The organism is Mycobacterium sp. GA-1199, assembly GCF_001500045.1.
Taxonomy (GTDB): Bacteria; Actinomycetota; Actinomycetes; order Mycobacteriales; family Mycobacteriaceae; genus Mycobacterium.
In genome coordinates this window covers 57672-107133 of record NZ_LQIX01000013.1, presented here as the reverse complement: position 1 = coordinate 107133, position 49462 = coordinate 57672, and the positions used below count along the sequence as shown (strand labels likewise).

The following is a 49462-nucleotide window of genomic DNA, read 5'->3' as shown; positions in this document are numbered from 1 at the left end:
GTCGATGTGAGCACCACCGTCGACACCGGCCTGTTCTGAGTCCAACCACACAACGCCAGTCCAACCACACAACGCCACTGGCGGGGATCAATCCACGATCCCCGCCAGTCGGCACGTCTACCGTTGACTCACCGGCCCACCCGGACGCGAGGACTTCATGACGCAAGGCAACGGCCCACGACCGGCCAACCAGAGTTCGGCCGGCGAGCCGGCCAAACAAGCCAAGGCCGGCGAGCCGGCCAAACAAACCAGAGTCATCGTCGAACTGATCGACCACACCAGCAGGACCGCCGCTGCCAACGACCGCGCGGATCTGGTCGAGCGGCTGGCCAAGGCCAAGGACCGCATCACCGACCCGCAGATCCGGGTGGTGATCGCCGGTCAGCTCAAACAAGGCAAGAGCCAGTTGTTGAACTCGCTTCTCAACGTTCCCGTCTCGCGGGTCGGTGACGACGAGAGCACGGTGCTGCCGACCGTGGTCACCTACGGCGAGACCGCCGCCGCCAAGCTCATCGTGGCGCGCGGCGAGGGCGAGGAACCCGAGGCCGTAGAGATCCCGATGGCCGACATCAAGAACGACCTGCGTCGGGCGCCGCAGGCCCATGGGCGTGAGGTGATCCGCGTGGAGGTGACCGCGGCCAGCCCGCTGCTCAAGAACGGGCTCGCGTTCGTCGACACTCCGGGCGTCGGCGGGCACGGCCAACCTCACCTCTCCGCGACGCTGGGCCTGCTTCCCGACGCCGATGCGCTGTTGATGTGCAGCGACACCAGCCAGGAGTTCACCGAGCCCGAGATGACGTTCATGCGGCAGGCCTTCGAGATCTGCCCTGTCGCAACGATAATCGCGACCAAGACCGACCTTTATCCGCACTGGCGCCAGATCGTCGATGCCAACAAGGCGCATCTGCAGCGCGCGGGTGTCAACGTGCCGATGATCCCGGCCTCCTCATTGCTGCGCAGCCACGCGATCGCGCTCAACGACAAGGAGCTCAACGAAGAGTCGAACTTCCCGGCCATCGTGAAGTTCCTCAGCGAGCAGGTGCTGGCGCTGCAGAACGGCCGGATCCGCGACCACGTCGTCAACGAGATCTATTCGGCAGCCGAACATTTGACACTGAAGGTCAAGGCCGAGCTGTCCGCACTCAACGACCCCGAGACGCGTGACCGGCTGAAGGAGGACCTCGAACGGCGTAAGCAGGAGGCCCAGGATGCCTTGCAGCAGACCGCGCTGTGGCAGCAAGTGCTCAACGACGGAATCGCCGATCTGACCGCCGATGTCGACCACGATCTGCGGGGGCGGTTCCGCGTCATCGGCCAACACATCGAAAAGGTCATCGACACCTGCGACCCGACACATCACTGGGCCGAAATCGGTACCGAACTCGAGAACGCGGTCGCGACGGCCGTCGGCGACAACTTCGTCTGGGCCTATCAACGCGCCGAGGCGCTGGCCGCCGAGGTCGCGCGCACGTTTGTGGAGGCGGGTCTCGACGCGGTCAGCATGCCCCAGCTCGACCCCAGCCGGATGGGTGCCAGCCTCGGGGAGATGAAATCCCTGGGCAAGCTGGAGGCCAAGCCGGTCCGCGCGGGACGCAAGTTGACCATGGGTATGCAGGGCTCGTACGGCGGCGTCCTGATGTTCGGCATGATGACGTCGTTCGCGGGCCTGGGCATGTTCAACCCGATCTCGTTGGGGGCGGGTCTGCTGATGGGGCGCACGGCGTACCGCGAGAACATGGAGAACCGGATGCTGCGGGTCCGTAACGAGGCCAAGACCAATACGCGCCGATTCCTCGACGACACCCAGTTCGCGGTGGGCAAGGAATCGCGCGACCGGCTCAAGGCGATCCAACGGCAGCTGCGCGACCACTACCGCGGTATCGCCAACCAGACCTCCAGATCGCTCAACGAGTCTTTGCAGGCGACCATCGCCGCCGCGCAGGTGCAGGAGGCCGAACGCAGCGGCCGGATCAAGGAACTCGAGCGCCAACTGAACATCCTCAACCAGGTCACCGAGCACGCCACGAAACTGATGCGGACCGAGACCGCGGCTTAACCCGTCGGGACCACGTAGCGGCCCCGGTGCATAAGCTGGACTCTTGGCCATCGCCGAACCCGGAGAGCAGCCAGGAGCATTGGTGGACAGCGCGAAATGAGCACAAGCGATCAGGTGCGCGCGATCCTGGGCGGAACCATCCAGGCGTACCAGGCCGATCCCGCTTATGGTCATCGCCCCGATGTGCACAACGAGTTGGAGCGCATCGGCGGCCGGCTCAACCAGCCGATCCGGGTCGCCCTGGCCGGCACACTCAAGGCGGGTAAGTCGACGTTGGTGAATGCGCTTGTGGGCGAAGACATTGCGCCGACAGACGCCACCGAGGCCACCCGGATCGTGACGTGGTTCCGGCACGGTCCCACACCGAAGGTGACCGCGAACCACCGCGGCGGCAGGCGTTCCAACGTGCCGATCGGGCGCGATCCCAACGAGGGCGGGCTGACGTTCGACTTCGCCACGCTCGATCCCCAGGACATCGTCGACCTCGACGTGGAATGGCCGGCCGCCGAGCTGATCGACACCACGATCATCGACACCCCGGGCACGTCGTCGCTGTCCCGCGACGTCTCCGAGCGCACACTGCGCCTGCTCGTACCCGAGGACGGGGTGCCAAGGGTCGACGCGGTGGTCTTCCTGTTGCGGACGCTGAACGCCTCCGATATCGCACTGCTCAAGCAGATCGGTGAGTTGGTCGGCGGTTCCGCGGGCGCGTTGGGTGTGATCGGGGTGGCCTCTCGCGCCGACGAGATCGGGGCAGGGCGCATCGATGCGATGCTGTCAGCCAAGGACGTCGCGACGCGGTTCACCGCCGAGATGGAGCGGACCGGAACGTGTCAGGCGGTGGTGCCGGTGTCCGGCCTGTTGGCGTTGACGGCACGGACGTTGCGGCAGAGCGAGTTCGTCGCGCTGGAGAAGTTGGCCGGGGTGGACGCCGCCGAGCTGACCAAGGCGATGCTGTCGGTGGACCGCTTCGTCCGCGACGACAGCCAGTTGCCGGTGGACGCTGCAACGCGGGCGGCACTGCTGGACCGGTTCGGCATGTTCGGGATCCGGATCTCGATCGCGGTGCTGCGCGCCGGGGTCAGCGATTCGGTGGCGCTGGCCGACGAGTTGTTGGAACGCAGCGGGTTAGTGGCGTTGCGGGAGGTGATCGATCAGCAGTTCGCGCAGCGGTCGGATCTGCTCAAGGCCCACACCGCGTTGCTGTCGCTGCGTCAGTTCGTGCAGGCCAACCCGATTTACGCCACGCCCTACATACTGGCCGACATCGACCCGCTGCTCGCCGACACGCACGCGTTCGAGGAGCTGCGACTGTTGAGCCAGTTACGCTCGCGACCAACAACATTGAACGACGACGAGATCGCCTCGCTGCGCCGGATCATCGGTGGTTCGGGCACCGACGCGGCCAGCAGGCTCGGCCTGCAGCCGGACAATCCGTACGACGGGCCGCGCGCGGCGTTCGCGGCCGCTCAGCGCTGGCGCCGGCGCGCCGAGCATCCGTTGAACGACCCGTTCACCACCAGGGCTTGCCGGGCGGCGGTCCGCAGCGCCGAGGCGTTGGTGGCCGCGTACGCCGCTCAGCACCGGGCTTAAGGAGTCGGCGGCGCCGTCACGGTCTCGGTCTCGGTCACCGTTTCGGTGCTGGTTTCGGTGCTGATGCTCGTGGTCGGCGGCGGGGTGGTCGTCGTGGTCGTCGTGGTGGTGGTCGGCTCCGTGGTGGTGGGCGCCGCCGGTGGTGCGGTGATGGTCTCGGTCACCGTCTGGGGCGACTGTGTTGTGGTGACCGGTGCGGTCGTCCGCGTCGTGGTCAACGGCGTCAACGACGTGGGCTCGGTGGTGGAGTCGTTGCCGCTGATCAGGCTGGCCAGCCCCCACACGATGAGGGCGACGAGTAACGCGCCGATAGCGCCGAACGCGACCAGCGCAGCGGGCTTGCGGTACCAGGGAATCGGCTCCTCGGGAGGCAACCCGGGGCCGCCGTCGCCGTAATTGAGGTACGCCGTCGGCTCGTTGTCGGGATGGTTCGGGTCCTCGGGGGGTCCGTATCGCGCCACGGCCACCGATAGTAGGCCCTCAGGGGTACGGATAAAGCGTGCGCGTCACATTCGTCCGGGGTCGGCGCGTCGTGCGGGTCGTGGTCGGATCCTCGTCCTCGTCGGCCTCACTGGTTGGCGTCGTTTCGCTGCTGGTCGTCGTCTCGCTGGTGGACGTCGTCTCGCTGCCCGAGGTCGTCGTCTCCGAGGGCGTGATGTCGTTGATATCGGTTGTCTGCGGTGGACTGGTCGTGGTGATCGTCGCGGTGGTGGCCGTCTGGGTCTCGGTTGCGGTGAACGTCGGCTCGACGTAGTTCAGCGGCGCCTGCGGCGGCTCGCTCGATCGGCCGGTGACGAAGGACACCGCGAGCACCAGGATCCCGATCGCGACCAGGCCGACCAGGCTCGCGCCGACCACTTCCGGCGTGCGGTTGTACCAGGGCTGCGGCGGCGGGTTCCCACCGCGGTCGTCGTCACTGTTGCCGCCGGGCACGGCCACTGATCGTAGGGCCGCGGGCCCGCGCGCGCCTGCTCAGCGAAGCTGCGGCCGCACCTCGCGGGCGACGAACTCCAGGTGATCGAGGTCTGACATATCGAGGACCTGCAGGTATATGCGCTGAACACCGGCCTCCAGGAACGGCCCCAGTTTGTCTGTGATCTCGGCGGGCGTGCCGACCGTCGGAGAGTTACTCCGCAACTCGTCGACCTCGCGGTTGATCGCCGCCGCCCTGCGGGCGATCTCGCCGTCGTCGCGGCCGGCGCACAGCACGAACGCCGCGGAGTACGTCATCGAATCGGGGGATCGCCCGGCATCGGACACGGCCGCGGCGACGCGCTCGAACTGGGTCCTGACCGTGTCGAGCGGCACGAACGGAACGTTGAACTCGGTGGCGTACTTCGTTGCCAGCGCGGGCGTGCGCTTGGCGCCCTGGCCGCCGATGATCACCGGCGGGTGCGGTGACTGCGCGGGTTTGGGCAGGCCGGGAGAGTCGGCGACCGTGTAGTGCCGGCCGGAATAGTCGAACGTCTCGCCCTGCGGCGTCGTCCACAGCCCGGTGATGATCTCCAGCTGTTCGGCGAGCCGGTCGAATCGTTCGCCCAGCGACGGGAACGGGATCGCGTACGCCTGGTGTTCGGCCTCGAACCAGCCCGCTCCGAGGCCGAATTCCACACGGCCCCCGCTCATCTCATCGACCTGGGCGACCGATATCGCCAGTGGGCCCGGAAATCGGAAGGTCGCCGACGTCACCATCGTCCCCAGGCGGATCGTCGACGTCTCGCGCGCGATACCGGCCAGCGTGACCCACGAGTCGGTCGGGCCCGGCAGACCGTTCCCGCTCATCGCGAGGTAGTGATCGGACCGGAAGAAGGCGGAGAAGCCCAGATCTTCCGCGGCCCGCGCGACGGCGAGCTGGTCGGCGTACGACGCGCCCTGCTGCGGTTCGACGAAAACCCGCAAATCCACCGATGAGCTCACGGACGCCAGCTTAGGCACGATCGACGGATCACAGCCCGCGACGGTTTCCGCGAACCGCCTCGACGGTCGCCGGATCGCCGTCGAAGTCCAGGCGCACTTCGTCGCGACCGGAGATGAACAGCAGCAGTTCCTGCGCTTCGCCGACGACGGTCAGCGGTTGACCCTTTCCGGCCGTGGCCAGCACCTTGCCCTGGGGTGTCTTCAGCGTCATCCGCGCGGGCGCCTTGGCCAGCGTCATCTTCGCCATCAGCGGCAGCGAACGTGTCAGGGCGCTGATTGTGCTGTTATCCAGAGGCCTTGGCTCCCAACCGGATTGCGCGCGTCTGACGTCTTCGTGGTGGATGTACATCTCGCCCATGTTGGCCACCGGGTCGAGCAGTTTGAACGGCGAGTACAGCGGCGGGCCGGAGGCGACCTTGTCGAGCAGTTCCTGCCAGTCGGTCTGCGCGGTCTGCCGTTGCACCTTGTCGGTGTATCCGGCCAGTGCGGGGATCATGATCCCCGGGGTGGCGTCGAGCCTGCGCTCGCGTACCACCAGATGCGCGGCGAGGTCCCGGGTGGTCCAGTCCCCACACAAGGTGGGGGCGTCCGGTCCGACCTCGCGCATAGTCTCGACGAGTGCGGCGCGTTCCCGTTGTGCGGCGGTCATCCCTCCACCTTAGGGACGGGTGAGCGTCACACGCCCCAGTCGACCATCTGCCGGCCGGGATGGGCTTCGTGCCACGCCGCGATCGCCGCATCCCAGTCGTCGCCGTCCAACTCCGTGATCGACGCGGGGAAGATCCCGTCCTCCTCCTTGCGCGTGTGCTCCCAGAGGTCCTCGACGGCGTCGCGGATGGCCCGCTGATCGGCCTCGCGCGTCAGGTCCACGGAGGCGAGGAGCTCGGCAAGCTCACGGTGCTCGCGAATGAGGGGCTCGATGTGCTCGGCGAACAACTCCTCGCGTAGGAGCACCTTGAACAGGCCCTCCTCCTCGCCGCGCCAGTGGGTCTCCAGCTCCTGCGCCATCTCGGCCAACAGCCGTCGCGCGGTGTCGAGGTCGCCGCGGTCGATGCGCCGGACGGCCTCACCCCCCAGGTTCAGGACGCGGGCGTGCTCGTCGATGTAGTCCCGGATCAAGGGCATGTCGCGGCACCCGCAGTACTGGCACATCGCTCTTGACGGTACGCGGCGCAGCGGGCGATGTTGCTTCTGGAACACGTATCGGAAACGGGGCATGAGCGTGGCCTCGTTGATGTGCGAAGTACCCGGAGCGAGACTTCGTCCGAAGCCCGTACCGGGCGCGCCTGTAGACGGGACAATACTCCGTAGCCACCGCCCCAACCTGCGAAGAACTGATGTGACGACAGCGCAGCCCCCGTGCGAACAATGCGGGGCCCAGCCACGAGAGCACGCTCGGTTCTGTGACGCCTGCGGCAGCGCACTGTCGAAGCCTGACCACATGACCGAGTACAAACAGGTGACGATCCTGTTCGCCGATGTCGTGCGTTCTATGGACATCGCCGAGAGGCTCGGTGCCGAACGTTTGCGCGAGTTGATGACGGAGCTCGTCGAACGGTCCGGGGCGGTGGTGCAGCGGTATGGCGGCACGATGAACCAGTTCACAGGCGACGGGTTCATGGCGTTGTTCGGGGCGCCCGCTGCCATGGAAGACCACGCGCTGCGCGCTTGCTTGGCCGCGCTCGACGTCCAGGCGCAGGCCCGCATATTGGCCGCCGAGGTGCACCGACGCGACGGGATTGCCCTGCAGGTGAGGGTCGGCCTGAATTCGGGCGAGGTGGTTGTCGGCGAGATCGGCACGGGGCCGATGAGATACACGGTTTCTGGTCAGCACGTCGGGCTGGCCCAGCGGATGGAGTCCGTCGCCGATCCCGGTGGTGTCATGCTCAGCGCCTCAACTGCCAGGCTCGTTCAACATCAAGCGGTTCTGGGTGAGCCGCGGTCTGTGCGCGTCAAAGGTGCCGTCGATCCGGTTCGGGCGCATCCGCTGCTGACGGTCGATTCCGAACACCACCGCGCCGTTACGAACAAATCCCGACTCGTCGGGCGGGATCGCGAGATGGCCGCTGTTCGCGAAGCGTTGAAGGTGGCGCTTCACAGTGGTGGGGGTGTCGTCGCGGTCGTCGGACCTCCGGGCATCGGCAAGAGTCGGTTGGTCCGGGAATCGACAGCCACCGTGAACGCTTTCGGTGCGGAGGCCGTCTATACCTACTGCGAATCACACACCCGCGGAATTTCCTTCCACGTCGTCGCGCGCATGTTGCGCGTGGCGATGGGCGTCAGCGACCTGCAGCCGGAACAGGCGCGAACTCGACTTCGTGACCTGCTCCCTGCTTGCGACGATCGGGACATCTCGCTGCTCGACGACCTGCTCGGAATCCGGGACCTCGATGCAGCGCAGCTAGAGGTCAGTCCCGACGCCCGCCGTCGGCGCCTCCTAGAGATCCTTGAATCGGGTCTGATCGGTCGCGCAAAACCCATGCTCTACGTCGTGGAAGACCTGCACTGGATCGACGTCGTGAGCGAGGAATTGCTCACCGACATGGCCGCTGCACTGCCCCGAACCCGGTCAGCGATGCTGGTGACCTATCGGCCGGAGTACCACGGCCATCTTTCGACGGTTGCAAATATCGAGACTGTGGAGCTTGCCCCACTCGACCGTTCGAAGAGCGCCGAGCTGACAGCCGAACTGCTCGGTGCCGACCCGTCGGTCAAGGTGCTGGCGAGCAAGGTCACCGAACGGGCCGCCGGCGTCCCGTTCTTCGCCGAGGAAATCGTCAGGGACCTCGCCGAGCGCGGCGTGTTGTGCGGCCCCCGGGGCGGGCACCGCTGTGTCACGCCCATTGAGGACATTCACGTACCCGCCACGTTGCAGGCCGCCATCGCTGCGCGTATCGACCGGCTGGACGAGCGGGCAAAGCGGACCCTGCACGCGGCGGCGGTAATCGGTTCGCAGTTCAGTGCGGACCTCGTCGAGAAGCTCACGCCTGATGCCGAGTGGGCGGCGCTAGTCGACGGTGAGTTGATCGTTGCGATGTCCGCGACGTCCCGTGATGAGTACGCCTTTCGCCATCCGCTGATCCAGGATGTCGCTTACAACTCTCAGTTGCGCTCCGACCGGGAGAAGCTGCATCGCCACCTCGCGACGGCCATTGACCCGATCGATGAAAACGCCGCACTGATCGCCACCCAGTGGGAGGCCGCGGGAGATTTCCACGAAGCGTTCCAGTGGCATATGCGTGCCGGCTCGTGGTTCAACTATCGAGATCACCGCGCCGCTCGGACAAGCTGGCAGCGGGCGCGTGGTGCCGCAGACCGGATGCCCGCCGAGGACCCCGAGCGACTCGCCTGCCAGATCGCACCGCGAACGCTGATCTGCGCAACTACGTTTCGGGTGGGCGGGGGCCCGGCTGAAACCGGCTTCGACGAATTGCAGCGACTCACGTCGCTCGCGGGCGACAAGACCTCCCTCGCCATCGGTATGGCGGGTCACCTTACGACCCTGGCCTTCATGTCGCATCATCGCCACGCCTCCGAACTGGCCTCCGAATTCGTCGATCTCGTCGAGTCGATCGGTGATCCGACCATCACGGTCGGGCTTCTTCCCGCTGCCGCACAAGCGAAGTACGAAGCCGGTGAAGCGAGCGAATGTCTCAGATTCACTGAGCGGGCGATCAGCCTCGCCGGTGGCGATGCTGCCATGGGAGACATCATGGTTGCCTCTCCGCTGGCGTGGGCCTACACGCTGCGGGGTACCGCGAAGATGTGCATGTGCAGGGCGGGTTGGCTCGCGGACCTCGACCACGGGCTCGAGATCGCCTTGCGGTTCGACATCACATCGCGCTGCAACGCAGCGCTATACAGGTATGTCCTGGCTTACCAGTACGGGACGGTAACACCCGACGCGAGCGCGATCGCATACACGGCAGAGTGGCTGCGAGAGGCCGATGAGTCTGGGGACCCGACGGCGATCACCCTCGCCAGGCTCATTCGCGGCATTACCCTGATTCACGCGGCACCGGAGCATCGCGAGGCCGGTTCAGACTTGTTGCTGGCCGCGCATGACTATCTGTCACGACTGTCGAATGGGCTCCGGCGAATTGCGGATGTCGAGATTGCCCGTTGCAAGGCGGCGGCGGGCGACGCCGACGGTGCGATCATGATGGCGGAGGCGATCCTCGAGCAGGCGCTCGGGACCGGTGAGATGTTCACCCGAGGCGCGGCAACCACCGTGCTCGTCGAAGCGTTGCTGACGCACGGGCGGAGCGGTGACCTTCAGCGCGCGCGAGCCGCCGTCGACCGGCTGGCGGCAGTACCCACCGAACCGGGGTTCGTATTGCACGAGATCGCGATTCTGCGGTTGCGGGGTCTGCTGGCCAAGGCGGCAGGTGAGGCCGAGAACCACCGAAGCTGGGTGCGCCAATACCGCTCAGCCGCTGAACGTGCGGAGTTCAGCGCCCACATCGCCGCAGCCGAGTCCATGGGGGCAGGTGATAGGTGACCTCCGATTCACAGGCTGCCGTATGACCGATCCGCCGAATCAGGTGTAGGCCATATAGACGCGGTCGATGCGACCCTCGAACGGGAACGGGGCTCGCTCGCGGTAGTCCAGTGAAACCGGTGAGCCGAGGCAGGTTCCGATGTCGAGGCAGTCGTTGGCGGTGAACAACAGCGGAGCGCTCACGGGAACCTGTCCTGTCGCAACGGTTCCCCCTCCGACAACCAGAGTGATGTCCAGTGGTCCGGCGGGTCGCTGTTCGGCGTAGCGGGTTTGAACCGAGATGGTGGTGCGCCCCGGCGGGATTTTCGCACCGGACCGGATCTTGGTGCGCTGCAGGAGGAACAGGTTGTACTCGTAGCACAAGTACCCATCGTCGAGATAGCAGGTCAGCCCTCCGGCGGCGGCTCCGAGCGCGTACAGCACGCCGTTTGCGTCGGCGGGAACTTCGGCATCGATGGTTACGACGTTGTTCTTGTTTCCCAGCGCGGGCGCACAGAACTCCGGCATGCGCACCATGTCTCCGGAGAACTCCCACTCCCGGTACGGCGGAGCGATCCGCAACTCGGGGTGATAGACGGGCACCCACAATCCGCCGCCGATCGGGAGCACCGAATTGCGCGCCGCCTCAATGGCGAACATCTCGCGCATCTGGGTCAGCCTCTCGGGTGCCTCGTGCGCGAGATCGTCGGCCTGAGACCAATCCTCGTCGAGGTGATACAGCTCCCAGGCGTCGGCGTCGGGCGTCCAGGTGGCGATGCCCTCGGGCTGGCCCGGCACCCACGGCAGACGCGGGCCGCGGGCACACGCCAGCCACCCGTCGTGGTAGATCGCACGGCTGCCCATGATCTCGAAGTACTGGGTCTTCTTTCCGCCGGGAGCCTGGCGGTTGGCCAGGTTGTGCGCGAAACTCGCTCCGGCGAGCGGAATCTGCGGTTCACCGTTGACCACGCGCGGTGCCTCAATGCCCACGATGTCGAAGATGGTGGGCACCACGTCGTTGCAGTGAAGGAAGCTGTCTCGCGGCGTGGTGTCCGGGGCGATCTTGGCGGGCCACTTGATGGCCAGCGGATTTCGGGTGCCGCCCAGATGGGAGGCCAGCAGTTTCATCCCCTTGTACGGTGTGCTGCCCGCCCATGCCCACCCGGCGTGGTACTGGTTGTCGACCAGAGGCGACCCGAGCACGTCGAGGCCGCCGAGCTCGTCGAGCGCGTCGATGTGCTGGCGGACTGTTGTCGGAATCCCGTTCTGCGCCAACAGTTCGGCGATCGTGCCGTTCTGGCCTTCACCCGATGAACCGTTGTCGCCCCAGATGTAGAGGAACAGCGTGTTGTCGCCGTAGCCGAGCCGGTCCAACTCGTCGGCGAGACGGCCGACCTGGACGTCGACGTGCTCGGCGTAGCCCGCCGCGACCTCCATGAGGCGCCGCTGGAACGGCTTCTCGTCCTCGGGGATGCTGTCCCAGGACGCCAGGGTGTCGTCGCGCTCGGTGAGCTTGCAGTCCGGTGGAAGCCAGCCCTTCTCCTTGGCCCGCTCGAACACACGCTGTCGGTAGGCGTCCCAGCCGTCGTCGAACCTGCCTGCGTACTTGTCCGCCCATTCCTTCATGATGTGGTGCGGGCCGTGCAGGCAGCCGCTGGCCCAGTACATGAAGAACGGTCTTTCAGCACTGAACGCCTTGTGCCGACGCAACCAGGAGATCGCGTCGTCGGCCAGATCCTCCGACAGGTGATACCCCTCTTCGGGGGTCCGCGGCGGGGCGACGACGGTGGTATTGCGGACCAGATGCGGCTCGTATTGCGAGGCCTCGCCCGCGAGAAACTCGTAGAAGTATTCGAAACCCAGACCGGTGGGCCAGTTCTCGAACGGACCCGCCGCTGTCGTTTCCTCGGCAGGGGTGTTGTGCCACTTGCCGAATGCCGAGGTGGCGTACCCGTACTGTTTGAGCACCTCGGCCACCGTCGCGCTGGACCGCGGGATCTTGCCGGAGTAACCGTCCCAGTCGTTGGCCAGTTCGGCGATCTGGCCGTTGCCGATCTCATGGTGGTTGCGTCCGGTGAGCAGCGACGCGCGGGTTGGTGAGCACATCGCGGTGGTGTGAAACCTGTTGTAAGACACACCTTCCGAACAGACCCGGTCCATGGTTTCGGTGCGGACTTCACCGCCGAAGGTGCTCGGCAACCCCGGTCCAGCGTCGTCGATGAGAACGATCACGATGTTGGGCGCGGCGTCATGCAGACGACGGGGGACCACCCGCTGGGTGTACGCCGACTCCTGCAGCGTGCGCCCTGCGACGCTCGCCGACGGGGTGGGAGGAAATGGTAGTGTCTCACCCCACGGCAGCTTCGGCGCGACCACATCGGTGTCAGCACGTTCGGGCATCGTGGTCCTTTCGCCGGTTCCGACTCATCACCCTAGACACTGCGGGCTGTGGTCACCGCAGGAACGGATTGTGTTCCGGCAGCGGCTTGATCAGCGGGTCGAGCAGCGCAGCGGACTGTTCGATGGTGAGCACGTCGGCCGGGTCGAGCATGATGAACTCGCGCGCGGTCTCGTCGTACTCCCACACGTCCTCACCGACGAGCAGTCCGTCTTGGTAGGGCCAGATCATGTGCTCGGCGGTCTTGACCAGATAGGTGGCCTGAGGATCGGCGGGCACCGCCTCGGCCGCCAGGATGGCGCCGGGGGTTTGTTGGTAGATGACCGAGGTCGACACGATCATGTCGTCGCTGACCGCCAGCTTCTCGTCGTCGACATAGAAAACGCACTGCGCCGTGTCCCGCCATTGCCGGTACAGCGCCTTGACGGCATCCGCGCCCTCGACGGTCACGCTCTTGCCGAGCATGTTGAAGTGGTAGACGGGTTTCTCGACCGTCATGTCCGGAGCGAAGATCTCCTCGTACCGGCCGGCCATCTCCAGGTAGCGGTGCCGGTTGTAGGCGTGCAGCAGGTAGAGATGACGGGGGTTGTCCGTGGTCTCGATCAAGCGCTCCACGGCCCGGTTGGTCTGGGAGATGTCGAATCTGCTCATGGTGGGTTCCTTTCAGGCTGTGGTGAACAGGTTTCGTAGGACGGATTTCTTGAACTTGCCGGTGGCGGTGCAGGGGATCGCTTCCATGAACTCGAACCGGTCGGGCAGTTGCCATTTGGCGAACTCCCGGGCCAGGTGGTCGCGCAGTTCATCGGCCGATGCTCGCCCGCCTTCGCGGAGCACCACGACGGCCAGCGGGCGCTCGCCCCAGCGTTCGTCGGGCACCGCGATCACGGCGGCCTGCGCGACGGCGGCGTGCGACATGAGCTGGTTCTCCAGGTCCACCGAGGAGATCCATTCGCCGCCGGACTTGACGAGGTCTTTCGACCGATCGCAGATCCGGATGCAGCCGTGCGGGTCGATCCGCACCACGTCTCCGGTGCGGAACCAGCCGTCGGGTGTGAAGCCGTCGGCGCCCCGCCCGCCGTGGTAGCTCGACGCCACCCAGGGGCCGCGCACCTCCAATTCGCCCATGGCGGCGTCGTCCCAGGCGATGAGCGCTCCGTTGTCGTCGCGCGCCCGGATCTCGAAGAACGGGGTGGCGACACCCTGCCGGATGCGATGGCTGTACTGCTCGTCACGCTCGCTCTCGAAGAGGCGCCCCGGCAGCCGGCAGACGGCTCCCAGCGGTGCGGTCTCGGTCATTCCCCACGCCTGCACGACGGTCAAGCCGTGGCGGTCGAACCCCTCGAACATCGACCGCGGCACGGCCGCGCCCCCGACGATCAGCCGGTCCAGCTCGGACAGGTCCCACTTGTCCGGTTCGGCGTCGAGTGCCGCGAGCATCCCCATCCACACCGTCGGCACACCCGCCGTCATCGTGACCCGTTCAGCCGCACACAAATCGAGCACGCTTTCGGCATCCAGCCGCGGCCCCGGCAACACCAGGCGGGCGCCGGCCAGCGCCGCGGCATACGGCAGGCCCCACGCGTTGGCGTGGAACATCGGCACGACGGGAAGAACGGTGTCGTGTGCCGATACCGCCAGCTGGTCGGGCAGCGCGGCGACAAGCGAATGCAACGTGAGCGCCCGGTGGGAATACACCACACCCTTGGGCCGTCCGGTGGTGCCGGATGTGTAACACATCGCCGCCGCGCGGGATTCGTCGAGGGCGGGCCACTCGACAGGCTCGGCGTCGGCTATCAGCGATTCGTAGTCCAGCGTTCCCTCCGGTGCTTCTCCGGTGTGCGTGACGACGATGACGTGTGTGAAATCGCGTGCGAAGCGGAAGGATTCGAACACCTCCAACAACGACTCGTCGACGACGATCACGTTGTCTTCGGCGTCGCCGACGATGTAGCCGAGTTCGTCGGGGAACAGCCGCGGGTTGAGTGTGTGGATTACCGCACCCATGGCGGGAACCGCGAAGTACAGTTCGAGGTGTTCGCTCTGGTTCCACAGCAGGGTGGCCACCGGTTCGCCCTCGCGCACACCGAGTGCCGACAGTGCCCCGGCGAGCCGTCGTGCCCGACTCGCGCAGGTGCCGAAGGTGGTTCGGGCGATCGCCCCCGACGGGCGGCGTGACACGACCGGCTGGTCGGCGTGGAACCATTCGGCGCGTTCCACGATGGCGGTCAGCGCGAGCGGGTAGTCGTCCATGCTGTTGCTGCGCAGCATGTGGGCGGTCATGAGGTCGCCTTCCTGCGAGTTGGGGTCTTCCTGCGTTGCGACACAGTTGAATTCGCCGCATCGGCGGCGTCACGCAGCTCGTCCAGGCCAGCGCGCAGAGCGTCGAGGATCGGCCACGGGTCGTCGACGAGTTCGCGGTCGACGACGATGCCGAACTCGAGCGAATCCTGGTAGCTCATCACGGTGATGTTGATGCCGATTCCGTCGAGCACCCCCGAGACCGGGAACTGCGCGCGCTGGCGGGCACCGCCGAGGTACAGCGGGGCCGACGGGCCCGGAACATTCGAGATCATCACGTTCGCAGGCTGATCCAGCCCGCGCAGGCCCGCCAGTCGCGATGTCGCCCTGGCCGCCTGAGCGAACAGCGCCGGGGGGATGAAGTGGTTGGCGTCCTGCAGCAGCGATGCGGGCAGCGCGCGGTGGCGCTCCTTGGCGTCGCTCATGGCCTCGTTGATGCGGCTCAGCCGCACAACCGGATCGGCCTCGTCGGTGGGCAGCGCGGTCAACATCACCGAGACCCGGTTGCCGAAGGTGCCGCGCTGCTCCGGGGTTCGCACCGACATCGGGATGAAGCTGGCGAGCGGCTCGTCGGGCAGCTCGGCCTGGTCGCCGAGCCAGGACCGCAGACCTGCGGTGCAGATGGCCAGGACGACGTCGTTGACGGTGCACTCGAACGTGTTCTTGACGTCCTTGACCTCGCCGAGTGGCAACGAGCCGAAGGCGACGCGGCGGTGCGGTGACACGCGGGCCTGAAACCGGGTGCGCGGCGCGGAGATGTCGCTGCCCCGCAAAGTCGCGCCGCCGGCGCCGCCCCGCAACGCGCGCTTGACCAACCGGCTGCTGCGCGCAATGGCCTTCACGGCTGGGAGGTGCCGAATGGTCGGCACATCGTCGAGGTGCGGCAACGCTGTCGGGCCCGCGCGCAGCACCCGAAACGGCTGGCGCAGCAGGCCGACCAGGCCGCGGCCCAGCATCTCCACCTCCGAGGGGAAGCTCTCGGCGAGGACCTCCGGCGCGGGTTCGCGCTCGCGCCCCGCCGTGTCATCGAGCAGGATGCTCATCACCTCGGCGCCGGACACGCCATCGACCGCGGCGTGGTGCATCTTCGTCAGCACCGCGACACCGCCATCGGCGAGGCCGTGGATCACGTACACCTCCCACAGCGGGCGCGCCCGGTCGAGTTGGCGGCCGATGATGCGAGCCACCTGCTCGGCGAGCTGGCGCGCGTCACCTGGTGACGGGAGCGCGAGTTCACGGACGTGGTACTCGATGTCGAAAGTGCCGTCGTCGACCCAGTACGGGTAGTCCAGAGCGAACGGGACCTGTGCGAGCCGCCAACGGAAGGTGGGCAACAGATGCAAGCGGCTGCCGATGACGTCTCGGACGAGCTCCGCATCCAGCGGCAGGCCGGCCGCGGTGTGCGACTCGTAGACACCGAGGACGCTGACGTGGCCCTGCACGCGATCGTTTTCCATCGCCAGGAACTGGGCGTCGAGGCTGGTCAGTTGTCGCATACGACGATGGTCGTCCGGGCGGGCCCCGACTTTCTTGTCTGCGCGCGCCAACGTTGTGCCCGGCCGTTGTGGAATTTGCGTATCACCGGTTGATCGGCGGCGATACCGTGCTCTGCATGGAGCCGGTGTGGGCGGGCGCGCAGGGTGAGGACCGACGTCGGGTGTGGTCGTCGGTGCTGTGTCCGTCGGCCACCGAACTCGCGGCGCGGGCCAATGAGATCTCCGCTGCGGTCAACGATTTCACCAGCGAGCGGCTCCCCGAACTGCTCGCCAGCGCCGAGGCACTCGAAGTGAACCGGGCGAGCACCGAGGCCAGTATCCGAGATTTCGCCGAGGTACTGCTGGCCGGTGCCGATCCCGCCGAGGCGGCGCGGCTGGCATCGCCGACGCTCGCCTACGCCCAGGACGGTGCGCAACACGCCATCCCGTTGGCCACCCTGATGCGCAGCTACCGGCTCGCACACGCCGCGACCGCCCAGCACTTCACCTCGATCCTGGGAACCCACGCGCGCGACACCGAGGAGTTGCTCCTGGCAACGGAATTGAGTTCGGAGTGGATGTTCGCCTACGTGGACGCCGCGCTGTGTCTGGTGGAAGAGGTCTACACGGCGGAGCGGGACCGATGGCTGCGCAGTGCCGCCGCGAGCCAGGCCGAGACCATCGGCACCATCCTGGCCGGCGCGCCGATCGACACAGAAGTGGCGAGCCGGCGGTTGCGCCACGACGTCCGCCGAGTGCACGTCGCGGCGATCGCTTGGCTGGACTCGCATGAGGAGGGCCGCAACACCCAAGCACTGCTGGAGTCAGCCATCCGCGACATCGCCGCGGCGATCGGTGACCAGAAGCCACTGGTGCATCCGCTCGGTATCCTCTCGGCAGCGGCGTGGATCGGCTCGCACAGCGAGGTCCCGTCGAAAGTGCTGGACGAGTTGCGCTTTCGCACCGCCACGGCGCCAGGGGTTCGGATCGCGGTCGGGGAGACCGCGCGCGGCATCGCGGGTTTCCGGAGCAGTCACGTCGAGGCGCTTGAAGCCCAACGGGTCGCCCGGCTAACCGGGCGCCCCGCGGGCAGTGTCACGCGTTACCACACCGTCTCGCTGCGTGCGCTTGCCACCGTCGACGCCGACCAGGCAGCGGCGTTCGTGCGACGCGAACTCGGCAAGCTGGGGGCGACGGATGAGGCGACCCGCCGGCTGGCCGCGACGCTGCGGACTTACCTCGAGGAGAACGGCAGCCGCGGACGGACCGCCAAACGGCTGCACGTGCACGAGAACACCGTCGCCTACCGGATCCGTCAGGCCGAAGAACTACTGGGGCGTCCGGTGGACAAGCGCACCCTCGAGTTGCGCGCCGCACTGGCCCTCGTCGAACTGGTCACCTAGTCAGCATCGCCTCGCGCACCCGCCCGACGCCGGCCAGCCGAGCGACCTCGCCTATCAAAACCGGTGCGAGAGCGCCGAATCCGACCAGCAGTCGCACGCCGGCCGACGCGACCGTCGTCTCCGGTCTATCCCGCTCCACCGCCTGGGCCACCGCTCGCGCGACGTCCTGCGGTGTGCTTGTGCCGAATCCGCGCGGAAGGGTGACACCGGTGTCAGCCAACATTCCGGCGTCCCGGATCGGTCCGGGGAAGACGGTCGAAACCCCGACGCCCGTTCCGTGCAGTTCCTGCCGCAGGGCCAGGCCGAGGCCCCGCAGGCCCCACTTCGTCGCCGTGTAGACCGAGCCGTTGCCCGGGGTCGCGATGAGGCCCGCTCCCGAGGAGATGAACACGATGTGCCCGCGCCCGCGTCGCTTCATCGGGCCCACCGCCGCTCGTGCGAGGGCCGCCGGAGCGAGAAGGTTGACGCGGATGGCATCGGCGATCTCGGCGTCGCTCAGCATCGCCAGGTCTTCCGGGATGCCGACGCCTGCGTTGGCGACGAGCACGTCGACCGGGCCCGCGCGGTCCATCAGGTTGCGCACCTGATCGAGGTCGGCGAGGTCGGCGGTGAGCCCTCGGGCGGCCGGTCCCAGCTCGCCGGCCAACCGCTTGAGCTCCAGCTCGCGTCGGCCCGTGACCGTCAGCGAACAGCCGCGCGCGGCCAGTTCTTGTGCGATCGCGTGGCCGATTCCTCCCGTCGCCCCGGTGACCAGGGCGTGTAGACCCGCCAGCTGCGTCATTTCGTCATCTCGGCGGTCCGGGCGGCGACCCACCGCGCCAGCGGCGGAGCGCAGCGCGAGAGCGCATACATGACGTGCGCCTCGGCGGCGATCGGCGCCACGGCGCGGTCTCGGTCGACTGCGCGCAGGGTCTTGTGCGCGACGCGCTCGGGTGAGTACCCGCGCTTGCGGTAGGTCGACGCGAGCCGTGCGCGCCGCTCGTCGAGGTCGCCGTCGCCGCGGATCGGGCTGTTCTGCGTGATGGCGGTGTCGATGATGCCCGGGCACACCGCCGTGACACCGATGCGGTGTGGCCTGAGTTCCATCCGTAACGCTTCCGATAATCCCAGGACAGCGAATTTCGTTGCGCTGTAGGCACTCAGCTGTGGATTGGCCAGCAGGCCGGCGGCCGAGGAGAGGTTGACGACGTGGCCGCCGCGGCCGGACTCGATCATGGTGGGCAGGAAGGCGTCGCAACCGTGCACGACCCCCATCAGGTTGACGCCGACCAGCCACTGCCAGTCCTTGGCGCTGGTGTCGAGGAACCCGCCGACCAGTCCTACGCCGGCGTTGTTGACCACCATGTCCACCCCGTCGAAGCGGTCGAACGTCGCGTCGGCGAACGCGGACATCTCTGCGGCGTCGGACACATCGACACGGCGGGTCAGCACCTGTGTTCCCAGGCTTCGGGCCGCATCGGCGGTGTGGGCCAGACCGGCGTCGTCGATGTCGCACAGCGCGAGGCGGGCGCCGCGTTTGGCGCACAGCCGCGCCAGCTCGCGGCCGATGCCGCTCCCGGCGCCGGTGATCACCGCCACCCGGTCGGTGAGGTCTGCGGTTCTGAGTCGGGAGGTCGATAGAGGCATGGCGACCACGTTATGGCCGTGGCGTCGTGGATCGCTCGTGCGAAGCCGCCAACTGGTCCCTTGCCCGTTGTGGGGCAACGACAATGGCACGCATCCCGGCGCCTCTCACGTCAGGTACCGAATGAGATGAGCGCCGATGAGGGCCATGGCTTCGCGAGCAGTATCCGTTTGCGATCTCGTGAAGCCGTGGTCGATGCCGGGGAAGCGGCGGTGCGTGGTGACCACACCTCGGCGAGCGAATTCTCTTGCCAGCGCGTCACCTTCGGGGCCGAGCGTGTCGAGTTCGCCGGTCATGACCAGGCTGGGCGGCATGGCTTCGGCGAGGGCGGTGTCGAACACCGGGGAGGCCAGTGGTTCGCGCCGGACGCTCGGGTCGACGACGTAAGCCTCGATGGCCAGGCGTTGAATCGTCGGGGAGATCCGCGGCCGCTTTTTGGCCGATGTTCGATCGAAGCGCGAGAGGTCCGTGACCGGAAACGTCAGAAGTGCTGCCCGCCAATCCAGCTCATCGTCTACGCGTGATTGCTGGCACACGTTAACCGCTAGCTTGGCGCCTGCGCTGGCACCCGAGAGCGACATGCGTGAGGTGTTCCAGCCGTAGTGGGAGCCCTCATGGCGCAACCACCGTGCGATGTCATAGCACTGTTGCTCTGCCACCGGGTACTGAACCTGGGGGGCGGTGGCGTAGTCGGGCAGTACCACCACGGCGCCGACCTCGGCCGCGATGTACTCGGCGAGGTACTCCTCTTGCCGCGGGTTACGCACGATGAACGCGCCGCCGTGCAGGTGCAGGGTGACGGGCGGACCACCGCTCGCATCGGCCAACGGCGCCGCAGGATGTGGCTGGTAGATCAGGCAGCCGACGCGGCCGTGACGGGTGGGCACGTTGATGCGGCCGGGCCCGGCGATGTGGCGCGAGGTGAACCGGAAACTGCGCGGGGTAGGAACGAGCGGAAGCAGGCGCTGGGCCGAATGCGCGGCCAGCCAGGTACCGGCGCGGCGCCTCGGCCGTGCGGGCATCGCTCAGGCGGCCGGGTTCGTGAGGTGCTTCCGTGCCGCGCCGAGAGCGTGGCCTGCGGTGATCGCCGCCGGGATCAGCACCGGCGAGAGTGTGAGCAGGCAGATCAGGACGGCCGAGATGTACAACGACATGGGTGACTCGCTTCCTCCGCGCAGCAGGTCGGCCGTGCGGTCCGGACAAGAGTCGGCCACCGCACGTCGCGTTCGCTTGTGCCGGCGTGACGAAAGCTCGCAGCGGATATGTCGCGGCCGCACATACCCGGGCCCCGGATCGAACCGGGGAACAAACCCTGCGAACCGGCCGTTGAGCCTATCGACACTTGAGTGAATCAGACTCAAGTCTGGGTTGACAGGTTATAGTTCGTCGGCGCAGTCTTGAGTGCGGTGCACTCAGACCCCAACAAGCAGGACTATCCAGGAGGAACCAACATGGCTCGTGCGGTCGGAATCGACCTCGGGACCACCAACTCCGTCGTCGCGGTACTGGAGGGTGGCGATCCCGTTGTCGTCGCGAACTCCGAGGGCTCCCGCACCACGCCGTCCGTCGTCGCCTTCGCGCGTAACGGAGAGGTGCTGGTCGGTCAGCCCGCCAAGAACCAGGCGGTGACCAACGTCGACCGGACCATCCGTTCGGTCAAACGGCACATGGGCACCGACTGGTCCGTGGAGATCGACGACAAGAAGTACACGGCGCAGGAAATCAGCGCCCGAACGCTACAGAAGCTGAAGCGCGACGCGGAGAGCTACCTCGGTGAGGACATCACCGACGCCGTCATCACCGTGCCCGCCTACTTCAACGACGCCCAGCGGCAGGCCACCAAGGAAGCCGGGCAGATCGCCGGACTCAACGTGCTACGCATCGTCAACGAGCCCACCGCGGCGGCGCTGGCGTACGGCCTGGACAAGGGCGAGAAGGAACAGACGATTTTGGTCTTCGACCTCGGCGGCGGCACGTTCGACGTCTCGTTGCTCGAGATCGGTGAGGGCGTCGTCGAGGTGCGCGCCACCAGCGGCGACAACCACCTGGGCGGCGACGACTGGGACGACCGGATCGTGGAGTGGCTGGTCGACAAGTTCAAGGGCACCTCCGGCATCGACCTGACCAAGGACAAGATGGCGATGCAGCGGCTGCGTGAGGCCGCCGAGAAGGCCAAGATCGAGCTGAGCTCGAGCCAGAGCACCTCGATCAACCTGCCCTACATCACCGTCGACGCGGACAAGAACCCGCTGTTCCTCGACGAACAGCTGACCCGCGCCGAGTTCCAGCGCATCACCCAGGATCTGCTCGACCGCACCCGCCAGCCGTTCCAGCAGGTGGTCAAGGACGCCGGCATCTCGGTGTCCGACATCGACCACGTGGTGCTGGTCGGCGGCTCGACCCGCATGCCCGCGGTGTCGGATCTTGTCAAGGAGATGACCGGCGGCAAGGAGCCCAACAAGGGTGTCAACCCCGACGAGGTCGTCGCGGTCGGCGCCGCCCTGCAGGCCGGTGTGCTCAAGGGTGAGGTGAAGGACGTTCTGCTGCTTGACGTCACGCCGCTGTCCCTCGGTATCGAGACCAAGGGTGGCGTGATGACCAAGCTGATCGAGCGCAACACCACCATCCCGACCAAGCGGAGCGAGACCTTCACCACCGCCGACGACAACCAGCCGTCGGTGCAGATTCAGGTCTATCAGGGTGAGCGTGAGATCGCCGCCCACAACAAGCTGCTCGGCAGCTTCGAGCTGACCGGTATCCCGCCGGCTCCGCGCGGTGTGCCCCAGATCGAGGTCACCTTCGACATCGACGCCAACGGCATCGTGCACGTGACCGCGAAGGACAAGGGCACCGGCAAGGAGAACACGATCCGCATCCAGGAAGGCTCCGGCCTGTCCAAGGACGAGATCGACCGGATGATCAAGGACGCCGAGGCGCACGCCGAGGAGGACCGCAAGCGTCGCGAGGAGGCCGACGTCCGCAACCAGGCGGAGTCGCTGGTCTACCAGACCGAGAAGTTCGTCTCCGAACAGCGGAGCGCTGAGGGAGGTTCCAAGGTCCCCGAGGACACGCTGGCCAAGGTGGACGCCGCGATCGCCGATGCCAAGAAGGCGCTGGAAGGCACCGACATCGGCGAGATCAAATCCGCCATGGAGAAGCTCGGCGTCGAGTCGCAGGCCCTCGGCCAGGCCATCTACGAGGCCACCCAGGCCGAGCAGGCGGCCAGCGGCGGCGCGGACGCCGGTGCGGCGGACGACAACGTCGTGGATGCCGAGGTCGTCGACGATGATTCTGACAAGGAGAACAAGTGACAGGAAACGATCCGCACGAGCCGGTGACGGTCACCGACAAACGGCGCATCGATCCGGTCACCGGTGAAGTGAGAGAAGCAGGTTCGGGTCCGGCGCCGGATTCGGCGCCGGACGAGGCCACTGCGACGGCGGCAGGGGAGGAGGCCGACAAGGCCTCCGAACTGCTCGCCGATCTGCAGCGGGTGCAGGCCGATTTCACGAACTACCGCAAGCGGGCGTTGCGCGATCAGCAGGTGGCGGCGGACCGGGCGAAGGCTTCGGTCATCTCGGAGTTGTTGCCGATCCTCGATGATCTCGACCGCGCGCGAAGTCACGGTGACCTCGAGAGCGGCCCGTTCAAGGCGATGGCCGACAAGTTGGTCAACACCCTTGAGGGGCTGGGTCTTTCGGGATTCGGTGCCGAGGGCGACGACTTCGACCCCGAACTTCACGAGGCCGTGCAGCACGAGGGTGAGGGCACTCACCCCGTCATCGGCACCGTGATGCGACGCGGCTACAAGGTGGGCGACCAAGTCGTGCGCCACGCCCTGGTCGGGGTGGTGGACACGGTTCCCGAGGACGGCGGCGACACCGCCTCGGGTGACGGTGCGCCGGAAGCCGAAGCCGAGTGATGAGGAGGTGGCGCGGGAATCGCCGAGAGGGCCGAATCCTGCGCCACCTTCGACTCGTCGGCGACGATGAATCCGGCGCGAATCGTCGGCAACCAGCAAAATCTGAAGTGAGACTGCGATAAACCTACAGAAGCGGAAGGAGGTGACGCGGTATGGCCCAGCGCGAATGGGTCGAGAAGGACTTCTACAAGGAGCTCGGCGTCTCCTCTGACGCCAGCGATCAGGACATCAAACGGGCGGCCCGAAAGCTGCTCGCGGAGAACCATCCCGACCGCAACCCGGGGAACTCGGCCGCCGAGGAGCGGTACAAGGCCGTCTCGGAGGCCAAGGAGGTGCTCACCGATCCGGCCAAGCGCAAGGAGTACGACGAGACCCGGCGGCTGTTCGCCAACGGCGGGTTCGGCCGCGGCCGGTTCGGCGGCGGCGGGGGCTTCGGTGGATTCGGTGGCGGCGACGGCGTCGAGTTCAACCTGAACGACCTGTTCGATGCGGCCGGGCAGACCGGCGGTGCGAACATCGGCGACCTGTTCGGTGGGCTCTTCGGCCGCGGTGCACAACAGGCGCGACCCAGCAGGCCGCGCCGCGGCAACGACCTCGAGACCGAGGCCGAGCTGTCGTTCTTGGAAGCCACCAAGGGGGTGGCGATGCCGTTGCGGCTCACCAGTCCCGCGCCGTGCACGAACTGTCATGGCAGTGGCGCCCGGCCCGGAACGAGCCCGAAGGTCTGCCCCAACTGCAACGGGTCCGGTGTGATCAACCGCAACCAGGGCGCGTTCGGATTCTCCGAGCCGTGCACCGAATGCCGCGGCAGCGGGTCGATCATCGAGCACCCCTGTCAGGAGTGCAAGGGCACCGGCGTGACCACCCGTACCCGCACGATCAACGTGCGGATCCCGCCGGGCGTGGAGGACGGTCAACGGATCCGGCTGGCCGGCCAGGGCGAAGCGGGTCTGCGCGGCGCACCGTCGGGCGACCTGTACGTCACCGTTCACGTGCGGCCCGACAAGGTGTTCGGCCGCGACGGTGACGATCTGACCGTCACCGTACCCGTCAGTTTCCACGAATTGGCATTGGGCACAACGCTTTCGGTGCCCACGCTCGAAGGCAAGGTCGGTGTGCGGGTACCCAAGGGCACCTCGGACGGACGAATCCTGCGCGTGCGCGGTCGCGGTGTGCCGAAACGCTCTGGCGGACACGGTGATCTGCTGGTGACGGTGAAGGTGGCGGTGCCGCCGAACCTGGAGGGCGAGGCGGCCGAGGCGTTGGAGGCCTATGCGAAGGCGGAGCGGGCCACTGGCTTCGATCCGCGGGCCGGATGGGCAGGTGCGTAATGGCGGCGAAACGGTCCAATGACGAGGCCCGCACCTTCCTGATCTCCGTCGCCGCGGAGCTCGCCGGCATGCACGCCCAGACGCTGCGCACGTATGACCGGCTCGGGCTCGTGCGTCCGCAGCGCACCTCGGGCGGCGGCAGGCGCTACTCGCAGCACGACGTCGAGTTGCTCCGCGAGGTGCAACGGCTGAGCCAGGACGAGGGCGTCAACCTCGCAGGCATCAAGCGCATCATCGAACTGACCAACCAGGTCGAGGCGCTTCAGTCGCGGGTCCGGGAGCTGACCGAGGAAGTCGAGGCGCTGCGGGGGTCTCCGCGCCGCGACCTCGCCGTGATGCCGAAGAGCACCGCGGTCGTGGTCTGGCAGCCCGGGGCGGGCCGGCGGCGACGTCAGGCGGAGTAGAGCTTTCGTCAACGAATCGTGATCGAGAACCGAGCGGTCTCCGGCTTGCCGGGGGCCGCTTTTCGATATCCGCCTCTGCGCAGTGCGTCGGTCGGAGCCGCCATCGGTTCGATGCCGATCAAGTCGTCATTCGGGGGTGCGAAGAGTTGCGCTGCGGGATAACCGCTTTCGAATGTCACGTCGATGCGGCGGCCACCTCCGGCGAGGGTGAACACCGCGCCTTCGGGCACCTGGTCGAAACCGTCGTCGTATGCGGTGACCATCAGGGTCTGCTCACCGCCCGGCCAGGGCTCGTCAGTGCCGGTGGGTATGCCCTTGTCGTCGACCAGCAGATGGCGCATCGTCGGGGTGCTCAGCACCCACTCCTCCCGCGGCACACCGGGGATCTTCACGTACGGGTGATAACCGAAGCACAGCGGTACGGACACCGACGAGGTGGGCGTCACCGTGGTCTCGATGGTGAGGCTGCGCTTGTCGAGCACCACGTGCTGGGTGAGCACGTGCGGGAAGGGAAACGCCGCGAGCAGTTGCGCGTCGGAGCCGTAGTCGAGCACGGCGGTCAGGCTGTTGCCGGTACGGTCGCTGACCTCCCAGCCCGGGTAGGCGGCGAGCACGCCGTGAATCGGCGCACCGTGCTCATCGGTCCGCACACCACCTGTGCCCGGATCCAGGGTGACGACGGACCCGTCCACCTCATAGGTGTTGGCGCTCAACCGGTTCGCCCACGGATACAGGATCGGGATCCCCATGGTCTTGCCGTTGTTCACATAAGCGGTCAGACCGCGGCGCTGACCGAGGAACTCGTCACCGGACTCCGCCAACGACGTGCCCACCATGCCTGCGGCGGGGACGAAGGTCGCCGTCAGGTCCGACGACAGATCTCGCAACGTGACGGCATCGAAGTCAACCACAAGACGATCGTCGCACGCTGCGCACGCGGAGTCGGGCCCTTGCCGGTTTGTGAATCTGGCGACGCTCGGAGCGCCGAAACCGTCGCCAGATGCACAATTCAGCGATATGGGCGCGGGTCAGTCGTAGACGATAACTGCTCGGCCGACGAAATCTCCGCGGCCGAGCGCGTCGATGTGGTCATTGACGTCTTCGAAGCGGACCTGCGTGACGCTGTCCTTGATCTTGCCCGTCTCGGCGAGCGCGACAACCTCGGTGAGGTCGGTGTAGTTGCCCCAGAACGAGCCGAAGAACGTGTACTCCCTGCCGACCAACGGAAACAGCGGGATGTCGACGCGGGTGCCCACCAGTCCCACCGATGCGACCGCCCCCTCGGTGGCCAGCAGCGCGAAGGACAATCGGATGCTCTCCTCGGCACCGACACACTCGATCACCGCGTCGAACTCGCGCCTGCCGGTGGCCTGCTCGAGCGCATCGCGCACCTGATCGTCGGTCCTACCCCTGGTGTTGACCGTGTGGTCGGCGCCATTTTCGGTTGCCAGCGCCAGCTTTTCGTCACTGCGGGCGAAGGCGACCACCGTCGCACCCGCCCCGAGCAGCTTGGCGTACTGGACGGCGTAGGCGCCGAGGCCGCCGACACCCATCACCGCCACCGTCGTTCCGGGCCCGAGTACGCCCGCCGCGCGCAGCTTCTTCAGCCCGCGGTACGGCGTCAGACCCGCATCGGTCAGCGGCGCCAGCGACACCGGTGACAGGTCGGCCCCGACGGGTATCACCTGTTGGTACGCCACCGGAACGTACTCCGCGTACCCGCCATGCGGACCGAATCCGACCCAGTGGCCCTGGTTGCAGATCTGTTCGTTGCCGCGGTGGCACTGGCGGCACGACCCGTCTCCGAGTGGGCCGAAAACAACCGCGCGAGTCCCCTCCGACAGGGCAGCAGACGCCGGCACGTCGGCACCGATCCGGTCGACGGTGCCCGCAACCTCGTGACCCGGCGTCACCGGAAGCGGCATCGGCAGGCTGAAGTAGCCGTCGATGAGCTGAAAGTCGGTGCGGCACATGCCTGCTCCGCCGACTTTGATCAGCACCTGGTTCGGCTCGATGTCGGGTATGGGGATCTCCTCCAGCCGCAGCGGCTGCTTGTACCCGTGCATGCGTGCGGCTCGCATCGTCGCCATCTGATCTCCCGGCCCTTGATCTTGATCGGAGTGTACGGGTGCGGTGGCCGCCGCGCGACGTTTCAGGAGGCCAGGGGATCGTGCTGAATGCGTTCGGCGGGCGCCCCTTTGGCGATCAGGGCGGCCTTGGTCGCCGTCACCATGGCGGGGCTGCCACAGATCAGGATCTGCCGGTCACCCCAGTTGCCGTAGCGGGTGACCACGTCGGCCAGTATGCCGGTCTGTCGCACGTGCAGGCCGCGGGGCGGCTGCACATCCGGGTAGTCAGCGGCCCACGACGGGTCGACGTTGAACTCCGAGACCGGTGTGACCGAGAGCCACGGGTTCTGGGAGGCGATCTCCCACAGCGTGCGCAGGTCGTAGAGGTCGCACGGATACCGTCCGCCGAAGAACAGGTGCACCCGCGGATTGACCCCCCAGCGAGTGAGGTCCATGATCAGCGCCCGCAGCGGCGCCAGCCCGGTGCTGCCGGCCACCATCAACACGTCGCCGCCGTCGCGGTCCACGTGCAGCGCACCGTGTGGGTTGGACAGCCGCCACCGGTCGCCGGGTGTCGTCTCGGCGACGATCGCGGTGCTCACCATCCCCCCGGGCACTGAGCGGATGTGGAATTCGATGCCGCCGCTGGGTTCGGTCGGGATCGACGGGCTCAAGTACCGCCACCGGCGCGGCCACTGCGGAACCTGGACCGTCACGTACTGGCCCGGGTGGTAGAACAACGGCTGATCCAATTGCAGCCGCACGACGGATACGTCGCGGGTGACGCGCATGTGCTCGATGACCGTGCCGTCGCAATACGGCGGGCCCTCCTCGGCGTCGGCGGCCCCGCGCATCACCCCGATCATCAACGCGACCGCGTCGTGCGTGGTCTCGGCCAGTTGGTCGTTCCAACTCGCGGCGAGGTGATTGCGGAAGCCGGCATACAGCGCGGTCTGCATGCTGTCGTAATGCCGTTGTGTGACACCGTATTTGCGGTGGTCGCGGCCCAGCTGGGCGAGGAATGCCACCGGCTCCTGCGCCCGCTGGGCGACGAGTTGGCCGAGAACCCAGCTGACGGCCTGCCCGAACCGCCGGCGCTGCTCGTCCATGTCCGGCGGGAACAGGTCGCGCACCGACATGTCGATCGCGAACCAGTGGGTGTAGAAGCTGCGGATCAGATCGTCGTCGCCAAGAGCGGGGTCGACCGCGTCGCGCAGCATGCGCAGCGCGTCACGGTCGTCGAGTCCCACGCGGCCCGAGTGTATGTCAGGCGCGCCGCACCCTTCTTTGGCGAAGTGCCGCCGCCACGATCAGCGCCACGCCCAAGGCGCTCCAGCAGGACAGCACGATGACCGGCACCGTGCCGCCCGCCCCGTCGAAGAACGCCGCCGAACGCAGCAGGGTGGCGTTGGCGCCCTGCGGCAGGAACTGCCCGAACTGCCCCCAGCCGCTCGGCAACAGTTCCGGGGCGCTGTTCAGGCCGGACAGCGGATTGCCGACGAGAAGCGCCAAGACCGCGCCCAGCGCCAGGCCGGCGCGGCCGAACAGCGATCCCAAGCCCAGCAGGGTCAGCCCCGTCGCCAGGATGCCCAGCGTAAGCGCACCGGTGACTCCCCAGAAGTTCGCGTCGATCGACCCCAACGCCCAGCGCAACAGCGCGGCGATGGTCAGGCCGGCGACACCGGCGAAGACAACAGCGGTGGCGAACCGGGTCCACACTTCGCGCTTGAGCGCGAACATCAGCGCGATCGCGGGCAGGAGCCCGGCGAGGGTGATGGGCAGCGCCGATGCGGCCAGTCCGGCTCCGCGTGGGTCGTCGTCGGTCGGTGGCGCCAGGTCCTCGACGCGTAACTGGGCGCCGGTCTTCTGCGCGATTCCGTTGCCGATCTGGGTCAACATTTGGGCGATCATCGGGCTGCCACCGGTCGCGACCATCAGTGTGGGGCCCTCGGGGCCGAGTGCGATGCCGCCGTAGACGTCGCGGGCGCGGATCGCTTCGCGCAGCGCGCCGGCGCTCGGGTAATAGGTGAACGAGAACGCGCCCGGGGCCTGCTGCTCCATCGTGGCGGCGACTTGCCCGCTTGCCGCCCGTGGGCCCGCCGCGCCGATCGGCACGTGGTGCGGAGCGGTGCGGGCCGCGGGCAGTGCGAAGGCCAGCGCGACGATCGCGATGACGACGGTGAGCACCACGACGACGCCCGTCGCGCGTACTGCGGCAGGGGGTTCGTGGGCCGGTGATGTGTGGTGGTTGGACCGCGCGGGGGTTTCGATGGTCATGTCGGCCGCCTTTTCATTCGTCGTTGAATTAATGGGTAGCGGCAGCGTAACTCTCCAGGCAACACTTTTCAACAAGCATTGAAATGCTAGCCTCGGACCATGGCGTCACCAGCGAAAACGGGCCGCCGCCGAGGCCGCCGCCTGGGTGAGCCGGTGTCGCGCGACGCGGTGCTCGCCGCGGCGCGCAAGCGGTTCGCCGCCGAGGGATACGAGAAGACGACGCTGCGCGCCATCGCTCGCGACGCCCACGTCGACCCCTCGATGGTGCTCTATCTGTTCGGGTCCAAGGCCGAGCTGTTCCGGGCGTCGCTCAACGTGGTCGTCGACCCTCGGGCACTGGTCTCGGCGCTCGCCGGTGGCCCCGACGACGACCCCGACATCGGCACCCGCATGGTGCGGGCGTACCTGCGGATCTGGCAGTCACCCGAATCGGGTCCGACGATGGTTGCGATGTTGCAGTCGGCGACCTCGAACTCCGATGCTCACGAGGCGTTTCGCGGGTTCATGCAGGACTACGTGCTGAGCGCGGTGTCCGCTGAGCTCGGGGGCACAGAGCAGGCCCGGCTGCGCGCGCTGCTGGCCGCGAGCCAACTCGTGGGCACGGCGATACTGCGCTTCGTCATGAAGATCCCACCGTTGGCCACGCTGCCCGATGACGACCTGGTTCGGCTCCTGGCGCCGACGGTGACGCGGTACCTGACCGCCGACGCCGCCGAGCTCGGCTTGCCAGCGTTCGACGAGTCATAGCCCGTGAATGCCCTTGTACAGCACCATAAGACCGATGACGACGAGGATGCCGGCCATGAGGACGGCGTGCTGGCTGTCCATCCAGTCCTTGAGCCGGCTCAGCGGTCGGTCGAGGCGATCACCCGATACCGCATAGGCCAGGATCGGCAGCGCGACCGTCGATCCTGCCGCGATCACGAACCAGGCGACGGCCAGCCAGTCGTCGCGTGCGCCGCCGCCGGCGGTGCCGATCGCCAAACCGGCTGCGGCGCAGATGAACAGGACTTTCGGGTTGACGACGGTCAAGGCCATCGCCGCACCACCCGCCCGCAGCGGGGTCAGCGTGCTCAGGCTCTGCATCCACTTGGGTTTGTGGGCTGACTTCTTCCGGTTGAGCCACCGGTGCACGCCGAACGCGATGAGTGCCACACCGACCACGATCCGCAACCACGACGCCCACCCCGGCGGGTGACCCTCGCGCCCACCCATCAAGCTCGACACTTGCAAGAAAATGCTCGTCAGCAACGCCAACCCGATGATCCAACCCGCCAGGAATGCCAGCCCGGTCGGCCGCGGCCGCGCTGTGTGCAACACGAGCACCGCGGGGATGATCGACAGCGGCGAGAGCGCCACCACCAAGGCCAAGGGAATCAGTTCAGTCAGCAACGATCCCGTGTCCACGAGCCCGAACCTTAGCCGAATGCCCGCTTCCGGTGCGGTTCTTGTTTTCCGGCGGGTGCGTCACAGGGCGGCGCCTGGCGATCATCACGGTCAGATCGATCGAGCCGGGTGGTACTGGCAGGCCTTCCACTCGCCCCCCTCGCGCAGGAAGTCGATGTCGAAGGTCTTGGCGCTGGGCTGGTTGGCGGCGGAGAACCGCACCGTGGCGACGGCCGACACCACGGGTTCGCCCGCGACCGTCACCGCGCTGACCGAGATCCGGGTGGGACCATCGGCCTTGCGGCTCGCGTGCCACTCGTCCTCGAACCCCGCGGCCCGGCGCATGGGTGCGCAGACGTGCTCGGCGAACGATGCGAAATCCGCGCGGTTGTAGGAGCCGTTCATTCCGGCGAGCACCGCGCGGACCTGATCCTCATCACTGGCGGCGGAAGCGGAGCCAGCCAACGCCGTCGAGGCGACCGCGCTCAGCGCGATGCCCGTGAGCACGGCGGAAAGTCGACGCATGGAACAAGCGTCGCTGATACAGATGTGAAAACTGTGACAGCTGTGCGGCGTGTTGTTCCGGAGGCGGCACATGTGACGGTAATCCGGCCGGAAATTGATTAGACTTGAGTGGAACAGACTCAAGATTGACGACGTTGAACTATCCGACAAGCATTTTTGCCAAGCTCACGTACCCAGGAAAGGGAAGGTGTCGTGGACTCGTTCAACCCGACGACCAAGACTCAGGCGGCGCTGACCGCGGCGTTGCAGGCGGCCACGGCCGCGGGCAACCCGCAGATCACGCCCGCCCATCTGTTGATGGCTCTGCTGACTCAGAACGACGGCATCGCCGCACCCCTTCTCGAGGCCGTCGGCGTCGAACCCGCGACGATCCGCGCGGAAGCGCAGCGACTCCTCGACCGGCTACCCAGCGCCAGCGGCGCGGCCTCGCAGCCGCAGCTCGCTCCGCAGGCCCTGGCCGCGATCACCGCCGCCCAGAACCTGGCCACCGAGATGGACGATGAATACGTCTCGACCGAACACCTGATGGTCGGACTGGCCACCGGTGACTCGGATACGGCCAAGCTGCTCAGCGGCCACGGGGCCTCCCCGCAGGCGCTGCGTGAGGCGTTCGTCAAGGTGCGCGGCAGCGCCCGGGTCACCAGCCCCGATCCCGAGGGCACCTATCAGGCGCTGGAGAAGTACTCCACCGATCTGACCGAACGGGCCCGGGAAGGCAAGTTGGACCCGGTCATCGGCCGCGACACCGAGATCCGTCGCGTCGTGCAGGTCTTGAGCCGTCGCACCAAGAACAACCCGGTGCTCATCGGTGAGCCCGGTGTCGGCAAGACCGCGATCGTGGAGGGCCTGGCCCAGCGCATCGTGGCCGGCGACGTGCCGGAGAGCCTGCGCGACAAGACCGTCGTCAGCCTGGACCTGGGCTCGATGGTGGCCGGTTCGAAGTACCGCGGCGAGTTCGAGGAGCGGCTCAAGGCCGTGCTCGACGACATCAAGAACTCGGCGGGTCAGATCATCACCTTCATCGACGAGCTGCACACCATCGTGGGCGCCGGTGCCACCGGCGAGGGCTCGATGGACGCCGGCAACATGATCAAGCCGATGCTCGCCCGCGGCGAGCTGCGCCTGGTTGGGGCGACCACGCTCGACGAGTACCGCAAGTACATCGAGAAGGACGCCGCACTGGAGCGCCGCTTCCAGCAGGTCTACGTCGGTGAGCCGTCGGTCGAGGACACTGTCGGCATCCTGCGCGGGCTCAAGGACCGCTACGAGGTGCACCATGGTGTGCGGATCACCGACTCCGCGTTGGTGGCGGCGGCGACGCTGTCCGACCGCTACATCACCTCGCGGTTCCTGCCGGACAAGGCGATCGACCTGGTCGACGAGGCCGCTTCCCGGCTGCGCATGGAGATCGACTCGCGTCCCGTTGAGGTCGACGAGGTCGAACGGCTGGTGCGCCGGCTCGAGATCGAGGAGATGGCGCTGTCCAAGGAGGAGGATGCCGCCTCGAAGGAACGCCTCGAAAAGCTGCGCGCTGAACTTGCCGACCACAAAGAAAAGTTGGCGGAGCTCACGACTAGATGGCAGAACGAGAAGAACGCCATCGACATCGTGCGCGAGCTCAAGGAGCAGCTCGAGTCGTTGCGAGGTGAGGCCGACCGCGCCGAACGCGACGGCAACCTGGAGCGGGCCGCCGAACTGCGGTACGGCCGCATCCCCGAGGTGGAGAAGAAGCTCGACGCGGCGCTTCCGCATGCCGAGGCCCGCGAGGATGTCATGCTCAAAGAGGAGGTCGGCCCCGACGACATCGCCGACGTGGTGTCGGCGTGGACCGGCATCCCTGCCGGGCGGATGCTCGAGGGTGAGACGGCCAAGCTGCTGCGCATGGAAGACGAGCTGGGCAAGCGCGTCGTCGGGCAGCGCAGGGCCGTGCAGGCGGTTTCTGATGCGGTTCGCAGAAGCCGCGCCGGTGTCGCCGACCCGAACCGGCCGACGGGTTCGTTCATGTTCCTGGGTCCGACCGGCGTCGGTAAGACCGAGCTGGCCAAGGCGCTGGCGGAGTTCCTGTTCGACGACGAGCGGGCGATGGTCCGCATCGACATGAGCGAGTACGCCGAGAAGCACTCGGTGGCCCGCTTGGTCGGCGCGCCTCCGGGTTACGTCGGCTACGACCAGGGCGGTCAGCTGACCGAGGCGGTGCGGCGTCGCCCGTACACGGTGATCCTGTTCGACGAGATCGAGAAGGCCCACCCGGACGTGTTCGACGTGCTCTTGCAGGTTCTCGACGAGGGCAGGCTGACCGACGGCCAGGGCCGCACGGTCGACTTCCGCAACACGATCCTGATCCTGACGTCGAACCTGGGTGCCGGTGGTACCGAGGAGCAGGTGATGGCTGCCGTGCGCGGGGCGTTCAAGCCGGAGTTCATCAACCGGCTCGACGACGTGATCGTGTTCGACGGGCTGAACCCCGAGGAGCTGGTGCACATCGTCGACATCCAGCTGGCACAGCTGGCCAAGCGGTTGGAGCAGCGCAGGCTCACCCTCGAGGTTTCGCTGCCCGCCAAGAAGTGGTTGGCCCAGCGGGGCTTCGACCCGCAGTATGGCGCCCGTCCACTGCGCAGGCTGATCCAGCAGGCCATCGGCGACCAGCTGGCCAAGATGCTGCTGGCCGGCGACGTGCACGACGGCGACATCGTGCCGGTCAACGTCAGCCCCGACGGCGACTCGTTGGTCCTGGGCTAAGCGATTCGGCGTGCTCGCTCATTCTCAGCGTGAGCGAGCACGCCGAACCTGCAAGATGGGGACGTGATCGCACCCGTTCCCGGTAATCCGAACCTGCTCCTCGGCGCCTACGACCTGGCCACGCTGGGTTACGGCGCCGAGGAGTTCTTCGTCTCAGGCGCCGCGAAGTCATATGTTTCCGACGACACGGCCGACTACACCACCCGCATCGTGGTTCTGCAGCCGATCGATCGCGCGCTGTTCAACGGCGCCGTCATCGTCGAATGGCTCAACGTCAGCGGCGGGATGGATGCACCCGCGGTGTGGTCGATGGCGCATCGCGAGATCGCCCGCTCGGGATACGCCTACGTGGGTGTGTCCGCCCAGCGGGTCGGCGTCGAGGGCGGGACGAGTCTGGTCGGCATCGACACGTCGCTGAAAACCCAAGACCACGAACGCTATTCGCAATTACATCATCCTGGAGACGAGTTTTCGTACGACATCTATACGCAGGTGGGGCGCCTGGTCCGCGAAGGCACTGTCGAGGGGCTTCGCCCGCAGATCCTGCTAGGGGTGGGCGAGTCGCAATCGGCCGCCTTCCTGTCGACCTACATCAATGAGATCGATCCGGAAGCCGCCGTGTACGACGGATTCCTCGTGCACTCCCGGTTCGGCACCAGCGCGCCGCTGGATGGTGCGAACCTGTTCGAGGGGCACGAATCAACCCTGCAAGCCGTCCCGTTTCGTTCCGACCCCCGCGTCCCGGTCCTGGCATTCATCACCGAGACCGACCTGGTCGGCGGTTTCCGGGTGGGGTATCACGCTGTGCGGCAACCCGATAGTGACCGGCTGCGGACGTGGGAGATACCCGGTGCTGCCCACGCGGACAACTACACCATCATCGGCAGTTTCATGGACAGCGGGTGCGCACCGCTGTCCGACCTCGCCGCGGCGTTTGCGCCGACCAACGAGCTCATCGGTGAGAAGCTCTCGTACAACATCAACTTCGGGCCACAGCACCACTATGTGCTGCAGGCCGCCCTTTCCCACCTGAACGACTGGGTGCGCTCCGGCAGGCCTGCGCCCTCGGCCCCGCCGATCGCGTTGACCGGATCCGACCCCGTGATGCCCGAACTCGACGTCAACGGCCTTGCCAAGGGCGGCGTCCGCACGCCCTGGGTGGACGTGCCGACCGCTCGCCTTTCTGGGCTCGCTCCCGACGAGAGCCCGATGTCATTCATCTTCGGCTCGGGCGAGGTGTTCGACGACGGAGTGTTGAGCAGGCTCTATCCGGGCGGCAAGGACGACTACCTCGAACGTTTCACCGCGGCGCTGGACCAGGCAGTCGAGGCGGGCTTCATCCTGACCGCGGACCGCGCCGAGATCCTCGAGTTGGCCGCCACGAGCTTCCCAGGCGGTTGAGCCCGACATCGAAACTGGGGGCAGATCGCGTTTTCGCGCCGAAATGCGATCTGACCGCATTCTCGCGGACCGGCGCGGGGCCGATTGGACGCTATGTGATGGGGCTGTGATCGAGATGAGTTCTGGATTCGGCGCTACCTGCAAGTAGGCTAGAGCGCAATGGTCCCGCTTTGGTTCACGCTGTCCGCGCTCTGCTTCGTCGGTGCGGCCGTGTTGCTGTACGTCGACATCGACCGTCGACGGGGCTTGGGGCGCCGGCGCAAGTCCTGGGCGAAGTCGCACGGCTTCGACTACGAACACGAATCGGCCGACATCGTGCAACGCTGGAAGCGCGGCGTGATGTCGACGGTCGGTGATGTCACGGCGAAGAACGTCGTCCTCGGGCAGATCCGCGGCGAGGCGGTGTTCATCTTCGACCTCGAAGACGTCGCGACGGTGATCGCCCTGCACCGCAAGGTCGGCACCAACGTCGTCGTCGACCTGCGGCTCAAGGGCATCAAAGAGCCTCGGGAGAACGACATCTGGCTGCTCGGCGCGATCGGCCCGCGCATGGTCTACTCCACCAACCTCGATGCCGCGCGACGCGCGTGCGACCGGCGGATGGTGACCTTCGCCCACACCGCGCCCGACTGCGCCGAGATCATGTGGAACGAGGAGCATTGGACGCTGGTTTCCATGCCGGTGACCAGCACGCGGGCCCAATGGGACGAGGGGCTGCGTACCGTGCGTCAGTTCAACGATCTCCTGCGTGTCCTGCCGCCGACCCCGCAGGCCATGGCGAGCCAGGGCAGCCAGGCTGCGCTGGCCCGGCGAAGCGGGTCACCGAGCCGCCCGCTCACCCCCGCCGCAGGCCGCGGCGAGCCGGCGCCGGGCGTCGACGCACCGCCCCGCCCCGAGGCGCGCTACCCCCAGCAGCCGCCCCCACGGCCCGACGCGCGGCGTCAACCGCCCTCGCGCAACGGACGGCAGTCACCGCACTACCAGCGGTAAGTGGTCGCGCCCGGAGCTCGCGACCAGGGGAAGTAGCCTGAAGCCATGTCTCGCCCCGTCGCCCTGATCACCGGACCGACATCCGGCATCGGCGCAGGCTTTGCGCGCAGGTTCGCCCGCGACGGTCATGATCTCGTGCTCGTCGCGCGCGATGCGGCCAGGCTCGAGCGCTTGGCCGCCGAACTGCGCGACGAAGGCGGGGTGACCGTTGAGGTGCTCACCGCCGATCTCGCCGAGGCCGCCGACCGCGCGAAGGTGGCCGACCGGCTCGCCGCGGGTGTTCAGGTGCTGGTCAACAACGCCGGTTTCGGAACCTCCGGCGAGTTCTGGAGCGCGGAGTACTCCCTGCTGCAGTCGCAGCTCGACGTCAACGTCACCGCCGTCATGCAACTGACACACGCGGCCCTGCCCCCGATGCTGCACGCCGGCCGCGGCACGGTGATCAACGTCGCCAGCGTCGCCGGTCTGCTACCCGGACGGGGTTCGACGTACTCCGCGTCCAAGGCGTGGGTGGTCGCGTTCTCAGAGGGCCTCGCCAACGGCCTGGGCGGCACCGGCGTCGGAGTGCACGCCGTGTGTCCGGGCTTCGTCCGCACCGAATTCCACCAGCGGGCCGGCATCGACATGGACGGCACACCGTCGTGGTTCTGGCTCGAGGTCGACGATGTGGTCCGCGAAACGATGGCCCACGTCGGTGATGGCGCCAAGAACAATGAGGTCGTGATCATCCCCGGTGTGCAGTACAAAGTGCTCACCACCGCAGGGCGGATGGTGCCGCGAAAGCTGGTGCGCGCCATGACCAAAGTCGTGGGCAGGGGCCGTGGCCGGACCTAGGGCACTGCGTACGTGCGTGCGCTGATCGCGGTGCTGACCGCAATCGTCGTTGTCGCGGCATCGGCATGCTCCAAAGACGATGCGTCGGTCCATCCTTACGGCGCGCAGACCGCCACCATCGGCGAATCGCTTGCCACACTGGGCTGGAACATGTCGGTGTCGAACCTGCGCTTCGACGGCGACTATGTGTTGTTCGACGTCGACGCCTCACCCGCGCAGGCCGACGCGCCACACGCCAAACCCGAAGACATCCGGTTCGGCCTGTACGGGGCGCTCGCGCACCCGATCGAGGCCAACGGCATCGGAAGCTGTCGCGACGCGACCGACCTTGAGCTGCAACCACTCTCGGCCCCCACCGCCGACCGCCTCACCGGCACGGTGTGCATAGGGCCCGCACGCGACCAGGTGCAGGTGCGCGGCGTGTACGCCTACTCGCCGCGCGACCGGACACCAGGCACCACCGTCGCCCATCCTGCGGCATTCCCCGTCGGCTTGCCCGCGGTCAGGGACAACGACACCGGATTGTCGCTGCGCACCACGAGCCTGGATGCCTTCCGCGGCGACGGGGCCATGCTCGCCCAGTCGGCGCTGGGTGACCCGAACGCGTTCACCGGAAACGGCTACATGCTGCTCGGTCTCGAAATCAGCGGTGTGGCAGAGCAATACCGCGAGGTCTCGCAGCAGCGCGGCGGACCGTCGATGGTGCTGGTCGCCCCGACACTGCCCCCGCCCGGGCTGAGCCATGCATGCGACGTCTACGGCGCCTCGGTGCTGGTGCTTCCCGACGTCTCCCGCGACGCCGTCCAGGTGCGTGCATCGCTGTGCACCCAGGGCGAGATCAACAACGCGCTGCTGTACGCCACCGTTTCGCTCGTCGGTACCCACGCCGCGCTCTGGACCAAAGATGACTGACGCAGGGGAACCCGAAGCCGCCGGCCCCACCGAATGGGGCGAGGCGCCCGGCGTCGGCCCCTGGCAGGGAGCGCCGCCCGACGACCCGCGCTACGACCCGGCCCTGCTCCGCGACGGAGACAGCCGCAATGTCATTGACGCGTATCGCTACTGGACTCGCGAAGCGATCATCGCCGACATCGACACGCGCAGGCACGCCCTGCACATCGCGATCGAGAACTTCGGCAACGACGCCAACATCGGCGCGGTCGTGCGCACCGCGAACGCGTTCGCCGTCGACACCGTGCACATCGTCGGCAGGCGACGGTGGAACCGCCGGGGCGCGATGGTGACCGACCGCTACCAACGGCTGCGCCACCACGACACCACCGCCGCACTGCTCGCCCACGCGGCCGACGCCGGCCTGACGGTCGTCGCCGTCGACAACGTGGCGGGGGCGGTGCGCATCGAAACCACACCCCTGCCGCGGGACTGCCTGCTGGTCTTCGGCCAGGAGGGGCCGGGGATCACCCCCGAGGCGAGGGCCGGCGCCGCCATGACGGTGTCCATCGCCCAGTTCGGCTCGACGCGAAGCATCAACGCCGGTGTCGCGGCGGGTATCGCGATGCACACCTGGATCACCCAACACGGGGACCTTTCGGCGGCTTGGTAAGGCAGGATCGACATCATGGATCAGCTCTGGGCCAACCGCGCAGCCAGCGCTGAGGCCGCGATCACCACGCGACACATCAGACGGCTGTGGGGCCTGCCGGGCACCCAGCTCGGCGTCGTCGCCTGGCCGGCGACGCGGCAGCACCGGCTGTTCGGAACCTGGCACTACTGGTGGCAGGCGCATCTGCTCGACAACCTCGTCGACGCCCAATTGCGCGACCCGCAACCCGAGCGGCAGAAGGCGATCGCCCGCCAGATCCGCGCACACCGGTTGCGCAACAACTTCTCTTGGGTCAACGACTACTACGACGACATGGCGTGGCTGGCGCTGGCCCTGGAACGCGCGGCGGCGCTCGCATCGGTCGAGCGGCCCAAGGCGCTCAAGAAACTCTCCGAGCAGTTCATGAACGCGTGGGTGCCCGAAGACGGCGGCGGCATCCCCTGGCGCAAACAGGACCAGTTCTTCAACGCACCCGCCAACGGTCCGGCGGCGATCTTCCTGGCCCGTTATGACCGGTTGCGCCGGGCGCAGCAGATGTCGGACTGGCTCGACGAGACCCTGATCGACCCGGACACCCACCTCGTGTTCGACGGCATCAAGGGCGGCTCGCTCGTGCGCGCGCAGTACACCTACTGCCAGGGCGTGGTCCTGGGGCTGGAAACGGAACTGGCGGCGCGCACCGACGATCCCGAGCACGCCGTCCGGGTGCACCGGTTGGTCGCCGCGGTCGCCGAACAGATGGCGGTCGAGGGCGTGATCAAGGGTGCCGGCGGCGGTGACGGCGGCCTGTTCAACGGCATCCTTGCCCGCTATCTCGCGCTCGTCGCGACCGCGCTGCCGCAGAACTCCGAGCACGACGCCGCGGCCCGGGACACCGCCCGCTCGCTGGTGCTTGCCTCCGCCGAGGCGGCGTGGCAGAACCGCCAGGTGGTCGACGGACTGCCGCTGTTCAGCGCATTCTGGGACCGCACCGCCGAAATCCCCACCGCCGCCGGGGGGCAGGCGCAGTTCGTCGAGGGTGCGGTCAATGCCTCCGAGGTGCCCGAGCGCGATCTGTCGGTGCAGCTGGCGGGCTGGATGCTGATGGAAGCCGCCCATGCGGTGGCGGGGGAGTGAGCGCCGAAACCCGCCCGCGCATCGCCCGCGTACTCCCCGCTCGGTTCAGCGCCGGCGCCAAAGCGGCCAAGACCGGGGAGAACGCCGCGGCAGGTCTGCTGCTGCTCTTCACCCTCGCCGCGCTGCTGTGGGCGAATTCGCCATGGGCGCACAGCTATTGGGCGTTTCTCGACACGCATATCGGATTCACCTTTGCCGAGCACCGCTTCGAACTGACCGTCAAGCATCTGATCAACGACGGTCTGATGGCGTTCTTCTTCTTCATCGTCGGACTCGAGGTCAAGCACGAATTCGCCATCGGTGAGCTCACCGATCGGGCCAGAGCGGCCGTACCCGTCGTGGCGGCGTTCGCCGGCCTGGCGGTGCCCGCCGCAATCTTCCTGTTGTTCAATCCCTCCGGGCAGGACGCACAGGCATGGGGTGTGGTGATCTCCACCGACACCGCGTTTCTGATCGGCGCTTTGGCGATCATCAGACCGAAATTCCCCGCCCGGCTGCGGATCTTTCTGCTCACCCTGGCCGTCGTCGACGACGTCGGCGCACTGTGCGTGATCGCCCTGTTCTACTCCGAGCGCATCGACGTTGTGCCGCTGGTGATTTCGATGGCACTGATCGCAGCGATCGCGGTGGTGCGGTTCATGCCCGCGGGCCGGGGACCGGCCTACGCCGTGCTCGGCTTCTCGCTGTGGGTGAGCCTGTACATGGCGGGTGTGCATCCGACGCTGGCGGGCGTTGCGGTGGCTCTGCTGATCCCGGTGTTCTCGCCCGAGCGCAGCCAGGTCGAGGAGGTCGTCGCGCGTATCCGGGCATTCCGGCAGTCACCGAACTCCCGCTATGCCCGCGAGGTGACTCGTGGTCTGCGCGACTCGATCTCGATCAACGAGAGGCTTCAGACCAGCGTGGGCCCGTATGTGTCCTTCCTGGTGCTGCCGCTGTTCGCATTGGTCAACGCCGGTGTGCAGCTCGACGCCCAGAGCGTCTCGGCGGCGTTGCGCTCGCCGCTGACATGGGGCGTCGTCGCCGGTCTGGTGGTCGGCAAGTTCATCGGAATCACCGCCGCGACGTGGATCATGCAACGCAGCGGTGTCGGCGCACTGGCGCCCGGCCTCAGCCTGCGCCGGATCGCCGGGGGTGCCGCGCTGTCCGGAATCGGCTTCACCATCTCGCTTTTCATCGTCGACATCGCGATCGACGATCCGGTCCGCCGGGAGCAGGCCATCATCGGCGTGCTTCTCGCATCGGTGATCGCATTTCTCCTCGGCTGGTTGATCTTCCGGATCACCGACCGGCTCAGCCCGCCCGACCCGGTGGGCCTCAAACTGTTGCGCCCGGTCGACCCGGACCGCGACCATATCGCGGGCGACCCCGACGCCCCGCTGACGTTGGTGGAGTACGGCGACTTCGAGTGTCCCTTCTGCAGCCGGGCGACCGGGGCCATCGAGGAGGTGCGCGAGCACTTCGGCGGCGAGCTGCGCTACGTGTGGCGCCACCTACCGCTGGAGCGCGTCCATCCGCGCGCTTTCGACGCCGCGCGGGCCAGCGAGGCCGCCGCGCTCCAGGGCAGGTTCTGGGAGATGGCCCACGAGCTGTTCGGCCATCAGGACGATTTGGAGTGGTCGGACATGTACCGCTACGCCGTGGCGGCGGGTTGTGACATCGAGCGGTTCGACCAGGACGTGCGGGTGCACTCGTCGAAGGTCTTTCACCACGTGCAGGACGACGCGCAGGACGCGGAGTTGATGGACCTGAACTCGACGCCGAGCTTCTTCGTCAACGGCAAGCGCCACACGGGTCCGTGGGACGCGGCCAGCCTGATCCGCGCGCTGGAGAACAGCCGAGGCCGCTAGCCCGGCTGCTCTCCCGAGGAAGAGTCGAGCGGGGGCGCGGCGATTCCGGCGCGTTTGGCCGCGCGGCGCCGCTTGTACCACTCGATGAACATCGGCAGCACCGAGATAACGACGATCGCGATCACGATCGGCTCGAGCAGCTTCTGGACGGTCTCGAACCGGCCGAGCCAGTATCCGAGCAGGGTCAGGCCCACCCCCCACACGACGGCGCCGACCACGTTGAACAGTGTGAACACCGGATAGCTCATTCGGGCCGCGCCGGCCGTCAGCGGGGCGAGCGTGCGGACGATCGGCACGAAGCGGGCGATGACGATCGCGAACGGTCCCCGCTGCTCGAAGAACACGTGTGCCTCTTCGAGGTACTTCTGCTTCAGGATCCGCGCGTCGGGCCGAAACATCGCGGTGCCGATGTTGCGCCCGATCCAGTAGCCGACCTGACCTCCCAGGACCGCGGCGATGGGGATGAACAGCAGCAACTGCCAGAGCTGGAAGTTGATGACCTCGCCGCCGCCCTCGGCCAGCGCGGCCGTGCCCGCGGCCAGCATGCCCGCCACGAACAGCAGCGAGTCGCCAGGCAGGATCGGGAACAACACCCCGGACTCGACGAAGATCACGATCAGCAGCCCGACCAGTGCCCACGTGCCGAAGTAGCCCAGCAGCGTCATCGGGTCGAGGAAGTCCGGCATCAGCGCCAGGTGGTCGGTCGCCGCGAGGGCCGAGATGGTCATGGCTCACCAAGATACCGGCGTCGCGGCCAGGGCCCGCGTCCGCGCGCAGGGGGTGCGTACACCGGCCGTGCGTCACTAATGTCTGGCTATGCCCACTCACAAGGCGGTTCTCGTCGAATCCGTCGGCGGTGCTCTCACCCTGGCCGACGTGGAGACCACCTCCCCGCTGCCGTTGCACGTGCGCATCGCCGTCGCCGCGTGCGGCGTGTGCGGCACCGACCACGGCTTCGTGGCCGGCGGCTTCCCCGGCCTGAACTGGCCGATCACGTTGGGTCACGAGATCGCCGGGACGATCGCCGAGGTGGGCGAGGGAGTTGAGGACTTCGCGGTCGGCGACCGGGTGGCCGTGGGATGGTTCGGCGGCAACTGCAACCGTTGCGTGCCGTGCCGCAAGGGCCAGTTCATGCAGTGCGCGCGCATGCAGGTGCCGAGCTGGCACTATCCGGGGGGCTACGCCGAATCGGTGACCGCGCCCGTCACCGCGCTGGCCCGTATCCCGGAGGGGTTGTCGTTCGCCGAAGCCGCCCCGATGGGCTGCGCCGGCGTCACCACGTTCAACGGCCTGCGGCAGACGAAAGCCAAGTCCGGTGATCTCGTCGCCGTGCTGGGCGTCGGCGGCCTCGGCCACCTCGGTGTGCAGTTCGCCAGGGCAATGGGTTTCGAGACCGTGGCGATAGCTCGCGGTGCGGACAAGGAGGCCGACGCCCGCGAACTCGGTGCTCATCACTACATCGACTCCAAAGCCGTCGAGGTCGCCGAGGCGCTCAAGGATCTCGGCGGTGCGGCCGTGGTGCTGGCGACGGCGGCCAATTCACAGGCGATGGCCGACACCGTCGGCGGGCTGGCGCCCCAGGGTGAGCTCGTCATCATCGGGGTCACCGCCGACCCGCTGCCGATCGCCCCGGTCCAGCTGATCACCGACGGACTGAGCGTGAGCGGTCATCCGTCGGGCACCTCGCGCGACGTCGAGGAGACGATGCACTTCGCGGTGCAGAGCGGGGTGCGCGCCCGGATCGAGGAACGTCCGCTGGCCGAGGCCGCCGAGGCGTATGCCGCGATGGAGCAGGGCCGGGCCCGCTACCGCATGGTCTTGACCATGTGAACCGGCCGCCGCGGTGGGATAATCGGGCGAAACGGCGAGAGGACGGCCCATGCCCATCGCAATGCCCGAGGTGTACGCGCAGATGCTCGACCGGGCCAAGGAGCACGGTTACGCGTTTCCGGCCATCAACTGCACGTCATCGGAATCGGTGAACGCGGCCATCAAGGGTTTCGCCGACGCCGGGAGTGACGGGATCATCCAATTCTCCACCGGCGGAGCCGAATTCGCGTCGGGACTCGGTGTCAAGGACATGGTCACCGGCGCAGTCGCACTCGCCGAGTTCGCTCACGTCATCGCCGCCAGATATCCGGTCACGGTGGCGTTGCACACCGACCACTGCCCGAAGGACAAGCTCGACACCTACGTGCGGCCGCTGCTCGCCATCTCGCAGCAACGGGTCTCCGAGGGTGGGCATCCGTTGTTTCAGTCGCACATGTGGGACGGCTCGGCGGTACCGCTCGACGAGAACCTCGAGATCGCACGCGAACTGCTCAAGGACGCCGCCGCGGCGAAGATCGTGCTGGAGATCGAAATCGGTGTGGTGGGCGGAGAGGAGGACGGTGTCGCCAACGAGATCAACGACAAGCTCTACACCACCGCCGAGGATTTCGAGAAGACCGTCGAGGTGCTCGGTGCGGGCGAACACGGCAGGTACCTGCTGGCCGCGACGTTCGGCAACGTGCACGGCGTGTACAAGCCGGGTAACGTCAAGCTGCGGCCCGAAATTCTCGACGAGGGGCAGAAGGTCGCCGCGGCCAAACTCGGATTATCCTCGGACGCAAAGCCTTTCGACTTCGTCTTCCACGGTGGCTCGGGCTCGCTGAAGTCCGAGATCGAGGACGCGTTGCGCTACGGCGTCGTGAAGATGAACGTCGACACCGACACCCAGTACGCCTTCACCCGGCCGGTGGCCGCGCACATGTTCACCAACTACGACGGCGTGCTGAAGATCGATGGTGAAGTGGGGGACAAGAAGGCCTACGATCCGCGCAGCTACCTGAAGAAGGCGGAGGCCTCGATGAGCGAACGCGTCGTCGAGGCGTGCCGCGATCTGCACAGCGCGGGCCGTTCGGTCACCGCGGGCCAGTAGTCACTGGGGCGCCTGGCAGATCTTCCACTGTTCGTCGCGGAACTCCAGATCGAAGCTGCGGGTCGACCGGGTCTGGGGGGCGTAGGCCATGAACGCGGTGACGTTCGCCTCGGCGTGGTCGCCGTTGATCACCACCTGGTCGATGCTGGCCACCACCGGATACTGTTTGGCGGCGGCGACCCGTTCGTGAATCTCCTCCCAGGTCTTGTCGTCGTATCGGACGTAGCTGTCCCGCTTGGCGCCGCAGGTGATGCTGCGCAGTTTGGCCAGATCGCCGTTCTGGATCGCGGTGTCGAATTCCTCGATGGTGTTGCGGACCATCTCTTCCTGAGACACCCGAGGCCCCGAGTCCCGGGTCAACAACACGGTGCCGAGCACGGCGATGGCCACCAGCGCGGCGATGACCAGCACCACGGCCACCACCCAACCCCAGCTGCGGCGCTGCCGCGGTGGCCCCGGAGCATCACCACGCGGCGGAATGACCTGCGGGGCAACGGGTTTCTGCTGTCCGGCGGCGCCGGGAGAGGAGAACACCTCGGTGGCCGGTTCGGCGGGGGTGTCGATCTTCTGCGTCGTGCCCGCATCGAATCCGGACGGCGCGGTGAATCGACGCTCGCCCTGGTCGGCGCCCGGCGTCGACTCGGCGTGCGGTTGGGCGGTCGACATCACCTCGGTCGCGGGCTCATGGTCGCCGTGCGGTTCGATCACCTCGGTGGCCGGTTCGGCCCCCTCCGGGGTCTCTTCCGTCGGTGCAGCGTCTTCGCCCTCGACTGGCTCGGGGTTCTCGGAGGCGTGAACGTCTGAGGCGTCCGACCCGTGTGGACCGTCTTCTGGCTGGTCAGGCCCTGATGGATTCGACATGCCTGCTGCGGTCCTCCCTTACGACGCTACGGCGGAAGCTTAGCTACCGCTGCCCAGTCCGCGCTCAGACCCGTGCGGTGCCGGCGGCGGTGGGGCGCACGGCACAATGGGGGCCATGACAGGCATGGGTGATCTCCTGGGGCCGGATCCGGTACTGCTGCCCGGCGACAGCGACGCCGAAGCCGAACTCGCCGCGGGGGAGAAGCCCGCGATCGTGGCGGCCGCGCATCCCTCGGCGTCGGTCGCGTGGGCGACGCTGGCCGAGGACGCGCTCGCCGACGACAGGGCGATCACCGCGTACGCCTATGCGCGGACCGGCTATCACCGCGGGCTGGATCAGTTGCGCCGCAACGGCTGGAAGGGCTTCGGCCCCGTACCCTTCCGTCACGAGCCCAACCGCGGATTCCTGCGCTGTGTCGCGGCCCTGGCGCGGGCAGCAGACGCTATCGGGGAGACCGACGAGAACCAGCGCTGCCTGGACCTGCTCGATGACTGCGATCCGTCGGCGCGGGCCGAACTCGGGCTGGCCTGACTACTCCGCTTCGCAGTTGCAGTCCCCGGCGCCGTCGCCGGGTTCCACCTGAACCGTCGCATGATCCAGACCGCGTTCGGTCAGCACGGCGCGCGCATCGTCGAGCACCAGCGCCGAATCCCGGTTGCTGGTCAGGTGCGCGGTGACCATGTCCTTGCCCGGCACCAGCGTCCACACGTGCAGATCGTGCACATCGGTGACGCCTTCGACCGCGCACAGCGCGGTCCGCAACTCCTCGACGTCGATGTGAGCGGGTGACGACTCCGACAGGATCCGCAGGGCCGCCCGCGCCAGTGAGAACGCCCTCGGCAACACCCACAGCGCGACGAAGACCGCGACCACGACGTCGGCGTAGGGCCAGCCCGTCGTGACCGTGACGATGCCCGCGATCAACACGCCGATGCTGCCGACCGTGTCGGCGACGACCTCCATGTAGGCGCCCTTGACGGCCAGGCTCGTCTCGGAGTGCGAACGCAGCAGCAGCACGACGACGGCGTTGGCCACCAGCCCCGCCAGCGCCACGACGATCAACGGGACACCGGGCACCTCGGGTGCGTCCCCGATCCGTTCGATCGCCTCGATCAGGATGAATGCCGCGACACCGAGCAGCAGCACCGCGTTGGCCACGGCGGTGAACACCTCGGCGCGGTGCCAGCCGTACGTGCGGGCCGGGGAGGTGCTGCCCTTGCGGGCGAGCAGGACCGCGGTCAGGCCCATGAACATCGCGACCAGATCGGTCAGCATGTGACCGGCATCCGCCAACAAGGCGATGGAGTTGATCAGCAGCGCCGTGACGAGCTCGATCACGAAAAAGGCGGTCAGGATCGCCGCGGCGATCACCATCCGGCTGACCCGGGTGTCGCCTTTGCTGTGATCGTGCCCGGCACCCATGGCAGCAATATATGCGCAAATCCGCATATGTTGCAAGGATGTGGCCGCTGCGGGCGCGCCACGGCGGATCAGAACCAGGCCGACCAGAACCGGGTCAGATCACTGCCCAGCCACACCAGCGGACGCGGCACGCCCGTGAAGTCGAAGAACCACAGCACCAGCTGCCAGAACCACGTGTTGAGTCCCGGGGTGAAGAGCAGCAGCAGCAAGACCAGCAGCCCCCACTGCTTGGCCGGGGCCACCGCTCGCTGGGTCTGCGGGCTCAGGTGCGGCTCGAGCGCGCCGTACCCGTCCAGCCCGGGGACCGGGAGCATGTTCAGCACGAACGCCGTCACCTGGAGAAAACCCAGGAACGCCATACCGGACCAGAACACTCCGTGTGCGGGGTCGTAGAGCACGCTCGTCAGCACCAGCAGCAGGGCGGCGAACACCAGGTTGGTGGACGGTCCGGCAAGGCTGACCAGGGTGCGCTGACGCTTGGTCATCCAGCCGGTGTGGACATACACCGCCCCGCCGGGCAGGCCGATCCCGCCGATCGCGATGATCGCGACCGGCAGCCCGATCGACAACAGCGGGTTGGAGTACTTGAGCGGGTTGAGCGTGAGGTAGCCGCGCCCCGCGACGTCGCGGTCACCGAATCGCCATGCGGTGTAGGCGTGGGCGAACTCGTGCACGCACAACGACACCAGCCAACCCGCGATCACGAACGTGAACAGCCCGATATAGGCCAGCGGTCGGATCTCCGTCGTGCACACCCACGCCACCACGCCGCCGGCCACGGTGGCCGCCACGATCGCGAGGAAGACGGGGCTGGGCCGCACCGACCGGTGCAGCGGTCGAACGCTCACGGGTCGAAGCTACCGACTGTGAGACAGTCGAGCATGCGACCACCAAGGCTGCCTGCGCCCAAACCCTTCTCCCCGGTTTTCGGGGGCGTGTATGCCGCGGCGTTCGGACTGGGCGGCCAGCAGCTCGTGCACCAGCTGATACAGCGTTACGGCCCCGTGGTGGAACTGCCCGTTCTGGGTTTCGGAAAGGTGGTCGCCGTCGCCGATGCGACACTGGCCAAGCAGGTGTTCACCGAGCAGCCCGACATCCTGCTGGGCGGCGAAGGGGTGGGTCCGGCTGCGGCGATCTACGGTCCACGATCCATGTTCGTCCAGGAAGAGCCCGAGCATTTGCGCAGGCGTCGGTTGCTCACCCCGCCGCTACACGGCCAGATGCTCACCAGCTACGTGCCGATCATCGAAGCGGCGACGCGGTCGGCGATGGCAACCTGGCCCGTCGGGCGCTCGATGCGCATGCTCGAGGCCGCCCGTGAGCTCACCCTGGACATCATCGTGCAGGTCGTCTTCGGGATCGGTGACCCGGAATCGGTGACTCGGTTCGGCAAGCCGTTCGAGGAATTGCTCGACTTGGCGCTGTCCGAGGAGACACCTGTGCGATATGCGCTGCGGCGCGTGGGGGCACTGCGCCGGTGGGGCAAGCTGTCCGAGGTCAACCGCAGGATCGACGAGTTGGTGCTGCCGTTGATCGCCGAACGACGTTCCGATCCTTCCTCGGCCGACCGCACTGACATCCTGAGCATGCTCGCCAACGCTCGGACCGACGACGGTGATCGCCTGTCCGAGGACGAGGTTCGAGCCGACCTCATCACCTTGGTTCTCGCAGGTCACGAAACCACCGCGACGACTCTGGCGTGGCTGGTCGACCTGCTGCTGCACCACCCGGACACGTTGGCGAGGGTGCGTGCCGAAAGCCGGTCCGGCGACACCCGGTACACCGAAGCCGCCATCTCCGAAACGCTGCGGCTGTGGCCGGCCGCGCCGATCACCGGCCGGATGACCACCGGCCGCTACCGGCTTGGTGACTACATCCTGGACCCGGGGACTCGCATCGTGCTGCTGCTCGATGTCATCAACCGGGATCCCGTCACCTATCCCGCACCGGCCGAGTTCCGGCCCGAGCGGTTCCTTGACAGCCGGCCGCACCCCTACGCCTGGGTCCCGTTCGGTGGGGGCCTCAAACGGTGTATCGGCGCCAGCTTCTCGATGTGCGAGCTGACCACGACACTGCACACCATCCTCCGTGAGGGCGATCTCGAACCGGTCAACCCGCGGCGGGAGACCGCGCCGCTGCGGGCCGCGCCGGTCGTTGTGCCGCGCGACGGCACGATGGTGCGGTTCACACCCGCAGCCAGCCTTCGGTGTGTCGGTAGAACGTCGAGCGCTTCACCGGACGGGGGGTCTTGACGCCGTCGCGGACCACGAGCGCGCCGGTGGTGCCGAGCTGGACGGCCCGCCCCGTCACCCACCGTTGCGGCCGCATGTGACGTGACAGCACGCTGGCGCGCAAACCGGGCATCGTCGGTGTCGGCTCGATGCGCACCCCGGTCGCCGCTCCGTCGAAGAGCACCTCGTCGTCGACCACCGCCTCACCGATCAATTCGACGGGCGGCGAGCCCTTCTCGAGCCCGCCCTCACCGAGCCAGAACGCGGCGCCGACCAGCGCAGTTCCCCGGTCGTCGCGGATGAGCGGCACCCGGGTGGCGCGCCCGCGCAGTGCTCGGCGCGCGTGCCATGGCCGCCGCACATGGGCCACCTCGACAC

45 protein-coding genes (1 of these 45 running past the window's edge) are annotated in these 49462 nt (G+C 67.4%); 21 read left to right on the top strand and 24 right to left on the bottom strand.

All coding sequences use genetic code 11. From position 1 onward, the window contains the following. The first annotated feature begins 157 nt into the window (after positions 1-157). Both AU198_RS11870 and AU198_RS11865 read left to right on the top strand, forming a co-directional pair. On the top strand, positions 158-2056 hold the full coding sequence (locus AU198_RS11870) for a dynamin-like GTPase family protein (protein ID WP_082690983.1): 1899 nt from the start codon (positions 158-160) through the stop codon (positions 2054-2056). A 96-nt stretch (positions 2057-2152) separates the two neighbouring features. Continuing rightward, positions 2153-3649, top strand: a complete 1497-nt coding sequence (locus AU198_RS11865) for a dynamin family protein (RefSeq protein ID WP_064348325.1) — start codon at positions 2153-2155, stop codon at positions 3647-3649. Here AU198_RS11865 and AU198_RS11860 read toward each other — a convergent pair. The 5 genes from AU198_RS11860 to AU198_RS11840 are packed head-to-tail and all read right to left on the bottom strand — an operon-like array spanning position 3646 to position 6691. Then, positions 3646-4110 carry a hypothetical protein gene (locus AU198_RS11860; protein WP_064348324.1) on the bottom strand — a complete coding sequence of 155 codons (465 nt, stop codon included), beginning with the start codon at positions 4108-4110 and terminating at the stop codon, positions 3646-3648. The genes AU198_RS11865 and AU198_RS11860 overlap by 4 nt on opposite strands. 19 nt (positions 4111-4129) lie before the next feature. Further along, positions 4130-4582, bottom strand: a complete 453-nt coding sequence (locus AU198_RS11855) for a hypothetical protein (protein ID WP_156431572.1) — start codon at positions 4580-4582, stop codon at positions 4130-4132. Between the two features lie 39 nt (positions 4583-4621). Then, on the bottom strand, positions 4622-5554 hold the full coding sequence (locus AU198_RS11850) for an LLM class F420-dependent oxidoreductase (protein ID WP_064348322.1): 933 nt from the start codon (positions 5552-5554) through the stop codon (positions 4622-4624). 40 nt (positions 5555-5594) lie between these two features. Beyond that, positions 5595-6215, bottom strand: coding sequence for a TIGR03085 family metal-binding protein (locus AU198_RS11845; protein ID WP_064348321.1), 621 nt, complete (start codon positions 6213-6215; stop codon positions 5595-5597). A gap of 26 nt (positions 6216-6241) precedes the next feature. After that, positions 6242-6691 carry a hemerythrin domain-containing protein gene (locus AU198_RS11840; RefSeq protein WP_231744655.1) on the bottom strand — a complete coding sequence of 150 codons (450 nt, stop codon included), beginning with the start codon at positions 6689-6691 and terminating at the stop codon, positions 6242-6244. A 316-nt stretch (positions 6692-7007) separates the two neighbouring features. Here AU198_RS11840 and AU198_RS11835 point away from each other — a divergent pair, with 316 nt between their 5' ends. Further along, positions 7008-10067 (top strand): ATP-binding protein, encoded by a 3060-nt coding sequence (locus AU198_RS11835; RefSeq protein WP_082690982.1) that lies wholly within the window; start codon positions 7008-7010, stop codon positions 10065-10067. Positions 10068-10106: 39 nt separating this feature from the next. Here the strand turns inward: AU198_RS11835 and AU198_RS11830 are convergent, their stop codons facing one another. Genes AU198_RS11830 through AU198_RS11815 form a run of 4 tightly spaced genes read right to left on the bottom strand, consistent with a single transcriptional unit; the run spans position 10107 to position 16238 of the window. Beyond that, entirely contained in the window at positions 10107-12446 is a 2340-nt protein-coding gene (locus AU198_RS11830; RefSeq protein ID WP_064348319.1) for an arylsulfatase, read from the bottom strand. Positions 12447-12498: 52 nt separating this feature from the next. Continuing rightward, complete coding sequence (locus AU198_RS11825) at positions 12499-13095, bottom strand: hypothetical protein (RefSeq protein ID WP_064348318.1); 597 nt, start codon at positions 13093-13095, stop codon at positions 12499-12501. Between the two features lie 12 nt (positions 13096-13107). Continuing rightward, entirely contained in the window at positions 13108-14724 is a 1617-nt protein-coding gene (locus AU198_RS11820) for a long-chain fatty acid--CoA ligase (RefSeq protein ID WP_064348317.1), read from the bottom strand. Continuing rightward, complete coding sequence (locus AU198_RS11815; protein ID WP_064348316.1) at positions 14721-16238, bottom strand: WS/DGAT/MGAT family O-acyltransferase; 1518 nt, start codon at positions 16236-16238, stop codon at positions 14721-14723. Before AU198_RS11815 ends, AU198_RS11820 begins: the two co-directional genes overlap by 4 nt. 116 nt (positions 16239-16354) lie before the next feature. Between AU198_RS11815 and AU198_RS11810 the strand changes: the two genes are divergently transcribed. Beyond that, a complete protein-coding gene (locus AU198_RS11810) occupies positions 16355-17620 on the top strand; it encodes a PucR family transcriptional regulator (protein ID WP_156431571.1) in 1266 nt (421 codons plus the stop codon). Here the strand turns inward: AU198_RS11810 and AU198_RS11805 are convergent. From AU198_RS11805 to AU198_RS26815, 4 genes are all read right to left on the bottom strand, one after another. Further along, the gene (locus tag AU198_RS11805) at positions 17613-18401 is read right to left on the bottom strand and encodes an SDR family NAD(P)-dependent oxidoreductase (RefSeq protein ID WP_064348314.1); all 789 of its coding nucleotides are present in this window, start codon (positions 18399-18401) and stop codon (positions 17613-17615) included. The genes AU198_RS11810 and AU198_RS11805 overlap by 8 nt on opposite strands. Continuing rightward, entirely contained in the window at positions 18398-19246 is an 849-nt protein-coding gene (locus AU198_RS11800) for an SDR family NAD(P)-dependent oxidoreductase (RefSeq protein WP_064348339.1), read from the bottom strand. The genes AU198_RS11805 and AU198_RS11800 overlap by 4 nt, the downstream gene beginning before the upstream one ends. Before the next feature lie 105 nt (positions 19247-19351). Continuing rightward, positions 19352-20266 (bottom strand): alpha/beta hydrolase fold domain-containing protein, encoded by a 915-nt coding sequence (locus AU198_RS11795; RefSeq protein WP_064348313.1) that lies wholly within the window; start codon positions 20264-20266, stop codon positions 19352-19354. Between the two features lie 3 nt (positions 20267-20269). After that, positions 20270-20398, bottom strand: a complete 129-nt coding sequence (locus tag AU198_RS26815; protein ID WP_286141461.1) for a hypothetical protein — start codon at positions 20396-20398, stop codon at positions 20270-20272. A gap of 297 nt (positions 20399-20695) precedes the next feature. Between AU198_RS26815 and dnaK the strand changes: the two genes are divergently transcribed. From dnaK to AU198_RS11770, 4 genes are all read left to right on the top strand, one after another. Continuing rightward, a complete protein-coding gene (gene dnaK / locus AU198_RS11785; protein ID WP_064348338.1) occupies positions 20696-22555 on the top strand; it encodes a molecular chaperone DnaK in 1860 nt (619 codons plus the stop codon). Beyond that, on the top strand, positions 22552-23166 hold the full coding sequence (gene grpE / locus AU198_RS11780) for a nucleotide exchange factor GrpE (protein ID WP_064348311.1): 615 nt from the start codon (positions 22552-22554) through the stop codon (positions 23164-23166). Before dnaK ends, grpE begins: the two co-directional genes overlap by 4 nt. 152 nt (positions 23167-23318) lie before the next feature. Then, positions 23319-24497 (top strand): molecular chaperone DnaJ, encoded by a 1179-nt coding sequence (gene dnaJ, locus AU198_RS11775; RefSeq protein ID WP_064348310.1) that lies wholly within the window; start codon positions 23319-23321, stop codon positions 24495-24497. Further along, a complete protein-coding gene (locus tag AU198_RS11770) occupies positions 24497-24901 on the top strand; it encodes a heat shock protein transcriptional repressor HspR (protein ID WP_064348309.1) in 405 nt (134 codons plus the stop codon). The genes dnaJ and AU198_RS11770 overlap by 1 nt, the downstream gene beginning before the upstream one ends. Positions 24902-24909: 8 nt before the next feature. On the opposite strand, the gene AU198_RS11765 is transcribed toward AU198_RS11770, so the two are convergent. The 4 genes from AU198_RS11765 to AU198_RS11750 all read right to left on the bottom strand — a co-directional run bounded on the left by AU198_RS11765 (position 24910) and on the right by AU198_RS11750 (position 29247). Next, the gene (locus tag AU198_RS11765; protein ID WP_064348308.1) at positions 24910-25812 is read right to left on the bottom strand and encodes an aldose 1-epimerase; all 903 of its coding nucleotides are present in this window, start codon (positions 25810-25812) and stop codon (positions 24910-24912) included. 117 nt (positions 25813-25929) lie between these two features. Continuing rightward, entirely contained in the window at positions 25930-26991 is a 1062-nt protein-coding gene (locus AU198_RS11760) for an NAD(P)-dependent alcohol dehydrogenase (protein WP_231744654.1), read from the bottom strand. A gap of 62 nt (positions 26992-27053) precedes the next feature. Beyond that, positions 27054-28220, bottom strand: a complete 1167-nt coding sequence (locus tag AU198_RS11755; protein ID WP_064348307.1) for an FAD-binding oxidoreductase — start codon at positions 28218-28220, stop codon at positions 27054-27056. 16 nt (positions 28221-28236) lie between these two features. Beyond that, positions 28237-29247 carry a hypothetical protein gene (locus AU198_RS11750; protein WP_064348306.1) on the bottom strand — a complete coding sequence of 337 codons (1011 nt, stop codon included), beginning with the start codon at positions 29245-29247 and terminating at the stop codon, positions 28237-28239. A 99-nt stretch (positions 29248-29346) separates the two neighbouring features. On the opposite strand from AU198_RS11750, the gene AU198_RS11745 reads away from it, so the two are divergent. Then, positions 29347-29994, top strand: coding sequence for a TetR/AcrR family transcriptional regulator (locus AU198_RS11745; RefSeq protein WP_197416096.1), 648 nt, complete (start codon positions 29347-29349; stop codon positions 29992-29994). Here the strand turns inward: AU198_RS11745 and AU198_RS11740 are convergent. Together AU198_RS11740 and AU198_RS11735 are read right to left on the bottom strand one after the other, a co-directional pair. After that, positions 29989-30639 (bottom strand): GAP family protein, encoded by a 651-nt coding sequence (locus AU198_RS11740; protein WP_082690985.1) that lies wholly within the window; start codon positions 30637-30639, stop codon positions 29989-29991. The genes AU198_RS11745 and AU198_RS11740 overlap by 6 nt on opposite strands. A 105-nt stretch (positions 30640-30744) precedes the next feature. Further along, on the bottom strand, positions 30745-31158 hold the full coding sequence (locus AU198_RS11735; protein WP_064348304.1) for an Rv0361 family membrane protein: 414 nt from the start codon (positions 31156-31158) through the stop codon (positions 30745-30747). Between the two features lie 192 nt (positions 31159-31350). On the opposite strand from AU198_RS11735, the gene clpB reads away from it, so the two are divergent. From clpB to nhaA, 8 genes are all read left to right on the top strand, one after another. Beyond that, on the top strand, positions 31351-33897 hold the full coding sequence (clpB, locus tag AU198_RS11730; RefSeq protein ID WP_064348303.1) for an ATP-dependent chaperone ClpB: 2547 nt from the start codon (positions 31351-31353) through the stop codon (positions 33895-33897). A gap of 63 nt (positions 33898-33960) precedes the next feature. Further along, entirely contained in the window at positions 33961-35298 is a 1338-nt protein-coding gene (locus AU198_RS11725) for an alpha/beta hydrolase domain-containing protein (RefSeq protein ID WP_231744653.1), read from the top strand. Between the two features lie 159 nt (positions 35299-35457). After that, positions 35458-36288, top strand: coding sequence for a trehalose monomycolate transport factor TtfA (ttfA, locus tag AU198_RS11720; protein ID WP_064348301.1), 831 nt, complete (start codon positions 35458-35460; stop codon positions 36286-36288). Between the two features lie 45 nt (positions 36289-36333). Then, positions 36334-37122: an SDR family NAD(P)-dependent oxidoreductase gene (locus AU198_RS11715; RefSeq protein ID WP_064348300.1), complete on the top strand. Its 789-nt coding sequence runs from the start codon at positions 36334-36336 to the stop codon at positions 37120-37122. Positions 37123-37134: 12 nt separating this feature from the next. After that, a complete protein-coding gene (locus tag AU198_RS11710; RefSeq protein ID WP_064348299.1) occupies positions 37135-38034 on the top strand; it encodes a hypothetical protein in 900 nt (299 codons plus the stop codon). Beyond that, positions 38027-38686, top strand: a complete 660-nt coding sequence (locus AU198_RS11705; protein ID WP_064348298.1) for a TrmH family RNA methyltransferase — start codon at positions 38027-38029, stop codon at positions 38684-38686. Before AU198_RS11710 ends, AU198_RS11705 begins: the two co-directional genes overlap by 8 nt. A 15-nt stretch (positions 38687-38701) precedes the next feature. Next, on the top strand, positions 38702-39802 hold the full coding sequence (locus tag AU198_RS11700; protein ID WP_064348297.1) for a glycoside hydrolase family 76 protein: 1101 nt from the start codon (positions 38702-38704) through the stop codon (positions 39800-39802). Further along, a complete protein-coding gene (gene nhaA / locus AU198_RS11695; protein ID WP_064348296.1) occupies positions 39799-41649 on the top strand; it encodes a Na+/H+ antiporter NhaA in 1851 nt (616 codons plus the stop codon). The genes AU198_RS11700 and nhaA overlap by 4 nt, the downstream gene beginning before the upstream one ends. Here nhaA and AU198_RS11690 read toward each other — a convergent pair. Then, positions 41646-42377, bottom strand: a complete 732-nt coding sequence (locus tag AU198_RS11690; RefSeq protein WP_064348295.1) for a VTT domain-containing protein — start codon at positions 42375-42377, stop codon at positions 41646-41648. The two genes, nhaA and AU198_RS11690, sit on opposite strands and share 4 nt — an antisense overlap. 88 nt (positions 42378-42465) lie before the next feature. Here AU198_RS11690 and AU198_RS11685 point away from each other — a divergent pair, with 88 nt between their 5' ends. Both AU198_RS11685 and fbaA read left to right on the top strand, forming a co-directional pair. Beyond that, positions 42466-43479, top strand: coding sequence for an alcohol dehydrogenase catalytic domain-containing protein (locus AU198_RS11685; protein WP_064348294.1), 1014 nt, complete (start codon positions 42466-42468; stop codon positions 43477-43479). 49 nt (positions 43480-43528) lie between these two features. Beyond that, the gene (gene fbaA / locus AU198_RS11680) at positions 43529-44569 is read left to right on the top strand and encodes a class II fructose-bisphosphate aldolase (protein ID WP_064348293.1); all 1041 of its coding nucleotides are present in this window, start codon (positions 43529-43531) and stop codon (positions 44567-44569) included. On the opposite strand, the gene AU198_RS11675 is transcribed toward fbaA, so the two are convergent. Further along, on the bottom strand, positions 44570-45430 hold the full coding sequence (locus tag AU198_RS11675; protein ID WP_064348292.1) for an Rv0361 family membrane protein: 861 nt from the start codon (positions 45428-45430) through the stop codon (positions 44570-44572). It lies immediately after the preceding gene. A gap of 115 nt (positions 45431-45545) precedes the next feature. On the opposite strand from AU198_RS11675, the gene AU198_RS11670 reads away from it, so the two are divergent. Continuing rightward, positions 45546-45962: a DUF3151 domain-containing protein gene (locus tag AU198_RS11670; protein WP_064348291.1), complete on the top strand. Its 417-nt coding sequence runs from the start codon at positions 45546-45548 to the stop codon at positions 45960-45962. Here the strand turns inward: AU198_RS11670 and AU198_RS11665 are convergent, their stop codons facing one another. Both AU198_RS11665 and AU198_RS11660 read right to left on the bottom strand, forming a co-directional pair. Next, positions 45963-46853 (bottom strand): cation diffusion facilitator family transporter, encoded by an 891-nt coding sequence (locus tag AU198_RS11665; RefSeq protein ID WP_064348290.1) that lies wholly within the window; start codon positions 46851-46853, stop codon positions 45963-45965. A gap of 68 nt (positions 46854-46921) precedes the next feature. Continuing rightward, positions 46922-47701, bottom strand: a complete 780-nt coding sequence (locus AU198_RS11660) for a site-2 protease family protein (protein ID WP_064348289.1) — start codon at positions 47699-47701, stop codon at positions 46922-46924. 33 nt (positions 47702-47734) lie between these two features. On the opposite strand from AU198_RS11660, the gene AU198_RS11655 reads away from it, so the two are divergent. Next, a complete protein-coding gene (locus AU198_RS11655) occupies positions 47735-49105 on the top strand; it encodes a cytochrome P450 (protein ID WP_064348288.1) in 1371 nt (456 codons plus the stop codon). On the opposite strand, the gene AU198_RS11650 is transcribed toward AU198_RS11655, so the two are convergent. After that, positions 49038-49462: the 3' portion of a hypothetical protein gene (locus AU198_RS11650; RefSeq protein ID WP_064348287.1), read on the bottom strand. Its footprint extends 175 nt past the window's final position; the window shows 425 of its 600 coding nt (coding positions 176-600); the start codon falls outside the window, past its right edge — the gene reads right to left on this strand; the stop codon is at positions 49038-49040. The two genes, AU198_RS11655 and AU198_RS11650, sit on opposite strands and share 68 nt — an antisense overlap.

What these genes read in the sequence shown, in the direction of transcription:
- AU198_RS11870 (WP_082690983.1), top strand. Translation starts at nt 158, where the DNA reads ATGACGCAAGGCAACGGCCCACGACCGGCCAACCAGAGTTCGGCCGGC.
- AU198_RS11865 (WP_064348325.1), top strand. Translation starts at nt 2,153, where the DNA reads ATGAGCACAAGCGATCAGGTGCGCGCGATCCTGGGCGGAACCATCCAG.
- AU198_RS11845 (WP_064348321.1), bottom strand. Translation starts at nt 6,215, where the DNA reads ATGACCGCCGCACAACGGGAACGCGCCGCACTCGTCGAGACTATGCGC.
- AU198_RS11840 (WP_231744655.1), bottom strand. Translation starts at nt 6,691, where the DNA reads ATGCCCTTGATCCGGGACTACATCGACGAGCACGCCCGCGTCCTGAAC.
- AU198_RS11835 (WP_082690982.1), top strand. Translation starts at nt 7,008, where the DNA reads ATGACCGAGTACAAACAGGTGACGATCCTGTTCGCCGATGTCGTGCGT.
- AU198_RS11830 (WP_064348319.1), bottom strand. Translation starts at nt 12,446, where the DNA reads ATGCCCGAACGTGCTGACACCGATGTGGTCGCGCCGAAGCTGCCGTGG.
- AU198_RS11825 (WP_064348318.1), bottom strand. Translation starts at nt 13,095, where the DNA reads ATGAGCAGATTCGACATCTCCCAGACCAACCGGGCCGTGGAGCGCTTG.
- AU198_RS11820 (WP_064348317.1), bottom strand. Translation starts at nt 14,724, where the DNA reads ATGACCGCCCACATGCTGCGCAGCAACAGCATGGACGACTACCCGCTC.
- AU198_RS11815 (WP_064348316.1), bottom strand. Translation starts at nt 16,238, where the DNA reads ATGCGACAACTGACCAGCCTCGACGCCCAGTTCCTGGCGATGGAAAAC.
- AU198_RS11810 (WP_156431571.1), top strand. Translation starts at nt 16,355, where the DNA reads ATGGAGCCGGTGTGGGCGGGCGCGCAGGGTGAGGACCGACGTCGGGTG.
- AU198_RS11805 (WP_064348314.1), bottom strand. Translation starts at nt 18,401, where the DNA reads ATGACGCAGCTGGCGGGTCTACACGCCCTGGTCACCGGGGCGACGGGA.
- AU198_RS11800 (WP_064348339.1), bottom strand. Translation starts at nt 19,246, where the DNA reads ATGCCTCTATCGACCTCCCGACTCAGAACCGCAGACCTCACCGACCGG.
- AU198_RS11795 (WP_064348313.1), bottom strand. Translation starts at nt 20,266, where the DNA reads ATGCCCGCACGGCCGAGGCGCCGCGCCGGTACCTGGCTGGCCGCGCAT.
- AU198_RS26815 (WP_286141461.1), bottom strand. Translation starts at nt 20,398, where the DNA reads ATGTCGTTGTACATCTCGGCCGTCCTGATCTGCCTGCTCACACTCTCG.
- dnaK (WP_064348338.1), top strand. Translation starts at nt 20,696, where the DNA reads ATGGCTCGTGCGGTCGGAATCGACCTCGGGACCACCAACTCCGTCGTC.
- dnaJ (WP_064348310.1), top strand. Translation starts at nt 23,319, where the DNA reads ATGGCCCAGCGCGAATGGGTCGAGAAGGACTTCTACAAGGAGCTCGGC.
- AU198_RS11770 (WP_064348309.1), top strand. Translation starts at nt 24,497, where the DNA reads ATGGCGGCGAAACGGTCCAATGACGAGGCCCGCACCTTCCTGATCTCC.
- AU198_RS11760 (WP_231744654.1), bottom strand. Translation starts at nt 26,991, where the DNA reads ATGGCGACGATGCGAGCCGCACGCATGCACGGGTACAAGCAGCCGCTG.
- AU198_RS11750 (WP_064348306.1), bottom strand. Translation starts at nt 29,247, where the DNA reads ATGACCATCGAAACCCCCGCGCGGTCCAACCACCACACATCACCGGCC.
- AU198_RS11745 (WP_197416096.1), top strand. Translation starts at nt 29,347, where the DNA reads ATGGCGTCACCAGCGAAAACGGGCCGCCGCCGAGGCCGCCGCCTGGGT.
- AU198_RS11735 (WP_064348304.1), bottom strand. Translation starts at nt 31,158, where the DNA reads ATGCGTCGACTTTCCGCCGTGCTCACGGGCATCGCGCTGAGCGCGGTC.
- ttfA (WP_064348301.1), top strand. Translation starts at nt 35,458, where the DNA reads ATGGTCCCGCTTTGGTTCACGCTGTCCGCGCTCTGCTTCGTCGGTGCG.
- AU198_RS11715 (WP_064348300.1), top strand. Translation starts at nt 36,334, where the DNA reads ATGTCTCGCCCCGTCGCCCTGATCACCGGACCGACATCCGGCATCGGC.
- AU198_RS11705 (WP_064348298.1), top strand. Translation starts at nt 38,027, where the DNA reads ATGACTGACGCAGGGGAACCCGAAGCCGCCGGCCCCACCGAATGGGGC.
- AU198_RS11700 (WP_064348297.1), top strand. Translation starts at nt 38,702, where the DNA reads ATGGATCAGCTCTGGGCCAACCGCGCAGCCAGCGCTGAGGCCGCGATC.
- AU198_RS11690 (WP_064348295.1), bottom strand. Translation starts at nt 42,377, where the DNA reads ATGACCATCTCGGCCCTCGCGGCGACCGACCACCTGGCGCTGATGCCG.
- AU198_RS11685 (WP_064348294.1), top strand. Translation starts at nt 42,466, where the DNA reads ATGCCCACTCACAAGGCGGTTCTCGTCGAATCCGTCGGCGGTGCTCTC.
- fbaA (WP_064348293.1), top strand. Translation starts at nt 43,529, where the DNA reads ATGCCCATCGCAATGCCCGAGGTGTACGCGCAGATGCTCGACCGGGCC.
- AU198_RS11675 (WP_064348292.1), bottom strand. Translation starts at nt 45,430, where the DNA reads ATGTCGAATCCATCAGGGCCTGACCAGCCAGAAGACGGTCCACACGGG.
- AU198_RS11670 (WP_064348291.1), top strand. Translation starts at nt 45,546, where the DNA reads ATGACAGGCATGGGTGATCTCCTGGGGCCGGATCCGGTACTGCTGCCC.
- AU198_RS11665 (WP_064348290.1), bottom strand. Translation starts at nt 46,853, where the DNA reads ATGGGTGCCGGGCACGATCACAGCAAAGGCGACACCCGGGTCAGCCGG.
- AU198_RS11655 (WP_064348288.1), top strand. Translation starts at nt 47,735, where the DNA reads ATGCGACCACCAAGGCTGCCTGCGCCCAAACCCTTCTCCCCGGTTTTC.